40 protein-coding genes are annotated in these 43,335 nt (G+C 37.6%); 21 read left to right on the forward strand and 19 right to left on the reverse strand.

Annotated features, from left to right (window positions below; all coding sequences use genetic code 11):
* A partial coding sequence (locus LC115_01305) for a transposase (protein MCZ2355317.1) occupies positions 1-494 on the forward strand: 494 nt, incomplete at its 5' end.
* Positions 495-544: 50 nt separating this feature from the next.
* Here the strand turns inward: LC115_01305 and LC115_01310 are convergent.
* Both LC115_01310 and maoP read right to left on the reverse strand, forming a co-directional pair.
* Entirely contained in the window at positions 545-1,054 is a 510-nt protein-coding gene (locus LC115_01310; protein ID MCZ2355318.1) for a DUF4442 domain-containing protein, read from the reverse strand.
* Positions 1,055-1,159: 105 nt separating this feature from the next.
* Positions 1,160-2,860: a DUF413 domain-containing protein gene (gene maoP, locus LC115_01315; protein ID MCZ2355319.1), complete on the reverse strand. Its 1,701-nt coding sequence runs from the start codon at positions 2,858-2,860 to the stop codon at positions 1,160-1,162.
* A gap of 142 nt (positions 2,861-3,002) precedes the next feature.
* Between maoP and LC115_01320 the strand changes: the two genes are divergently transcribed.
* Positions 3,003-3,305: a 4a-hydroxytetrahydrobiopterin dehydratase gene (locus tag LC115_01320; protein MCZ2355320.1), complete on the forward strand. Its 303-nt coding sequence runs from the start codon at positions 3,003-3,005 to the stop codon at positions 3,303-3,305.
* Positions 3,306-3,336: 31 nt separating this feature from the next.
* Positions 3,337-5,829, forward strand: coding sequence for a primosomal protein N' (gene priA / locus LC115_01325; GenBank protein MCZ2355321.1), 2,493 nt, complete (start codon positions 3,337-3,339; stop codon positions 5,827-5,829).
* A gap of 168 nt (positions 5,830-5,997) precedes the next feature.
* On the opposite strand, the gene LC115_01330 is transcribed toward priA, so the two are convergent.
* The 3 genes from LC115_01330 to LC115_01340 are packed head-to-tail and all read right to left on the reverse strand — an operon-like array spanning position 5,998 to position 7,559.
* Positions 5,998-6,417 (reverse strand): OsmC family protein, encoded by a 420-nt coding sequence (locus LC115_01330; protein ID MCZ2355322.1) that lies wholly within the window; start codon positions 6,415-6,417, stop codon positions 5,998-6,000.
* Between the two features lie 41 nt (positions 6,418-6,458).
* Entirely contained in the window at positions 6,459-7,121 is a 663-nt protein-coding gene (gene folE / locus LC115_01335; protein MCZ2355323.1) for a GTP cyclohydrolase I FolE, read from the reverse strand.
* Between the two features lie 24 nt (positions 7,122-7,145).
* Positions 7,146-7,559: a 6-carboxytetrahydropterin synthase gene (locus tag LC115_01340; GenBank protein MCZ2355324.1), complete on the reverse strand. Its 414-nt coding sequence runs from the start codon at positions 7,557-7,559 to the stop codon at positions 7,146-7,148.
* 289 nt (positions 7,560-7,848) lie between these two features.
* On the opposite strand from LC115_01340, the gene LC115_01345 reads away from it, so the two are divergent.
* The 3 genes from LC115_01345 (at position 7,849) to pbpC (ending at position 12,234) form a co-directional block, all read left to right on the forward strand.
* Complete coding sequence (locus LC115_01345; protein MCZ2355325.1) at positions 7,849-8,280, forward strand: Hsp20/alpha crystallin family protein; 432 nt, start codon at positions 7,849-7,851, stop codon at positions 8,278-8,280.
* A 137-nt stretch (positions 8,281-8,417) separates the two neighbouring features.
* Positions 8,418-9,884: a Do family serine endopeptidase gene (locus LC115_01350; GenBank protein MCZ2355326.1), complete on the forward strand. Its 1,467-nt coding sequence runs from the start codon at positions 8,418-8,420 to the stop codon at positions 9,882-9,884.
* On the forward strand, positions 9,820-12,234 hold the full coding sequence (pbpC, locus tag LC115_01355; protein ID MCZ2355327.1) for a penicillin-binding protein 1C: 2,415 nt from the start codon (positions 9,820-9,822) through the stop codon (positions 12,232-12,234). The genes LC115_01350 and pbpC overlap by 65 nt, the downstream gene beginning before the upstream one ends.
* A 46-nt stretch (positions 12,235-12,280) precedes the next feature.
* Here pbpC and LC115_01360 read toward each other — a convergent pair whose 3' ends face one another.
* The 7 genes from LC115_01360 to LC115_01390 form a co-directional block, all read right to left on the reverse strand.
* Positions 12,281-13,495 carry a trypsin-like peptidase domain-containing protein gene (locus LC115_01360; protein ID MCZ2355328.1) on the reverse strand — a complete coding sequence of 405 codons (1,215 nt, stop codon included), beginning with the start codon at positions 13,493-13,495 and terminating at the stop codon, positions 12,281-12,283.
* A 13-nt stretch (positions 13,496-13,508) separates the two neighbouring features.
* A complete protein-coding gene (locus tag LC115_01365) occupies positions 13,509-14,054 on the reverse strand; it encodes a hypothetical protein (protein ID MCZ2355329.1) in 546 nt (181 codons plus the stop codon).
* 4 nt (positions 14,055-14,058) lie between these two features.
* Positions 14,059-14,880, reverse strand: a complete 822-nt coding sequence (locus LC115_01370) for a PrsW family intramembrane metalloprotease (GenBank protein ID MCZ2355330.1) — start codon at positions 14,878-14,880, stop codon at positions 14,059-14,061.
* A gap of 188 nt (positions 14,881-15,068) precedes the next feature.
* Positions 15,069-16,001, reverse strand: coding sequence for an NYN domain-containing protein (locus tag LC115_01375; GenBank protein MCZ2355331.1), 933 nt, complete (start codon positions 15,999-16,001; stop codon positions 15,069-15,071).
* 164 nt (positions 16,002-16,165) lie between these two features.
* Positions 16,166-16,924 (reverse strand): hypothetical protein, encoded by a 759-nt coding sequence (locus tag LC115_01380; protein ID MCZ2355332.1) that lies wholly within the window; start codon positions 16,922-16,924, stop codon positions 16,166-16,168.
* A complete protein-coding gene (locus LC115_01385; GenBank protein ID MCZ2355333.1) occupies positions 16,914-17,780 on the reverse strand; it encodes a YicC family protein in 867 nt (288 codons plus the stop codon). The genes LC115_01380 and LC115_01385 overlap by 11 nt, the downstream gene beginning before the upstream one ends.
* A gap of 3 nt (positions 17,781-17,783) precedes the next feature.
* Positions 17,784-18,143: a hypothetical protein gene (locus tag LC115_01390; protein MCZ2355334.1), complete on the reverse strand. Its 360-nt coding sequence runs from the start codon at positions 18,141-18,143 to the stop codon at positions 17,784-17,786.
* Positions 18,144-18,244: 101 nt separating this feature from the next.
* Here LC115_01390 and LC115_01395 point away from each other — a divergent pair, with 101 nt between their 5' ends.
* Genes LC115_01395 through LC115_01415 form a run of 5 tightly spaced genes read left to right on the forward strand, consistent with a single transcriptional unit; the run spans position 18,245 to position 23,946 of the window.
* Positions 18,245-18,766 (forward strand): acyl-CoA thioesterase, encoded by a 522-nt coding sequence (locus LC115_01395; protein MCZ2355335.1) that lies wholly within the window; start codon positions 18,245-18,247, stop codon positions 18,764-18,766.
* A 33-nt stretch (positions 18,767-18,799) separates the two neighbouring features.
* Complete coding sequence (locus LC115_01400; GenBank protein MCZ2355336.1) at positions 18,800-19,486, forward strand: DUF2461 domain-containing protein; 687 nt, start codon at positions 18,800-18,802, stop codon at positions 19,484-19,486.
* Positions 19,467-20,666, forward strand: a complete 1,200-nt coding sequence (locus LC115_01405; protein MCZ2355337.1) for a class I SAM-dependent rRNA methyltransferase — start codon at positions 19,467-19,469, stop codon at positions 20,664-20,666. The genes LC115_01400 and LC115_01405 overlap by 20 nt, the downstream gene beginning before the upstream one ends.
* Positions 20,667-20,704: 38 nt before the next feature.
* Complete coding sequence (locus LC115_01410) at positions 20,705-21,463, forward strand: MBL fold metallo-hydrolase (GenBank protein MCZ2355338.1); 759 nt, start codon at positions 20,705-20,707, stop codon at positions 21,461-21,463.
* A gap of 50 nt (positions 21,464-21,513) precedes the next feature.
* A complete protein-coding gene (locus LC115_01415) occupies positions 21,514-23,946 on the forward strand; it encodes an outer membrane protein assembly factor (GenBank protein MCZ2355339.1) in 2,433 nt (810 codons plus the stop codon).
* A 3-nt stretch (positions 23,947-23,949) separates the two neighbouring features.
* On the opposite strand, the gene LC115_01420 is transcribed toward LC115_01415, so the two are convergent.
* The 4 genes from LC115_01420 to preA are packed head-to-tail and all read right to left on the reverse strand — an operon-like array spanning position 23,950 to position 29,371.
* Positions 23,950-26,553: a DUF5686 and carboxypeptidase regulatory-like domain-containing protein gene (locus LC115_01420; protein ID MCZ2355340.1), complete on the reverse strand. Its 2,604-nt coding sequence runs from the start codon at positions 26,551-26,553 to the stop codon at positions 23,950-23,952.
* Between the two features lie 46 nt (positions 26,554-26,599).
* Positions 26,600-27,295, reverse strand: a complete 696-nt coding sequence (deoC, locus tag LC115_01425) for a deoxyribose-phosphate aldolase (GenBank protein MCZ2355341.1) — start codon at positions 27,293-27,295, stop codon at positions 26,600-26,602.
* The gene (mazG, locus tag LC115_01430) at positions 27,258-28,034 is read right to left on the reverse strand and encodes a nucleoside triphosphate pyrophosphohydrolase (protein MCZ2355342.1); all 777 of its coding nucleotides are present in this window, start codon (positions 28,032-28,034) and stop codon (positions 27,258-27,260) included. Before mazG ends, deoC begins: the two co-directional genes overlap by 38 nt.
* Positions 28,019-29,371: an NAD-dependent dihydropyrimidine dehydrogenase subunit PreA gene (gene preA / locus LC115_01435; protein ID MCZ2355343.1), complete on the reverse strand. Its 1,353-nt coding sequence runs from the start codon at positions 29,369-29,371 to the stop codon at positions 28,019-28,021. The genes mazG and preA overlap by 16 nt, the downstream gene beginning before the upstream one ends.
* Positions 29,372-29,517: 146 nt before the next feature.
* On the opposite strand from preA, the gene paaA reads away from it, so the two are divergent.
* The 3 genes from paaA (at position 29,518) to LC115_01450 (ending at position 33,176) form a co-directional block, all read left to right on the forward strand.
* Entirely contained in the window at positions 29,518-30,507 is a 990-nt protein-coding gene (gene paaA / locus LC115_01440) for a 1,2-phenylacetyl-CoA epoxidase subunit A (GenBank protein ID MCZ2355344.1), read from the forward strand.
* Positions 30,508-30,762: 255 nt separating this feature from the next.
* Complete coding sequence (locus tag LC115_01445; GenBank protein ID MCZ2355345.1) at positions 30,763-31,935, forward strand: undecaprenyl/decaprenyl-phosphate alpha-N-acetylglucosaminyl 1-phosphate transferase; 1,173 nt, start codon at positions 30,763-30,765, stop codon at positions 31,933-31,935.
* A gap of 23 nt (positions 31,936-31,958) precedes the next feature.
* Complete coding sequence (locus LC115_01450; protein ID MCZ2355346.1) at positions 31,959-33,176, forward strand: glycosyltransferase family 4 protein; 1,218 nt, start codon at positions 31,959-31,961, stop codon at positions 33,174-33,176.
* Here the strand turns inward: LC115_01450 and LC115_01455 are convergent.
* Together LC115_01455 and LC115_01460 are read right to left on the reverse strand one after the other, a co-directional pair.
* Complete coding sequence (locus tag LC115_01455) at positions 33,167-34,150, reverse strand: ketoacyl-ACP synthase III (protein ID MCZ2355347.1); 984 nt, start codon at positions 34,148-34,150, stop codon at positions 33,167-33,169. The genes LC115_01450 and LC115_01455 overlap by 10 nt on opposite strands.
* Positions 34,151-34,153: 3 nt before the next feature.
* Positions 34,154-34,678 carry a leucine-rich repeat domain-containing protein gene (locus LC115_01460; GenBank protein MCZ2355348.1) on the reverse strand — a complete coding sequence of 175 codons (525 nt, stop codon included), beginning with the start codon at positions 34,676-34,678 and terminating at the stop codon, positions 34,154-34,156.
* A gap of 451 nt (positions 34,679-35,129) precedes the next feature.
* Between LC115_01460 and LC115_01465 the strand changes: the two genes are divergently transcribed.
* Both LC115_01465 and LC115_01470 read left to right on the forward strand, forming a co-directional pair.
* Positions 35,130-35,474: a hypothetical protein gene (locus tag LC115_01465; protein ID MCZ2355349.1), complete on the forward strand. Its 345-nt coding sequence runs from the start codon at positions 35,130-35,132 to the stop codon at positions 35,472-35,474.
* Positions 35,475-35,726: 252 nt separating this feature from the next.
* Positions 35,727-36,305, forward strand: a complete 579-nt coding sequence (locus LC115_01470; GenBank protein MCZ2355350.1) for a hypothetical protein — start codon at positions 35,727-35,729, stop codon at positions 36,303-36,305.
* 84 nt (positions 36,306-36,389) lie between these two features.
* On the opposite strand, the gene LC115_01475 is transcribed toward LC115_01470, so the two are convergent.
* Positions 36,390-37,616, reverse strand: coding sequence for a GNAT family N-acetyltransferase (locus LC115_01475; GenBank protein ID MCZ2355351.1), 1,227 nt, complete (start codon positions 37,614-37,616; stop codon positions 36,390-36,392).
* A 184-nt stretch (positions 37,617-37,800) separates the two neighbouring features.
* Between LC115_01475 and LC115_01480 the strand changes: the two genes are divergently transcribed.
* The 5 genes from LC115_01480 to LC115_01500 all read left to right on the forward strand — a co-directional run bounded on the left by LC115_01480 (position 37,801) and on the right by LC115_01500 (position 43,221).
* The gene (locus tag LC115_01480) at positions 37,801-38,547 is read left to right on the forward strand and encodes an ABC transporter permease subunit (protein MCZ2355352.1); all 747 of its coding nucleotides are present in this window, start codon (positions 37,801-37,803) and stop codon (positions 38,545-38,547) included.
* A complete protein-coding gene (gene gldG / locus LC115_01485) occupies positions 38,544-40,238 on the forward strand; it encodes a gliding motility-associated ABC transporter substrate-binding protein GldG (GenBank protein ID MCZ2355353.1) in 1,695 nt (564 codons plus the stop codon). The genes LC115_01480 and gldG overlap by 4 nt, the downstream gene beginning before the upstream one ends.
* A 93-nt stretch (positions 40,239-40,331) precedes the next feature.
* Positions 40,332-41,663, forward strand: coding sequence for an oligosaccharide repeat unit polymerase (locus LC115_01490; GenBank protein ID MCZ2355354.1), 1,332 nt, complete (start codon positions 40,332-40,334; stop codon positions 41,661-41,663).
* Positions 41,660-42,703, forward strand: coding sequence for a bifunctional diaminohydroxyphosphoribosylaminopyrimidine deaminase/5-amino-6-(5-phosphoribosylamino)uracil reductase RibD (ribD, locus tag LC115_01495; protein ID MCZ2355355.1), 1,044 nt, complete (start codon positions 41,660-41,662; stop codon positions 42,701-42,703). Before LC115_01490 ends, ribD begins: the two co-directional genes overlap by 4 nt.
* 221 nt (positions 42,704-42,924) lie before the next feature.
* A complete protein-coding gene (locus LC115_01500) occupies positions 42,925-43,221 on the forward strand; it encodes a hypothetical protein (GenBank protein MCZ2355356.1) in 297 nt (98 codons plus the stop codon).
* Positions 43,222-43,335: the final 114 nt, after the last annotated feature.

Raw genomic sequence — 43,335 nt, forward strand, 5'->3', positions numbered from 1 at the left:
CTCTCAAGTCAAATCGGAAAGTTGCCTTGACACTGGATGATAAGCAAAACGGTCGTTACACAAGTATTAAGTCCCTGAAGCCGGAAGGGCGCACTGCGGTGGTGTGGGTTGAGCAGTTGGATTTCCCAATTCTCATTGCATGCCAAATTTTCACAAACGAGAATGATACTGCTGCGCTCTATCTGGCTTCTAACGACTTAAATTTGTCATACGAGCAAATCACTGCAATCTATCACAAACGATGGAAAGTAGAAGAGTATCACAAATCCATCAAGAGCAATGCTTCGTTTGCCAAATCACCTACACGCACAATAACAACACAAAAAAGTCATTTCATTGCTTCGCTGACAGCGTTTAATCGGTTTGAATTACTGAAAGTAAGAAAAAACAAAAGTCATTTTGCACTGAAAAATTATTTGAACATAGTAGCACTACGAAAAGCAAAGGAAGAATTACAGCATTTATTAACACCAAGTCTTAAAAATACTACTTAATATTGCGTAACATCAGTTACTTAATAGATTACTTTTTGGCTCAAAAATACTTACACTTTCGTTTTAACAGCAGTCCAATTTTTGATTTGCCAACGCATTTTGGCCATACAAATATGATTTTGTTCAGAATCATAAATATTAATTTCTGGCTCTACATAAATAAGTTCCTGTGATTTAAGTGGTTGAAATACTTGCTGTGTTAAAAAATCCTGACTCAATGAAAATCTGGCAAAAACGTCTTGTTTTGCCTGATAATAATATTGAACCGTAAGGGATTGCATAATTAAGCGGTATTTAGATGGATCTATTTTAGAAATGAGCATCAATCCGGTAGCATATTCTGCAACGGTAGCTAAGCCGCACGCATGAAGTCCCTGAATATGATTCAAGTTTGAATTTCGGTACGGCATCTTAATTTCTATATCTGTATCTGTAATCTTTGTAATCCAAAACCGGTGTGGCTTATTAAACGGTATAACCCGCAACATGATGTGGTTAAAAACCCAAAGCCAAAAAGCAGAACTTTTGGCTTTTTGGATTATAGAAGCTAATTTTTGCATAAAATGAAATTATATCTAAAAAAATAAGTACATGATAGATTAGCAAAAACCAATCATCAGAATAGAACTGCGAAAATACCAATAAAATGAGGCAATATTGATGTTTTAGTTTAAATCGCTGATTTCAAAGAGTTGTACATATTTTAGGGCTGCTTTTTCTGGAATAGATTCCGGCTCAGCGTCAGCATTGATTACTTGAATCAGATGTTTACGATTGTCTGTATTCGCTGGTAATGAACCATTTAAAAGCGAAATTATCGAAGAACCATATTGGTTCAAAAATTCAAATTCTTCCGGTAAAAAGTGCTGTTGATTTAGAATATCTTTTCTCCATGAAAAGTTTTGGCGATAGCAGATAACGTTTTCTGGTTCTATGGTAAAAGGGCAATTGAAGAGGAATAGCTGTTTTTCGGCACGGGTAATCACGGTGTAGCACCAGCGCAAATAATTGCTAACTGAAACCCCGGGATAAATTGGCTCAAAGTAAACAAAGGCTTTTTCCCATTGTCCACCCTGCGCCTTGTGTCCGGTAACAGCGTATCCAAATTTTACCTGTAAAGCCTGCAATAAGTAGTCATATTCAGTTTTTTCCTTTTTTAGGTGTTTAAATCCGGTATAAATTGCCTGTGTTTGCGCAGCCGATAAATTTGGCTCCGCCGAGTGAAGTAAATCTAATAAAATGTAGGTATTAACCTCCACAGATTCACCTCTAATATCTTCAAAGCGGAGGTCAGCCAAAACCCATTTACTTCCGAAATACTCCTCAGTGGTTTCTCTGTATATCCGCGTTACTACACAGGTTTCACCATTTGCGATATATTCGTTAGAAAACTGAGGTATATTTTTACTTAAAACATGATAATTGTTTTTTACAACCATTAGCAAATCCCCTTCTTGAATTTCTTCAGGCTCATAAAAAAGTAAGGAGCGAATATACTGGTTCAGTTTTAATGCTGCTTGATTGGAAAAGGTAAATAAACCGGCAGCATCCGGCCTCTCAATCAGAAAGTTTGCTTGAAATTCTTGGATAAACTCTAAGTTTGAGTTTGCTATGAATATATCCGGCTTACTTTGGTTAATGTAAATCTCTTGTAATTCAGGTAGAGTAGGCTGAGTTAGGTATTGGCGTATGCGCGTAGCGTTATACAAAATTCCGGATTCTAAGTGCTGGCGCTTAATATCGGTCATCGTAAAGGAATAAACTGGATACCCAAAGTGCTTTAAAAGGTAAGTATCATCTAAGGCAGGGGAGTTTTCCTGACCAATAGGCGGAAGCTGTGCCGGATCTCCTACAAAAACAATTTTAAATTTAAGTTCTTTATTTTCAGGATTTTGTACATATCTAAGTAAGTCTTTTAAGATGTTTTCTCCGCCGGCTTGGGATATATCGCTGACCATTGAAGCCTCGTCTATCCAAAATATTGTAGATTGACTTTCTTGATTCTTCCGAAGTTTAAATTGATAATAACCATTGGAAGAGACGGTTGCATGGTATAAATAACGGTGAATTGTGTAAGCAGTACGTTTTGCTTTTTCGGCTAATACCTTAGCGGCTTTTCCGGTGGGTGCCATCAAAATGCATTTTGTGCCACTGCGAGAAATATATTTTATGAAATGCGTAATTAAAGTGGTTTTACCTGTTCCGGCATATCCCCGCAAGATAAATATCGAAACATTATTTGGGTTATGTAAAAACTGCGCAAAAAGTTTAGCTACCTGAAGCTGATTGGAGGTAGGTTGATGTAAAAAACCACTCAATAACTTTTTGGCCAATAGCTCGTTATCCTGTTCTGAAAAGTTACTCATTAAACCTACTGTTGGATTTAGTAACGAAGTATAGGTATTTTTTACCGAATAATAATTATTTTTAATAGAACTTTATTTGTTTAGCTATTAAACCCGTTAAAATTTCGGTATTTTACAGATACACTTTATAGGTTTAGTTTTTATGTTAAAATCATTGTTTTTCAATGAAGTAGAGATTAGGGAGAGATTAACTTTTTTGCCGGATTGGCAATATCTGGATGGTAAATTGTACCGGAAGTTAGTTTTTTCGGATTTTATACGGGCAATGTCGTTTTGTATGGCTGTAGCTTTGGAGGCAGAACGCCAAAATCATCATCCAACTTGGAGAAACAGCTATGATATTGTAGAAATCTGGTTGTGTACCCACGAGCCGGCTTCAGGGATTACAGAATCAGACTTTAAGTTGGCAAATGCCATTGAAAGTTATGTATTTCATTTCCGTTAACGGCACAACGTCCGGCTTATAGTTTAAATCTGTGTTTGCAGAGGTCATTTTGCCATTGGCAATTCCGTGTACTTTTTCGTACATAGTTCCGCCGATTTTAACCACAAAAATCCAATGTGGAGTTCGGGTATTGGTTAGCTTCGGAATAGGAAAAAAACTATATGCCGGTATTGTTTATTCAGTTTCAGAAGCTTACCACAATAATATTCCGGTTTCTGCCCTTAGTTCAATTATTCAGGTATTGGATGAAGAGCCTATCATGCCTCACAATACCGTTTTGCTACTTGAGTGGATTGCGGAATACTACTGTTGCACCTTAGGTGAAGCTGTTCGGGCAGCACTCCCAACCGGCTTATCGGTAGAAAGTTTAACTTACGTACAGCGAGGTGAAGTTGTCCCGGAAGAAATTACGATGCCTTTTGACCCAGAACAAAGCCTCTTTCCTCAAGAATCAGCTAAATACGATTCAACATTAGCTCAATGCTACCAATTACTATTAAAATCTGAACCCAGAAATAGTGTTGAATTTGCTGAAATAATTGGTAATCAAAATTATAAAAAGCAGCTGCGAGAATGGGCAGAAGCCGGATTTATGCAGTTAGTAGAAGAACCGGCATTTCGCTACAAACCTAAGATAAGATACCTTGTATCATTAGCCCCACAGCTTACAGACTTAGAGCTAATATCAACTATTCTTGACACAATACGGGGGCCTAAGCAAGAAAAAGTATTAAAAGTACTTTATCAAGCATTTATTAAAAATAAAATACTGACTATCAGTCAAGTATGTGAGCAAGCTAATTGTAGTGAATCTGTAATAAAATCTCTTGTAGAAAAACAATGGGTTGTTTTAAAGCCGGAAACAGTCAGCCGGTTGAGTGAAATAGAAGCCCAAGAGCCAAATTATAAATTACAAAAAGACCAAGAAACGGCGGTTTCTCTCATTCAAGATTCGTGGGAAAAATATCCGGTTAAACCGGTTTTGTTGGTGGGCGTTACCGGAAGCGGAAAAACATACGTTTATATGGAACTGATTCGGGAGCAAATACAAGCAGGAAAGCAATGCTTATACATTTTGCCGGAAATTTCCCTAACGGAGCATATCGTAACTAAATTAAAACAACATTTTGGTAATCAGATGCTTGTATATCATAGCCGGATGCGTTCTGCTGAAAAAGTTGAAATCTGGAACAGTGTCAAAACAGGTGATTTTCCGATTGTGGTTGGGGTTCGGTCTTCCATATTTTTACCTTTTCAGAATCTTGGCTTGGTTGTCATTGATGAAGAGCATGATAGCTCTTTGAAGCAGCAGGAAGATGCTCCGCGCTATCATGGCCGAGATTCAGCCTTGATGCTATCCAAAATCTGGGGCGGAAGAGCTATTTTAGGCTCAGCAACACCTTCCTTAGAAAGTTATCAAGCTGCTATTAATCAGCAATATACGATGGTTCATTTGCCGCGTAAAGCGATTAACCTTCAACCGGTGGTTTGGAAAATAGTAGATATGCGCCACCAAATTCAGCATAAGCTAAGCGTTGGGATATTTTCATCTACGTTGATAGAAGCCATTCAAGAAGCGATTCAAAAAAAAGAACAAGTAATTCTATTTTTAAACCGGCGGGGTTATGCACCTGTTATTCAATGCAATATTTGCGGCTATGTTCCGGTTTGTCCGCATTGTGATGTTTCTTTGACGGGGCATCTGCATAGCTATCAGATAATATGCCATTACTGCGGCTATTCTAATCCGTATTCGCAGCGTTGCCCAAAATGCCAAGCGAGTGCTTTAAATGACTTAGGTTACGGCACAGAACGAGTTGAGGTTCATTTACAAGAGTTATTTCCTCAAATACGTATTGCGCGGATGGATTCTGACAGCATTACCAATACCCTTGACTTAAACAACCTGATGCGCCGGTTTTCAGCACAGGAAGTTGATATTTTGATAGGTACACAAATGGTTACCAAGGGGTTGGATTTTGAAAACGTTACCGTTGCGGGGATTTTAGATGCCGATAGATTGTTATTCCAACCGGATTTTCGGGCGCAGGAATCCACCTATTCGTTGATTACACAATTAGCAGGCAGAACAGGCAGGCATCAAAAAAATGGAACTATCTTTATCCAAACGAAATGCCCGGATAATCCGATTTTTGAGATACTAACAAAACCCATTACGGTATTTTTATCTGCCGAACTTCAAATCCGAAAAAACTACTTTTACCCGCCATTTGCGCGGTTAATTCGGATTGAATTGAAGCATAAAAACGCCGAAATATTACTCAAAGCAGTTACAGTATTACAAAGCATTCTGAATCAAATATTTGGAGGATTTATATTAGGCCCCACAACGCCGGCAATACCACGCATACAAGATCATTACCGGCAATATTTCCTGCTAAAAATCCCCAAAGACATTTCCCCAAAAATACCAAAACAAAACCTAACTCAATTACTTACAGATTTTTATGCCAAAAATAAAGATAGCACTTTGCGAATTATCATTGATGTAGATCCTCGCTAATTTGGTGAATATTTGCGCTTTTGAAATAGATCTCTATCGTACTGCACAGTTGCCAAAATTTGGAAGATTCAGAATTATGTATCTTTTTTGTAGGTAATTATACATACGAAACAACTAAATAAATACTTTTTGAATAATAGTTGTGAAGCTATATTTACCGATACTTTATCAACTATAGCGATACGAAATTTGAATATCCTGAACAATATCTGGGTGTAAACTTTTGGCTACCGGGCAAGCATAGGCAATTCTTTCAACGCTATCACGCTGGTTTTCAGTTAGTTCTTTTCCAGAAAAAACAAGTTCAACTATAACTTTAGATATTCTGCGGGGAGCAGAAGCCATTTCTTTTTTGATAGAAGCCTGCATTTCCACCCCATCAATATTTTGTTGTTGTAAATGAATCCCAATGACAGTAATCATACAAGCGGCTAAAGCCGTGGCCACCAAATCTGTAGGGGAAAAAGCTTCTCCTTTTCCGTGGTTGTCTTTTGGTGCATCAGTTATGATGCTATTCCCTGATAAATAATGAGTTAGATTAGAGCGTAAGTTTCCGGTATATTGAACGGTAGCTGTTGGATCCTGCATATAGTTAAACTTTTAGGCAAATTAAGGTTATTTTTGGGAGGTTATAGCTGTATTTGGGCGATAAATTGTTCTTGGTAAGACTGTTCTAAAAACTTTCCTAAATAGCAACTGGTAACTGTTGCGCTGGTTGTATCCTGAATTCCTCTTGAAGACACACACAAGTGGACAGCATCTACCAAAACGGCTACGTGCTGGGTCTGTAATGTTTTCGCTAAATAGTTGGCTATCTGGTTAGTAAGCCGTTCTTGTACCTGCGGGCGCTTCGCAAAATAATTTACAACACGGTGAATCTTAGAAAGTCCGATGACGTATTGGTTTGGCACATAGGCAACATGAACTTTCCCAACAATGGGCACAAAATGATGCTCACAGTTAGAAAACAGCGTAATATTTTTTTCTACCAGCATCTGGTCATAATGATACTTATTTTCAAAAAGTGCAATTTTGGGTTCATTATGAGGGTCTAAGCCGGCAAATATTTCTTCTACATACATTTTAGCTATCCGATAGGGCGTTCCGGAGAGAGAATCATCGGTTAAATCTAAACCAAGAGTGTGCATAATTTCCCGAAAATTTCGCTCTATGAGGGTTATTTTTTCATCATTACTCAGATGAAAAGCATCGGGACGAATGGGCGTGTCTGCACTGGTAGCTAAATGGTCATTTCCAATTTCTAAAATTCTATTTAATGTATTGATATCCATAATGATGCTGTGTTTTGGTTAAAGCTATTCTCCTCGATACTCCACAAAGTTTCGTTCAGTTTCATAGAGTTTTATAGAAACTAAGTTGTCTTTTTCAAAGTGAGGTTCTAATTGTTGCCAAATTTTGATGGCAAAATTTTCGCTGGAGCAAATTTCACCTTGCATAAAGTCCACATCAAGGTTTAGGTTTTTATGATCTACTTTTGAAATAATAACTGTTTCTAAAATTTTTTTAAGTTTTTTAAAATCCAGCACATATCCGGTTTCTGGATTAGGAGTTCCTTTGACGGTTACTTCAAGTTCGTAGTTATGGCCGTGCCAATTTGCGTTGCTACACAAGCCAAAAATAGATTCATTCTGCTCTACTGACCACACCGGGTTGTGTAGCCTATGAGCAGCACTAAAATGAACACGGCGAGTAACGTAAACAACGGACATATCTTGCCTATAACCATTTTTCTGCAAAACTAATTCCAAATAATTCCTTGAATGTTAGTAAAAATAATAGAAAAATTTCTAAAGGCTATTCTCTCTTTTATCTTACGGTTTAAATTATGAAACATAAAAACTGCATATTAATATCCAGAAATACGCCATTTTGGCTTTTTTTAAAATTAAAATATGGCAAAATGGCCGTTTTTGGATATAAACAATATTATTTCTGCATAAAATTTGAGTTTGGCACAAAGTTCGATAGTAGAGAGGCACAACAAAAACAAAAAAATATATGACAAACTCAAAACTTCAACCGAGCAAAAACTTTTGGGGATCATTTATAAGCCCCACTTTCGAGGATTTCTTTCAGGAATTACAATCCGGTATTTCAGAACGTAGCTTCGTTCCGCGTACCGATATTGTAGAAACCGAAGATGATTATCAGATTCATGTAGAAGCACCGGGGATAGCCAAAGATGCTTTCAAGGTGGATGTTGCAGACGGCAAATTAACCGTTCGTGGAGAACGCCAATTTGAAAAAAGTGAATCCGGCAAAACATGGCACCGCGTAGAAAGAAGCTACGGAAACTTCTCACGCAGTTTCTTCTTGCCTAAAAATATCAAAAAAGAAGCTATCCAAGCTACTTATACAGATGGAATCTTAAAATTAGTTATCCCAAAAGACAATTCTAAACCGAACGCAGTTTCAATAGAGGTAAGCTAAGAAACCCTAAAATACACATTTTTAACTGCCAAAAACCATTGTTAAATGCTGGTTTTTGGCAGTTAAACGATTTTTTGGGAAATAATACAACTTGTAATGCTGTATTTACGTTATATTCACAACAAAAACTAACTACAATGAATGATTATATTAAATTAGGTTTAGCAGCTTGTTTAGGGGGGCTTTTGTCCGTAGGTATTTATAAAGTTACTACTCCAGAACATAATGCTACTCAGTCTTTTGCAGAACGTCAGCGGGTTGCCTTTACAGATTATTTTAAAGATGATAAACCCCAAAATTGCCTTGATTTTACCGCAGCTTCACAGTTAGCCACACCGGGCGTAGTTCACATTAAGTCAATATCTACGGGGGGAAAATCATCTAATAAAAATGGTTTTCCCGAAGATGATCTTTTTGCACCATTTCGGGACTTTTTTGGAGATAATCTTCCACAGCAATATGGCCCACGTGAAGGAACCGGATCCGGCGTTATTTTATCCCAAGATGGCTACGTAGTTACTAATAATCACGTAGTTGAAAATGCAAATACCATTCAGGTTACGCTACATGATAACCGAACTTATACCGCTACTGTTATTGGCACAGATCCCTCTACCGATTTAGCACTTCTGAAAATTAAAGAAACCGGACTTCCATACCTTAATTTTGGGGATTCCGATAAACTCGTAGTAGGAGAGTGGGTTTTGGCCGTAGGGAATCCTTTCAACTTAACTTCCACAGTAACTGCCGGAATTGTTAGCGCAAAAGGGCGCAGTATCAATATTTTAAATGATAAATTCAGAATAGAATCCTTTATTCAGACGGATGCAGCTGTTAATCCGGGTAATAGCGGCGGAGCTTTGGTGAATACTCGTGGAGAATTAGTGGGTATTAACACCGCCATTGCAACCCAAACCGGCTCGTATTCCGGATATTCCTTTGCCGTACCTTCAGCAATTGTTCAAAAAGTAGTAGATGACTTATTAAAATACGGTGAAGTGCAGCGCGGATTCTTGGGGGTAGTTATCAAAGATGTAGATGCTAAAATCGCCGAAGATAGCCACTTAAAAGAAGCAGTTGGTGTTTTTATAGAAGGTGTAAACGCCAAAAGTGCAGCAGAAGTAGCCGGCCTTGAAGTCGGAGACGTTATCATCAAAATAGGAGATGTCCGTGTAAACCGTACCTCAGAACTACAAGAACAAATTGGAAAACACCGCCCCGGCGACAAAGTAAAAGTTACCTACATTCGAGCAGGAAAAGAAAAAACAACCGAAGTAGTGCTGAAAAACAAAGCTGGAAATACCGAAGTAGTCAAAAAAGGTGAATCCGAAGCAACAGCCATCTTAGGTGCTGAATTTAAAGAACCAACAGAAGATGTTCTCAAAAAATTAGACCTAAATGCCGGCATCCAAGTATCCAAATTACTGAATGGCAAACTCAAAGAAGCTGGCGTTCGAGAAGGATTCGTAATCACCCACATAGACAAACGGGAAGTTTATACCATAAAGGATATTGAACGTGCCATCGCCGACAAATCCGGTGGAATACTCATCGAAGGAAAATACCCAACCGGAACCAAAGCCTATTATGCAATTGGGTTCTGACGCTAAAAATCTTTTTATACTAACCAAAAACCTGATAGCAACGCTATCAGGTTTTTGGCTTTTCAAACCAATCAAGTTTTTACTATTACTTGCTATTTTAGGCGGGCTTTTAACACTTATTTTAAACTACTTCTTCCCCGTTACTTACGTTTTACCGTATTCACGCCTTGTTTATGACCAAGATTCTGTACTGCTTCATGCCTATCTGGCTTCCGATGATAAATGGCGTTTTGAAACCAACCTAAATGATTTATCCCCAGAATATTTAAAAGCATTATTGACCAAAGAAGATAATTTTTATTATTATCACTTGGGTGTTAATCCTTTAGCAGTTTTTCGGGCAGCATTTCATAATGTGCTAAGACAAAAGCGAATATCGGGAGCATCTACCATAACGATGCAAGTTGTGCGTTTATTAGAGCCACGTGAACGCACCTGGAAAAATAAAATTATCGAAATGGTGCGGGCTTGGCAGTTAGAATCAATACTTTCTAAAACCGAAATATTAAAATTATACATCAACTTAATCCCCTTTGGGGGAAATATTGAAGGAATTCGGGCAGCCAGCTTTTTTTACTTTCAGAAACACCCCAAAAACCTAAGTGTAGCACAATGGTCATTATTTACAGTTATTCCCAACCAGCCTAATTCTTTACGGTTGGGGAAAAATAACCAACGAATTAAACAAGCGCGGGATTTCTGGATGCGTTATTACCATCAAAAAGGCTACATCCTAAAAGCCGATTTAGTCAATGCCTTAGAAGAACCCATAGAATCTTCGGCCATAAAGCGCCCAACATTTGCACCACATATAGCCCGCTTTTTAACACAAAAAAATACAAATCAATCTATTATCTATTCTACAATACAGCTAAAAGAGCAACAAAAAGTGGAGCAAATTGTTTCAAACTATAAACGCCGCATCAGCCCTTTGATTCAAAATATAGCAGTATGTGTGTTAAATAACCAAACGCACAAAATTACTGCTTATGTAGGTTCCCATAGTTTTTTTGACCAAAACACTCAGGGTCAAGTGGATGGCGTTAGAGCATATCGTTCGCCGGGTTCTACTTTAAAGCCGTTTCTATATAGCCTCGCAATAGACGAAGGATTAATTACGCCTCAAAAAAAACTATTAGACTTACCTTTTGAATATTTAGGATACCAGCCGGAAAACTTTGATGGTAACGTTTCCGGCTGGGTAACTGTCTCCGAAGCCTTGTCCCGTTCTTTAAATCTACCTGCCATTCGGCTTCTGGTCAGTTATGGACAAAATCGTTTTATAGAAAAATTATCTGACTGGAAGTTTAGCAAAATAGCCAAACGAAAAAAAGACTTAGGATTATCTATAATCTTAGGGGGGTGCGAAGTGTCCCTCTTAGAGTTAGTAACCGCATATAGTACTTTTGCAAATCAAGGCTATTATTATCCGGTGATTTTTACGTCATCAGATTCTTTGGAAAAACCGAAACAGATAATTAGTTCGGGGGCAGCTTGGATCATTGCGGAGATACTCAGTGATGCAGATAGGCCAGATTTACCGATTCAATTTGGGGCAAAAACATTACCCCGCATTGCATGGAAAACGGGAACAAGTTATGGTAGAAAAGATGCTTGGGCGGTTGGCTTTACCCCCCAAATGACTGTTGGTGTTTGGCTTGGGAATTTTACCGGAGAAGGAATCGCTGATTTACAGGGAAATAGAACAGCAACGCCGCTGCTATTTGACCTCTTGATAGCACTCTCCCAACAAACATCAGGCGGCTGGTTCATCAAACCTGATGCCGTTATTTCCCAAAAAGTCTGTGCATTATCCGGCGAATCTATTAGTAATAAATGTAAAAGTTTCAAAACAACTTGGATGCTGGATAATGCTATCTCTACCAGTATTTGTCAATATGAACAGATTTTTAGGGTTTCAACAAATAGACAAATCCGCTATTGTAATGCCTGCTGTCCTACGCAGAATTTTATTTGGGATACAATTACAACTTACCCGCCGGAGCTAAATTCATGGTTATTAAGCCAGAATTTAACTATACCCAAAATTCCGATTCATAATCCTTTGTGTGGTAATATTGTAACTGAATCACCCCCAAAAATAGTTTCTCCGGCGGATAGAACTGTTTACACTGCTTTGTTTCAAGAAACGATTCAGCTAAAGGTTGCTGCGGCTCCTAAATCTACAGCAAATACGTATTTTTGGTATCTGAATAACTTGTTTATTCGCCAAGCAGCAAGCCATGAAGAGTTTTTTATTTCTCCGCCGGTAGGTTCAAATACACTCACTTGTCAAGATGAGTTGGGAAATACAACAACGGTTCAGTTTGAGGTAAAGGCTATAAAGTGAGTTTATAGCCTTTAAAATAAGCTGATTAAATTAGCGGTATCAGGTATTATCTTTTGGTCAGTTTGATACTTAGTTCGTCATAATTACCTTTATAGATGTCTAACTCAACGTCCACGACATCTTCAAAGCCTTCGCAGGTTGCTCGGAAGAGATAATTTCCGGGTGTTATGGACGGGAACATGGTAAAAGAGCCGTCTATTCCGGATTTTGCGCCGGCTATATATTCCCATTTTCCGGATTTCATAATTCCTAATCCAACGTAAGCTCCTGAAATTGGTTTTCCGGAGTCTGAGTTTTTCACTAACCCGGTTACAAATACGGGGTCTTTGGATTTGGGGGCATTGGGCGTTTCTTTTTCTTTGGATAATCCTGGCCCCTTATCGGTTCCCCCGAGGGAGAGTCCGCCTTTTCCGCCAGCCATATCCATTGTGCTGTTAGTCCGTGGAGGCACCCGCTTAGTAGCTTGATACGCCTGAAAGCTAAACGTCAAGTCAGCAGGTTTCAAAATACCGATAGCTGTTCTAATGTCTTTGGCAATGTAGTACATATTGTTTATGCCTCCGATTAAGCCAATAAGTGTTTGCGGATAGTATCTGGTTGCTAATCCGATAACTTTGCCATTTTTGTCAATAACGGGGCCGCCGCTATTGCCAGGGGTAATTCTGGCATCAGTTATCACAAAGCCGGGTTTAAATCCAGAAACAATACCTTTGGTTACAAACAGGGGTGCATTAAAAACGGCCGTAATACCTCTGTCTATTTCTCCTTGGTCTGGGTATCCTAATACAAATAAGTCATTACCGGTTTTTAGTGCATCAGAGTTGCCGATTTGTATTGGAGAGAATTTTCGTGTAACGGGTTTACCATCAGCAGTGCTAACAATACGCAGATAAGCTCCGTCAAAGTCTTCTTCTTTACTGTAATATTCTATTTTACACAAATACAACTCATAATCAGATGGGGAAGATATTTTCCCGTTTTTGCGCATCACTTGGGCATAAATTTTTCCATAGCTCTCGTCTTCATCGCCCCATTCACTGCTCCCTACAACGTGGTGGTTCGTAAATATAGCTCCGTCACTGGTTACAATAAACCCGGTACCACGACTTAAAGTGTTCTTTATTGAATCTACAATAACGATTTTAACAACCGAAGAATAATATTTTTCTATAATCTGCTCTAAGCTAAGTTGAGCATGCAATACAACCGGTGATAATAACTGTATAAAACTCAGTATGATAAATAGCCTTCTATAAGTCATTGCGTAGAAAAAATTAAAAAGAGATAGTATTTGAAATGAGCGTTAAATCGGTCAAAAAATTAGTGTGTTTATCGGCAGGTGCAATCAATGAAAGAACTACCTGCTTTCCGGATTGCTCGATAATCCAGTCGGTTCCCAAAAAAACGGTTGGTACTTGGGTGGGGTTTGCGTGTTTATCTATAAAGGAAAAATCAATTCGGGTGGATTTTTCAAACTTACCTACTTTGGTTTGGCTAACTTTCATGGGTTTGTAATCCGAAAATACTTGGGAATTATGGATATTTTGGATAAAATCAGGGGCAAAAGTAGTATTTGAGCCGGCAGGGCTTACCACAACGTTGATTCGTACTTCGGGATCCCGTTTCAACATAAGAGAAATAGAATCTGCTCTATCTTCGGAAAGCACAGTCCAAGTACCATAGTATTTGAAAAGGGTTTTTTCTTTAGCAAAATCTCTTTTACTTAAAGAAGCCTGATTTGAAAAATAGCCAATCAATAACATTATGGCTGCCAACCCAACCACACCATAACTGACTGTTTTAAATAATTCTTTTATCATAGGTCTATGTTCTGAAAGGGGATTTTTCTACTGTTGTTTTTAATATAATGAATAAAAATGTGAATACCGAAACTACTAAAATCGTAGTGAATATCATGATATTCCATGCGTTATAGTCAATACCATGTAGTTTATTAGCAATGAAAACCACAGATCCATTTAGGATGCAACTTACTAAGAACCCGATAGATAGGGTGCGTTCTGGATTTTGGGAGTTGAATTTTGCTTGACTGAAAAAGTAACCCATTACACCGGAAAAAGCGGCTGAAATTAAGTAAAACTCAATGATTCTGATTGGAACAATATCCATATTCAATGATTCTAAGGAGTTTAGATACAGAAAGTTATACATTGCGGCAAAGCCCAAACCGGTAGCTGCTCCATAGATAATGCCGTCTGCCGGCTCATTAAATTCTTTATGGTTGTATATTACGTGTTTTAACACTAAAAACTTTGTGAACTCCTGACAAACAGCTAATACACAAACGGCATTGATCCAAACACTTAGATTAGAGCGGTCTAAAAGTTCTGATTCTTTTTTAAAAAATTGCTCTAATGGGTAGGCAAAGCCGCTTGCCGCAATAGCCGATAAAATAAAAACACCTATCAAAAGTTTCAATGGCTCTTTTTCATGCTCATCTTGATAATAAAAAAAGATTAACCACAAAACGCCCGGCAATACACTAAAGAAAAACGAAAATATAATCCGAAATGGTACATTAGAAAACTCTAATATAACGTCCTTTAATGCCAAAGAAGTTAAGCCACCCAGTAAAATTAATACTAAAATTCCTAAGTAGCCTCGCTGTCCGATGAATTTTAACATATAAGTTGTTTATAGCAGATTTGATGCCAAATTTACAAGCAAGTTTCTTTAAAATCAAATAGGTATTATGAACAAAGACTTTTATTCCCAGAATAAACCGCCGGGTATCAATGAATGAAAATAATTAGGATTTCTAAGTATTAGAAATTAAACTAAAAAAACAATATTAATATCTGATAATCAGCTTTTTATTCAGCTACAGGTTCTTCTATCAAATTGATTTCAATTGCTACTTCTTGGCCTTTTTCATTTAAAGCTATTTTAAATTGAATGGTATCATTTTGCAGTAAGTCATTAAAATCAACATTTTCTACGCTAGAATGATGGAAATATAGGTTATTAGGTGCGTATTTTATGAATCCATAGCCATTATGCAAGGATAGTATTTGGCTTGTTTTAAATTCATTGGATAGTAGTGTTGCTTGTCTGGTTATTTCGCGTTTGCGTTCTCGGTTGGCAGGCACAAATAAGCGTTCAAGGATAGGGTCATTATTTTTAAGGCCATTTTCGATTATGTCATGCATAGCGATAGGGTAGCTTACCTCTTGCAGCAGCTCGTGCGATGTTCTGGTTGCCCTAAGTACTTCATTTTCATCTTTATATTCAAAGTCCCAAGAGATAATCATAACCCGTGTGCTGAGTGTATTTAGTTTCCGAATTAAGGGCACATAATCACCATCAGAAGCAAGTAAGACTAAGATGTCAAATTTCTTGTAAAGTGTTAATTCAAAGGCTTCTAAAGCCAACCAAACGTCTATGCTTTTTTCCTGCCGAAAATTAAAACCGGCGTTTTTGATGGGTAAATAATGTGTAACGATTCCTTCGGACATCAAAATATCATCAAAAACACGGTCATAATATAATTGATTGTTTTTTTGTGAAGTATCTTTGGCATTTAACCTACTCTTAAAGTAGTGAGCATCAACTATATGGCAAAATTGTTCCGTTGTATTTTCTCGTAAGGCTATTTGGTTTTTGATAAACCCATGTAAGCCTGAAATGCTGATTCTACTTTTTGAGGGATGGAAATAATAATAATAATTGCTAACATGATTGAAGTAGTTTCCATCATAAAACACGCCAATTCGGGTGAGATTTTTTGAGTTTGAGAGATTTAGCATAGTTATGGTTTAAGATAGTTGAGTAAAGAGAGATTATTTTAAAAGTAACTTACTTTTAAAAGTATTCAAAGGTAGAAAAAATATAGTTATTGGTATGAAACTTAGGCTTGTTGGTTAAATGTAGGGATTAAACAAGCTATAAATGGCTACTAAAAAGCTGCTTTTTAAAAGAAATACTGTTTTTCTGGAGCTTGTTTATACAAGGGAACTGTCCAGCCTAAGCGAAATCCGTATAAAATATCTTTTCTAATTTGGGATGAATATTGTTTTAGGTCAAAGTCATAAGGTCTTCTGGCCTTTGTTTGATTATAGCTAAAGTCAAAACCTACTAAAAAGTTTATGGCGCGGCGGTTTCCAAAGAAGCGGTAGCCGGCAGAGACGAGAACGCCGCTACCGGAAGTTAAACGGTCATATCCTTTAAGATATTTTCCAACTAACATCGGGACGTTTTTATCCGTTAAAATATGAATATAATGTTCTAAAAACTGCACACCTACTTCGGTATAAACGCCGCTATTGGGGTTTTTAGTGATGAGATGAATAGGCCAGATTTTACCAAACCGTAGCGGAATGATAGTGCCTCGCTCCTGAACCCCTACCGATGTCAAATTTCCATTTTGATTAATTAATAAGCCGGCAGAGGTTACTAAATCTTTAAATAAAGTTCGTTCCTTAACGGTTTCACCAAATAAAAATCCGGCAGTTATCGTAGCATAAAAATTTGAACGATGCTTATAGCCAGCTTCTAAGCCCACGACAGAGGTATAGCCAAAACGGTTAAGCATATCTCCGCCGGGTAGGTAGCCGCAGTAAACCGGCGAAACCATTACCAAAGATATGGTAGAATCCCGAATACTAACCTGTGCACTGAGGCTAAAAAAACAGTTTACAAAAAATCCAATAATCAAAAACCTATACCACATTAGCTAACTGCTCTTTAATCTGCTCTAAGGTATCTTTCATCCCAACTACTAACTGTTGAATCTCAATATGGTTGGCTTTATTTCCCAATGTATTTAACTCGCGCCCTATTTCCTGAGCAATAAACCCTAATTTTTTACCGGCCTCGTTTTCTTTTTCCATAGTCTGCTGAAAGAATTTAAGATGAACTGCCAGACGTTTTTTCTCTTCTGTAATATCTAACTTTTCAAGATAATAGATAAGCTCTTGTTCCAAACGGTCTCTATCGGTGCTGGTTTTCAGGTCATTAAGTTGCTGCAATAATTTGGTTTTAATAGCAGGGATTCTTTCTTGTTCCCAAATAGAGATTTGGGATAATTTTTGGGTAATATCGGCTATTCCGGCTTTAAATTGTTTTTGGATCGAAGCTCCCTCTTGTTTTCTGGTTTGGATTACTTGCTCAAGGGCTTGATACAAAGAGTCCAAAATATAGGGAAAAGATTCCGGATTTTCTTCAGAAGTCGTTTGCGATAAATATCGGCTATCGGCTAATGTTTCCAGAGAAATAGGATAGCTTAGCTTGAGTTCTTTTTGAATATCAACTAATTGTGTGTATAATTCTAAGAGTTTTTTTCGGTTTATTATTTCCGGATTGTTTTGGGTAGTTAGTTGGTTTATCGAAATGACAACCATAACTTTTCCCCGATGTAGCTGTTTGGCAATAATATTTCGAATATCTAATTCTAACTCACCATAGCCTTCCGGCATACGGATTATGACATCAAGTCCTTTGCTATTAATAGATTTAACTTCGGTAGATATAAACTGTGTTGGGCTGCTGAATTTTGATTTTCCGTAGCCGGTCATAGAGTAAAGCATAGGTTATTTCCCAAAAGTAAAAGAGCTTTTGGAAATAACTCCTTTATAATTCATTGTGTAGTTGTAACTTCCGGGAGTAAAAAGTATTTTTCCGCTTTTGGTTTTAATGGGGATTTTTACGGTGGCATCACCGGATTTAGAGCGGATGTATTGCTCCCGCCAAACGCGGGTATTCTCTGCATTAAATATTTTAACTTCCACCATACCTCCCAGCGGAATTGAATAGTCAATATACACAAAATCAGGGGTTAAGCGATGTTGCTTTATCTTAAGGCTGGTATCTATGGGCTTTTTAGAGTTTTGTGCCAATAGATTGGTGGATAGTGAAAGGCAGAAGAAAAAAGTTAGCAATATCCAACGCATAGCTTCGGTAAAGTATCTATGAAGAAAATATTCGGTAAAAATACGTTTTTTAAGAATCCAATTGTTCTTTCAGTGAATAAAAATACCCGTAATTTTGTTGCATGACGATTATAGAGAAATCTCCTCAAGACTCATTTACCCAAATGACGGAGCTGGTTTTACCCAATGACACAAATACATTAGGGAATTTGATGGGTGGTAGGTTAATGCATTGGATGGATATTGTTTCGGCTATAGCTGCTGGCCGGCATTCTAACCAAACTGTGGTAACGGCGGCTGTGGATTATGTAGAATTTCGCTCTCCTATTCGCTTAGGTGAGTTAGTTATTTTGAAAGCACAGGTTACACGTGCATTCACCAGCTCTATGGAAGTCAAAATTGATGCGCTTGCAGAAAACTGGCTGACCGCCGAAACCCGCGTAGCTAACTCAGCATACTATACCTTTGTTGCCGTTGATAAAAACGGTAAACCTCTGCCGGTAAACACATTAGCACCTCAAACAGATAGGGAAAAAAAACTGCATGAATCTGCTATGCGCCGAAGAGAGCTCCGCTTGATTCTTGCCGGCAGAATGAAACCAGAAGAAGCAACCCTCCTGAAAAAAATATTCCTGACAGACTAACCAAATCCCTGCAAATCAATCTCAAAATTCTATATGATTACAAATGAGCTTTTTACATTCTTTGAACAATTATCTCAACAGAACCATAAAGAATGGTTTACCGAAAATAAAAAGCAATACGAAGAATATGTAAAAAGACCGTTATTGCAAATAGCAGCTCAAATTATCACCGAGTTTTCTACGGTTCATCAAGATTTTCGCCAGAGACCGGAAGACTGTTTGTTTAGAGTTAATAGAGATATTCGATTTAGTAAAAATAAAAGTCCCTACAAAACACACGCTTCAGTGTATGTAGCTCCCGGCGGGAAAAAAAGCATTCTCCCGGGATTTTATCTGCATTTGGATATCAAAGACTGTTTTTTGGCCTGCGGAAGCTACCAGTTAGAAAAAGACGCGCTGTTTTTGGTTCGCCAAGAAATATTCTATCAAGCGCAGGAATGGAATAAAATCATTCAAAATCCAGAATTTGTACAATTTTGGGGGACTTTACGGGGAGATAAAAACAAAAGGTTGCCTCCGGAATTTTCAGAATACGCTGAAGAAACACCGGATATTTACTATAAAAGTTTTTACTTTGAGCATTTTTTTACTCGTTCTGAGGCAACCTCTCCTGATTTTATTCCGCAGATTATGCATGGATTTCAACTTGCAGTACCACTCACTCAATTCTTAATACGCAGTTTATCAGAACTTTACGAACATGGAAGAACTATCCAATAAAATTTATCCCAAAGTCTATCTGCGTAAAGGCAGAGAAAAATCCGTTTTAAACCTTCATCCGTGGATATTTTCTGGCGGAATCCAAAAACAAGATAACTGTTTTGATGGAGATATTGTAGCGGTATGCTCTGCTAATAACGAGATTTTGGGTTATGGCCATTATACCGAAAAAGCCTCAATAGCCTGCCGATTATTTCACTTTGGAAATATTGAAGGCAATCTTTTTACAAAAGAATATTGGTTTCAAAAATTCACAAAAGCACGAGAAGCTCGAAAAAAGCTAAAAAATACAGAAACAAACGCTTGGCGTTGGATATTTGCCGAAGGCGATAATCTCCCCGGGCTAATTTTAGATGTCTATCACGACACCGCCGTAATCCAAGCCAGAACAACCGGCATGAAAAAACTACTGCCAACGCTTACAGAATGGATACAAAACCAAAATATTCAGCACATTATTCAAAAAGAAGAAAGAGGAAACTCATCACAGGCAGCTGAAAACCAGTGGATTTTAGGAAAAAAACAACTAACTCTCATTAAGGAAAACGGTTTTTCTTTTGAAGTAAATGTTGAGTTTGGCCAAAAAACCGGTTTTTATTTAGACCAACGGGATAATCGCACACTGTTTCAGCGCTATGCACACGGACGCACTACCTTAAATCTTTGCTGCTATACCGGAGCTTTTTCAGTCTATGCTATCGCAGGCGGGGCTAAATCTATAACGTCAGTAGATATTTCAAAAATCGCAATTGAACAAGCAAAAAAAAATATTGAAATTTATTATGACCAATTTCAAGATACGCCAATACCCTGTGAATTTCACGTTGCAGATTGCTTTGACTTCTTAAAGCAAATGCCTGAAAATCATTATGATTTCATTGTTTTAGACCCGCCCGCTTTCTCTAAAAATCATACAGCCATTGCCGAAGCCAGTAGAGGCTATAAAGAAATAAACCTAAAAGCAATGCGCAAAATACAACCCGGCGGCATTTTGTTTACCTTCTCTTGCTCACAACATATTGATAAAGAGCTTTTCCAGAAAATAATCTTTGCTGCTGCTGTAGATTCAAAACGAAATGTACGAATATTGCACCAATTACACCAAGCACCAGACCACCCAATCAATGTTTTTTACCCCGAAGGGGAATACCTAAAAGGTTTTGTATTAGAGGTTTTATAAATTTAACTTTGGGTGTATCAATATAATTTGTTGTTTGTATGAAAATAGTTCCCCTTTCAGAAGGTATTTATTCTATCGGATTAGACAAAAAGCTAATTCCTTTTGACCCTAAAATTGATAAAGCGGCTGATAGAAAAGGTTCGTTGATAGTTCATATCCAACCCTTTTTGGTAGATTTGGATGGTGAAACGTATTTATTTGATACTGGACTTGGTTATAGGCATGGTAATAGCTATCATATTATAGAGAACTTACGGTTGTCCGGATATAAGCCGGAATCTATTAAGTATGTTTGTATGAGCCATTTACATTTTGATCATAGCAACGGAATGACTGATGAAGCCGGGATGCCATTATTTCCGAACGCTCGCTATATTATTCAACGCCAAGAATTAGATGATGCTAATCAGAACCAAAATACCTATTTATTACAAAAGCTAAGTAGCTTAGAAAGAAATAATTGTCTTCTTTTAGTAGAGGGAAACGGCCATATTAATGCTCAATTATCGTATCAACATACCGGCGGGCATTGCCCGTCTCATCAATCTTTTTTATTGACAGACGGTTACAATACAGTTTATTACGGCGGGGATGTTGTGCCGGATAATATTCAAATGAACATGAATTTTATCGCAAAATATGATACAGACGGTAGAAAGTCGCAGCAAATTAGGCAGGAAGTTTTAGAGGCAGCTTGCCAAAACAACTGGCTACTGCTATTTTTTCATGCAAAAGATATGGCTGTGGGAAAAGTCGGTTCAAAAGATGGAAAATGTTTGGTAGAAAAATTTGCATAATTTTCTATAAAAATCATGAAATTATTTGGTTATCAATCTTTTGGTTGATAATGCTATCGTCTTGTGATAATACTCGGCACTTGACTCGTGGCCAAATTTTAATCAACAAAGACCCCGTTATTCGTGGAAATCATTTTATATCAAGTGAAATTCTACAACCCGGGATAAAAGTCCATTCAAACAAGCAAATTGTTTTTCCCAAACTGCTCTTAACGTTCTATAACTTTGGTTTAGATTTAGAAAAAAGTCGCTCTCCACTCAAAAAAATTTACAAAAAAATAGATCCTAAACAGTATTATTTATCGCCGGCTATTCGGTGGTTTCGGGATATAATAGGCGAACAGCCGAATTTAGTTGACTCTGCTTCATTAGCCAAAGATGCCAAAACACTGCAAAGTATCTGCTACGCAAACGGCTACTTAGATGCAACAGTTTCATACAAATTATCAGAAACTATTTTTAGCAGAAACGTAGCCAAAACAAATATTGTGTATGAAGTTACTGAAAATGCGGGCTACATCATTCGGGAAATAAAGTTTAAGTGTTCAGATTCAGCCGTTAAGGCTTTGGTCAGCGAAAATAGCCTTCTGCAAGTTGGAAATTTATACAACGAAAGTACGCTGATTCAAGAACGAGAACGAATATCCCAAAAAATGCGGGATAATGGTTACTTCAGAATGTCGGCAGCCTATATCAGCTACATTGTAGATACCAGCAACCAATTACAATACCGTAAAGACCCACCACCGTCAAATATTTTTAAGATATTCCAAAAAGCAACACCCGAAATAAAATATCTAACGATTGAAACTATATTGCCGGATAGCCAAGATGTTTATCATATCCGTAATGTAACCCTCAAGATAAACCAAAGCTCGTTATTAACTGTAGATACGATGCTTGTTTTTCGTTCTGATTCCATAGATGATAACTTTCGCAAGACATTTAGAATCCCTATTAGAAAGCTGAAACCTGCTCCAAGTATCTACTATGAAGTTAATCACTCTGTATTTAAGTCTCTTAATATGAATTTCTTAAATCAGCGAATTTTGCTTCGGGCAGATGAACGTTATGCTTTGCAAAATGCACGGCAGACTCAGCAAAAGCTACAAGATTTGGGGATTTTAAAGCGCAATATTTTGAGTTATGATGTTAATGATTCGCTCAATATTTTAGATGTAACATTTGATATGACCTTGCTTCCTCGTTTAGATATTCGGCTGGGTGCAGAGGTTTTTCAAACAGAAGATAAACGGCTAAACTCCAGCTTGCCCGGCATAGGAGGTAATATCCAGTTTCGCAATAAAAACCTTTTCAAAAGAGCCGAACAATTGAATATCAGCGGAAATGGCAATGTCAGCTTTTACAAAGTCAATCCAGAATCTCCAATAGAAGGGTTTTATCAATATGGCGGAAAAATGATTTTAACTTACCCCAGATTATTATTCCCGATAGACCCCAATAAAGATTTAAGCAAATATAACCCAATAACCAATTTCAGCTTTATCGTTAATAATGAAAATAGACGTGAGTTTCTCCGGACAAGCCTAAGTATCTCTACAAGCTATATTTGGTATCACATTCCATTTAGCTATAAAGCAAAAAGTATATTTACACCGATTAATTTCTCCATTGTTAATAGTGATTTACGCAGTGGATTTTTAGAAAACCTAAATCCAGCATTATCTAAATTAATTTTAAGGGATTTTTCACCCCGTTTAAACTCATTTTCGAGTTATTATTTTTTTTATACAAATAAAGTTCAGAATCAACGCTTTTTTCATCATACCTTTAAAGTTGGGGGTGAACTTGGGGGGAATATTCCGTTTATCATTGATTGGCTGCAACGGCTGCACGGAGGCGGCGATAACGAAATTCGGGATGGAAAAGTTGAAAATCACTATACTTATGGGCAGTTTTTACGCCTTAGTGCAGATTTAAGGTTCTTTATTCCGTTAAGTAAAACCGGAGAAATTGTTATCCGAAATATGTTAGGTTGGGCGCGTGGGCTGAATTTTACCAAAATAGTTCCTTTTGAGAATCGTTTTTATTCGGGGGGCATTAACTCAGTAAGAGGCTGGCAATCAAATACTTTAGGACCCGGAAGGCTTAAATTGGATGATATAAAGTACTCTAATTTAGTTACGCCCGGCGGAGAATATCTGTTTGAATTTAATGTAGAATGGCGGCAAGATTTGGTTAGTTTTTTAGAGTTAGCTGTTTTTACGGATATGGGCAATGTCTGGTTTTCTAAAAATGGGGGCTTTGAAGAAAGTGCCGGAAAACTCTCTGCCGAAAATCTAAAGCTCGGTATTGCCAGCGGTATCGGGCTGCGGTTTGACTTTTCTTTTTTAATTCTCAGGATGGATTTAGGGCAGCAAATTTTTGCCCCAGACCTAAACGATTTTGTAGTAAAAAAACTCCCCAAAGATATTGGCGGCAGCCGCTTTCAATACAACATTGGCATCGGCTATCCTTTCTAAGAGCTAAAAACTGATGGAAAGGTTGAATCGAATACCGAAATTATACCGATACTTACGTATTGGTAATGGCGGGGTAGGATTGTGGTAGTTTAAACGCCACACAAAATCGGTACGTAAGATTTTTAAGATATTTTCAATTCCGACACCGGCTTCCAAATAAGGCTGTTTATCAGGAGCCTGAATCGTCTGATTATTAATGTCTTTGTTAGCTTGTGTTAAAGTTCCGTAGGCAGCTCGGAGGGATAGTACCTCTTTAAGTTTCAGTTTTCGGATTAACGGAAACTTATTCAGAATCCACCCTTCAAGGTGGTGGTCAAAGCCGCCAACAAAGTATTGGTCAGCAATAAACTCATAAAAATACATTAAATTAAACCCTACCGGATCGTAGGTGCTGGAACGATTGGAGCCGGCAACAGATGCAAGTGCGCCCAGATTTGCCCCAATAGGATCCATAGCATAAGACTGGCTGCCGCGAAATACATACAAATTAGGATAAGGCAACACCCCAAAGACTTTTCCGGCTGTAAAAGTATAGTTAATATATCCAAAACGGCCTAATTTCATCTTATCAGTCATGGATAGCGCCATTTTCTGGTAATTAAAATCGCCACCGGATAAATGCAGTTCACGTAACCTTGAATTTGAAGCATAATGCCGAACCCCAACAGCTAAATCTAAGTAAAATTGCGGGAATCTTGAACCTGTATAAACTTTGCTGCCGCCTTTCAAGATATAACTTTCTTTGAATGAGATCCTTAAAGATGTTCCGAACTCTGTGTTTTGAAATTCATGGACTTTTCTGCCTTCGGAATTTGAATAGTAAAAATCCAACTCGGAAGAAGGCGTGAAGCTACGTACTCGAGCATAAAAGATTCCAGATAAACCACGCATAATATCTGCATATAAACGCAGATTCGTTTCTGTAAAGTAATTCATCTGCCGAAGAGGAACCCTAAAAAGTAGAGATGTCATTAAACCTGTGCCATCATTAACGAAGTTAGGGTAGCCGGCTTGCTCTATTTCTTGGGTGCGATTTACCCCTACCTGAACTTTGGGTTTTATGGAAAGCTTATAGCTTATCTCAGCATTATATTTGAGCTTCCTATCTTTCCAGCCATAAGCGATGTGCCCGCCAAAATACCATTTTTTAGAAAAAGCAGTATTGGTATAAAGCCCAACCCTGTTTCGGGGACCTTCTATTACATTAAAAGTAAATAACTGAGAATAAGGCCCTACTGAAAAATATTTGAATTCTTTTTTACCGGTAGTAACAAATTCCATTGTGTTTACCACAACAGTCCAGATACTTTTTGTTTTGAGGGTATCAATTAAGTTATAGCCAAGTTGCTCACTATGTTCTAAGGGAGAACGTCTGCTTTCTTTCCAATATTCTTTTTGTTTATCGCCTGCTCCGGTTTCAATTTCAAGGGTTTCTTTAAAAAATTTATCGTCTTTGGGTTGGTTTAGGGTATAGTTATATTTCATAGAGGAAGTTCGGCCGATAATGCCCACTTTATTAGGGTCGTTTTTGAAATTGACTTCTACGTCGCTTAGGGTTGTAACCCAGTTACCATTTACTTCGTCAGCTTGTGCGCGAATGCGAATACCTTCTACAAAGTTAATATTCGGGTCAGTATTCATTGTAAGGTCAATTTTTCTGACTCCCCAACGTTTGTTTTCGATATACATTCTACCCTTAAAAACGGCATCAAAGGGGCGTTTGGGATAAATTTCGATGCACCAAGTAGTGTCTCGGTCGGTTACTTCAAGTCCGGTAATAAAGTATTTATAGTTTCCAAAAGCTCCGTCAGCAACCGGATTCATAAACTGTTTCCCTAAAAAAGAAATATAGTTAGCAGATAGCGTAATCTCTGTCAGTAAACTTGAAAGTAGGTTATACTCATTATTTTCAACGCCCGATGCTTGGGAGGCTGATATTACTTCTTTTCGTTTACCCGGTTTTTTGTAATATACTTTTGAGATAGTTTCAGAAATAAAGATAGCAAATTTATATCGTTGGTTTGTATCTATGACGGCAGAATCGCCTGCGTGTGCGCGTAAAAAACCGCCAATTGGCTTTAATAAACCCTTATCTAAACGGTCTTCTTTGATATTATCTAAGGTAATGACCAATTTATTGTAAGCATCATGTTCATAGGCTTCTAGCTTATCCATACTATTTTCGCGCCGGTGCTTAATGGCATTGCGAACGATTCTATCTGCGGGGTTTTCTCCAGGCGTAATTACGACCTCTTCCAACGTACTGGATAAGGGCTTCAGAAAAAACCTAAGTCCTGTAACGTCTTTATCCTGAACCAAAATAGTATCACGAAAAGGCTCATAACCCAAATATTTTATTTCAAAAATATATGTCCCGTTTCGTAAAGAAAAGAAAAACTCTCCGTCTAAATTGGTATTAGTTCCGGTGGGCGTGCCGGCAATCATGACCGGAACTAAGGGCATGACCTCATCTGTAACAGAATCAATAACTACTCCGGAAACTTTGTATTTGGGTAATACTTGCGGTTGTGCATAAACAACACTTAAATAGCTAATTATCAGTATATTAAAAACTATACTGTAATATATTTTTTTGGAAAAACCCACTTTACAAAGTTAATAGGATTTAAAATTGAATAAAATAAATATATTTTCACAACGAAAAGCTACTGCATATTCTTACGGCTCCGGCTTCGATACAGGCGGTGGCGTTCTCTCTGGTTAGGATTTTTCCGCAGGCTTTTATACCAATATTTTTATCTAAATACTGCGCAAGCAACTCTATTTTTTGTGGGTTAATAGTTGTTTGCAGGGTATCGGTAGAGGTTTTGATAAAATCGACTTCGGTATTTTTTGAAATTTGGCAGAGATGTTTTAGTTTTAGATCGTCCCATAAATCAAGTTCAATGATAATTGTTAATGCAATATCTTCATCATCGGTTAATTTTTTAAAAGACAAGATTTCTGATTCTACAGATTTCCAGTTATTAGCATGGATATTTCCTAAGTTCAGCATGACCTCTATTTCGTGTGCTCCGTTTTCGATAGCATCAGATATTTCTAATAATTTAACTTGGTTAGAAACGTAACCCATTGGGAAAGAGATTACTGTGCAGACACAAACGTCAGTATCAGCGAGGTAGTTTCGGGCAATTTGGGTAAAACTTGGCGGGATACAAACGAAGCCGTAGCGGTTTAGGTTTGCGGTGCTACATAGCAAATCTATTTCCGGTTCTATAACGTCAGCCCGAAGTAACATCAAGTCTATCTGCGCGTTTTTTAACACTTCCACAGAAATAATTCCAAAATAATCAGTGTTTAGATTCTTGCCAAAGCTCTTCCATTTCACTTAGAGTAAGCTCTTTAAGTGTTTTTCCTTGTTCTAATGATTGGGTCTCCATCCACTGAAAGCGTTGCTTAAACTTTTTGTTTGTTTTTTCTAAGGCGGTGTCTGGGTTGATATTCAGGAGTCTGGCATAGTTGATGGCTGCGAATAATAAATCTCCGACTTCCGCTTCTAAGTGTTCTGTTTTTTGTTCATTTATAGCTACTTGAATTTCGGATAGTTCTTCATGGATTTTTTCTAATGCGCCATTTGCATTTGGCCAGTCGAAGCCGATAGCTGCGGCTTTTTCTTGAATGCGCCATGCTTTTAGCACTGAGGGCATTCCGTCTGGAACTCCGGCTAAAACAGATTTTTTCCCCTCTTTCAGTTTCAGTTGCTCCCAATTTTGCTTTACTTCTGCTTCGTTTGCTACCTGAACTGTTCCGTATATATGTGGGTGCCTTGAAATCAATTTGTTACATAGGTTTGTTAAGACGTTTTCTATGGTAAACTGTTGCTGTTCTGCGGCTATTTTGGCATAAAATAAGATATGGAGCAATATGTCTCCAAGTTCTTCACACACAGCGGGAGCATCTTCGGCAAGTAGTGAGTCATTGAGTTCAAAAACCTCTTCCAAAGTTAAGGGTCTGAGGGTTTGCCATGTTTGCACTTTATCCCAAGGGCATTTTTCACGAAGTTCATCAAGAATGTTTTTTAACTTAAAGAACGGATGTGCAGAGTTTTGGGTTAAAGTTTCTTCCATATTTTTTGTTTTTTAAGGTGTGTTAATGCTTGGGCGGGTTCAGGAACGTGGTGGCCGTTTCCTCCGGCTTTAGTATCTTCAAAGGTAGTTGGTATTTGGTTCGTTGCGGCTTTATGTTGCCATGTTTCGGGTTGAATACTTGGGTCATCTTTGCGTATCATGGTGATACAATTTTCGACAGGGCAAACTAAGGAACATAAGTTACAGCCTACGCAGTTTTCTTCTTGGATAATGGGGATTCGGGTGCCTTCTTGCAGGGCAATAGCTTGGTGTGCTCCGTCTTCGCAAGCAATGTAGCATAGCTGGCAGCCAATACATTTTTCAGGATTAATGTTGGCTACAATTTTATAGTTTAGGTTAAGTTGCCCCCAGTCTTTCACATTAGTTAATGCTTTTCCTTGAAAATCAGCTATTTTACTGAATCCTTTTTGGGTCATATAGTTTTTCAAGCCGGATGTTAAATCATCAATGATTCCGAATCCGTGGTGCATAACGGCGGTACAAACTTGAACGGTTCCGGATCCCAGCAGGATATATTCAACGGCATCTCGCCATGTTTCTATTCCGCCGATTCCGGATATAGGGAGGTTCACAGCAGGGTCTAAGGCGCAGTTTTTGACCATATTTAGCGCAATTGGCTTAACAGCAGGGCCGCAATAGCCTCCGTTTGTGCTAAGCCCATCTACGGTAGGAGTAGGCACAAAATGATCTATATCAACATTTATGATGCTTTGAATTGTGTTGATGAGCGAGATGGCGTTTGCGCCGGCTTCTTTGGCGGCAGCAGCCGGCTCGGTAATATCTGAAATATTGGGTGTCAGTTTAACGATAACCGGAATCCGAGCTACTTCCATTACCCAGCCAACTATCGTTTTTAGTACTTTGGGTTCTTGGCCAACGGCTGAACCCATTCCGCGTTCGCACATACCATGCGGACAGCCAAAGTTGAGTTCTAAGCCGTCTGCACCCGCATTTTGAGCATCTTTAACAATTTGATGCCACTCTTCACGGGTATTAACCATCAATGACGCAATAACGGCATGGTTCGGAAAGTGCTTTTTTACTTCTTCTATCTCCCGTAGATTTACCGATAATGGCCTGTCTGAAATCAACTCAATATTATTCAGCCCAACTAAGCGAGTCCCTCTATAATTAAAGCCCCCATATCTACTTGAAACATTGATAATTGGAACACCAAGCGTTTTCCAGACAGCCCCTCCCCAGCCCTTATCAAAGGCTTTCATTACCTGATATCCCGAATTTGTGGGGGGCGCAGAAGCCAACCAAAAAGGATTGGGAGACTGTATGCCCGCAAAGTTTACCGATATATCTACCATAGAGCAAACCTACATAAAAATTTAATGCCAAAATAGCACCAAACCACCGGTATTTTTAATACCAGATTTTTCTTTTACCGATAGATCCGATTAAATAAAAAATACCCCGAAATTTTATATCTTTGTTCGTTGTATCAAACCAAAGTATGTACGGAAATATAAGTATCGTTGAATTGGAAAATTATGGGAAACAACCCCATGAAGAAGACCAGACCAAGTTAGCTGAATTTGAAACCAGAATAAGCAAGGGAGAAAAAATTGAACCCAAAGATTGGATGCCTTATGAATATCGCCGACAATTGTTGCGAATGATAGAACAACACGCTCATTCTGAGATAATTGGAGCATTACCCGAAGGCACATGGATAACTCGCGCACCCAACTTTAAACGTAAATTAGCTCTAATGGCTAAAGTTCAGGATGAAGTAGGCCATGCGCAACTCCTGTATGCGGCTGCTGAAACACTTGGAAAATCCAGAGAAGAAATGATTAACGACTTATTATCCGGAAAATCCAAGTATTCTAATGTTTTCAACTATCCGGCAGTTACTTGGGCAGATTCTGCCGTTATAGCTTGGCTCATTGACGCAGGAGCTATTATCAATCAAGTGATTAACTCCAAAGGCTCCTATGGTCCATATTGCCGTGCCTTAGAAAGAATTTGCTATGAAGAATCTTTTCATTTAAAATATGGCCATGATAATTGTGTGCATTTAGCTACCGGTACTCCCAAGCAGCGACAGATGCTTCAAGAAGCTCTAACCCGCTGGTGGCCACCGGTTATGCACTTTTTTGGCCCGCCCGATAAAATATCCCAGCATACCCAAACACTCATGAAATGGCAACTCAAATTGGCCTCTAACGACTCCATGCGCCAAGAATTTCTGAACACATACGTCCCCAAAATAGGAGAATTGAGCTTAACTATCCCTGACCCAAATCTAAAAAAAGATGCTCAAACTGGTGTTTGGACTTATACTGAACCTGACTGGGAGGAGTTTATGCGCGTTATCAATGGAGATGGCCCCTGCAATAAAGAACGTATTGCAGTGCGCCGAATGGCAGAAGAACGCGGAAGATGGGTGAGAAATGCCCTCAAAATCCCACAAGAAAAATACGTAGCTCCACTTGCCTAAAAAACTGGTTTTAAATCAAAACGCATAAAAGCGAAAGAACCCTAAATGAAGATTTTTGGGTAGGGCATTACTGTTTTCTTATCTCTTAAAAAGATAGGATTTAGCATCGCTTTAAGCGATAAGTTATCAACAGTCTTGTATAAAAAAACCGATATTGTTGATTATTTCTTTATGTGAAAACAACTATATTTGTGGAGACATTTTACCTCTCAAAAAGTATCGACTGAATTTTACCTCTCTTATGCTTATTCAACTATGTTGGTAGATTTATTCCCTATAGGACTTGGAGGAGGGGTTCGTTTTGGGGTGATTATGTTCATTTCTATGTGTTTTTTAGCAGGCTTTTCGTACGTAATCAATCTTATATTTATTCGTTTTTCCCAGAAGCTTGGAACCAATAATTACTCAGCAGTTTCCCAAGATCGTTGGTCAAAGATGCCCAAACCTATTGTAGGAGGGCTTTCTTTCTATTTGATTTTTTTGATTTCATCTCAATTAGCTGGAATATTCGGTTTTGGGTATTTTTCAGATAATCAATTCTTAGCTCTGGTGTTATCTGCTTCGGTAGGTTTTTTTGTTGGTTTGCAAGATGATGCCTATAATACACGCCCATTCATTAAATTTTTAGGCCAATTTTTATGTGGCTTGATTTTAATAATCTTTGGAAATAGTATTCATTTAACGGATAATATTATACTTGATTCATTACTAACGATTTTTTGGGTAGTTGGAATCATGAATTCGATTAATATGCTGGATAATATGGACGGTATTACGGCTAGTGTTTCACTTACCATTTTAGCGGCAGTATTATTGATTAACTACTCATCTGGTGGCGGTTTTGGGCTTATTGAATGGACAATCTTGGCTACTATTGCTGCTTTAGCTGGCTTTTTGATGTTAAACTACTCACCATCAAAATTATACATGGGGGATACCGGCAGCCAATTTTTAGGAGCATTATTAGCTTTTGCGGGCATTAAATATCTTTGGAATCAGCCACTTATTAATTGTGATTTTGCTGCAATCCATCAATTATTACTTCCGGTACTTATCTTTTTAGTGCCTATAATGGACACTTCTTTTGTTTCTGTTGCGCGAATAAAGCGTGGCCAGTCTCCTTTTGTGGGCGGAAGAGACCATACAACGCACCACCTACATTATTTTGGAATTACAGAAAAATTAATACCGATTACTTTGTCTGCTATCACAATTCTATCAACCATAATAGTAATAGCAATACAACTCGCCGGTTCTCAATGGCAGATTAGTTTATACTTGTTTGGAGCTATCTTTATTATTATTGTAGTGCTAACAATGTTGTATTTTTATCAGAAAGGATTGATAATTAAGCAACAAGAAGCAGAATCCAATTATTCAAATCAAAATAACTCTACCTCTTCATTAACTTCGGCAGTGCTGAACTAAAAGATTTTAAGGCTATTCGGATACTGTATTTACATCAATATTATTGTCCGGCAGGTGGCTTTGGAAATAATCGTTCATTTGAGTTAAGTGAAGTTTGGGCAAAACAAGGCCATAATGTTTGGGTACTTACCTCGGTAGCACAATTTCCTAAAGAACATCCGGCGCACCAACGGAAAATATACTCCTATCAAACACAAAGCGGAGTAACTGTTGTCGTTTTAAATGTCCCGTACTCTCATTTTATGTCAAATCTCCAAAGAATGTGGGCTTTTTTGAAATTCTTATGCACCGCCTTTTTTTATTTACTATTTAAAGTTTCAAAATTTGATATAGTTTACGCATCTTCTACCCCACCTTCAATCGGTATTTTAGCCTATTGCTTAACGGTTTTTAATAAAGTTCCATTTGTTTTAGAAACCGTTGATGTATGGCCGGATGTTCCAATTGGAATGGGAATTATCAGAAATAAATTTATTATCAATATATTAAATTTAGGAATGAACTTAATATATCGGCGAGCGAAAAGAATCATTGCACTTTCTCCGGATATGAAAAGCCAAATTTGCACACATGGTATTCCGGCAGAAAAGGTTTTCGTAAGTTTTAATGGCACAAATACTACCTTATTTAAACCAGATTTTGCACAGAATTACACACAAAATAAAAGCAAAATTATTTTTTTGTATGCAGGAACAATCGGTAAGGCAAATCAGCTTACGCAGATAATTCCGTTGGCAAAAGAATTTATTAAGCACAATTTTTCTGTTGAGTTTAGAGTTATTGGAGCAGGAAATAAACAAGCAGATTTTGTGGATTCTCTTAATCAAGAAAAAATCCCTACAATAGTTTTCAAAAAATCAGTTCCGAAGGAGCTTATTATCAGTGAGATGCAAGACGCAACGTTTGGAATAGTCTGTTTTGCTCCCTATGAAGTCCTTGCAGCAAATAGTGCGAATAAGTTTTATGATTATTTAGCTTGTGGCTTACCCGTCCTAATCAACTATGGCGGATGGCAGGCTTCTTGGCTAAAAAAATATGATTGTGGTATCTCAGGAGACTTTTTGAACCCAAAAGATATGGTAGTTCAACTGATAGAAATAATTTCGGATAGTGAAAAGTTGTTACGAATGCGCCAAAATGCACGGCAACTTGCCGTTGAAAAATTTGACCGTGCCGATATTGCCAACAGTTTAGCCGCTATTTTTGAACAGATAATTAGCCAAAAAGCTAATTACCATTGAATTGCGGCAGATGCCCAAGTGAATCCGGAGCCAAAAGAGGCTAAGATAATCTTATCTCCGGGCTTTATTTTTCCCTCACGTTTTGCTTCTGCTATGCAAATAGGGATGCTTGCAGCCGTAGTATTGCCGTATTTATGAATATTTGAAAAGAACTTTTCCATTGGGATATTCATAATTTCAGCTACTTTTTGGGAAATTCGTAGGTTAGCTTGGTGCGGCACAATCAAGTCAATGTCGTCATTAGACCAATGATGTTTTTCCATAGCTTCTCTGATAACTTCCGGGAAGCGGGTAGCAGCGTGGCGAAATACCTCACGGCCATTCATATATGCGTGGAGACCTTTTCCGCCAGGAGAAACTTTGGGGTTACGTGTAGAGGTAGGTTCCGGCACACAGAGTTCTTTGGCATATTTACCTTGTGCGTGCAAGTGTGTAGATAGAATACCGCCCGGTGTATCTTTGGCAGAAACTACGACTGCGCCGGCACCATCTCCAAACAAAACGCCAACAGTGCGCCCTTCTGGGCTGGTGTCAATAGTCGTAGATTGAACCTCCGCGCCAACGACTACAATGTGCTGAAAAACTCCGTTTTTGATATACTGCTCGGCAATAGATAATCCATAAACAAAACCGGTACATTGCTGGCGAATATCAATAGCTCCAATATTCGGGAAGCCCATCTTAGCCTGCAAAAAACAGCCTGAGCCGGGAAACCAACATTCCGGTGATAAAGTTGCAAAGACCAGTAAATCAACATCTTCCTTAGTAATTCCGGCTTCTTCTAATGCCATTTCAACAGCAGGTATGGCTAAGTCAGAAGGGCCTAACTCTCCCTCTATAAACCTACGCTCTTTGATGCCGGAACGCTCTACTATCCATTCATCAGAGGTGTCATAAATCTTAGACATATCGTCATTTGTAACGACTTTTGGGGGAAGGTAAAAACCAGTCCCGGTGATATGTGCATACGGCATAGTTTATTTTTTTTCGTTAGGAGTACCTAATAAATCTATTTGGCAATTGGGAAGTGCTTTACGAATGTATGATATTTCGTAAAGAGTTAAGTTATTGTTAGTTAAATCCAGATAGCGTAGTTTCCTTAAATTAACGATTTCGCGAGGAAATCCCTCTAACTGGTTTTTACCTAAATAACAAGATTCTAATCTCGTTAATTCACAAAACTCTTTGGGTAGATGTACTAACTTATTCTTGTAAAGACTTAGCTCCCGAAGATTTTTTAGCGTAGAAATATCGGCAGGTAACTCTTTGATTTTATTACGATTCAAATTTAGCACTTGTAGATTCTTAAAAACCAATATCTCTTTGGGAAATTCAGTGTATTTCTTATCAGAAAGACTGAGTTTATAAACTTTTTCCGGAGACTTTAAGGCTTCATCTAAATCATAAAACCATGGCTGAGAATCTAAATTAGTTTGGGCAGATAGCGACAAATAACAGCCCAAAGTGAACAATAACAAAAATTTGGAAAACCAAAATTTCATGTACAAAACGTTTAAGGGCGTAAATATACAGATATTCGCAGCAATACACACAATTTAATAAAAAAACGACCTGTTATCTATAAGTTACGGCTTTTTGCTGTTCTAAGCCATAATTTACTTTTAGTAATGAGAATTTTATTAAATTTCAAAAAATCAAAGTCTTTTTGAAAATTATCTCAACACGTATTCTCATCATAGCCTCCGTACCTACTAAATTGAAGAAAGTTCAGGTGTCCTTTTTATACCAAGGAAAAGATGAGAATAATGAATTTTATCCTTGACTTATCAATTGGCACATTCATTTGTGAAATTACCGATATTATGCTACTTTTAACCTCGGATAAATGTTGATTTTGTTTTGATTACAGATAAATATACTAAAATCAACATTTTATCCAATTTCTAAGCACTTAAAATTAGATACTTAGATTAAAGATTACGAAGTATTGATATGAAATATTATAATTTAATTTTAGTAAGCGTTTTTACATTATTTATCAGTAATCGCTCTTATTCACAGCCCGATTCGTCTGTAATAAACAAACAAGTAAAAATATATTATGCAAAAAAATCTCTTGCCGATGGCTCACCGACTTACAGCATCGAAAATATAAAAATTATCGAAATCACTATATCTTCCAAAGATACTTTTCTGGTAAAAGTGAATGTCAGCGGAACATATCAGAATCACTCAATACCCGATGAAGAAAGAGAACACGATTTTGAGCACAAACGCATTTTTATCTTCTATCAAAATTCAAAAAAAAACTGGGAGTGTGAGTTACAATATGAATAAAAAAACACTTAATTTTACAAAATCTCGGTAAATTCTTTAAGGTAAAATAGTTCATAACCTGCAATATTTTTAAACTCATTTTTTAACATAATCAGCCGAAAAAATAATATTATTAATAGAAACTATGAGTAAAAGATTTTTAAAAAAAACACTGTTGAAAATCAGATAGTTAATTCTATATAAACTTATTATTCATGATGTCTATTATTGCCAAAAAATTCATCATACTTTCATAGTCAGAATTTTTAGAAAATGGAAAAAAAACAAAAAACAGAAGAATCCTCATGGTTTTGGATATTTAGAGGAGGACTTCTTATTTTCATAACTACTCTTGTTGTTACGATACTATCGTGTGTGGTTGCTGGAATTATATATAGCGATACGTTTATGCACTGGATTATTTTGGTAAGTACACCTTTAATTTCCGGACTTATTCTTGTTCCCATAACACGTTTATTCCTAACAAAGGGTGAGGAATCAAGGAACTTTTGGGCACATTTTACCATTAATACTTTAGTATTTGGAACTTTCATAACTGCTGCTTTTCTGACAATTAATCGCTATTTTCCTACAGGTGTATCAAGAAAAATCAAAACAAAAATCTTTAATATTGAATATGTTGATAGAATTGGGCACGATAGTAAAGGAAGAGCCGAACGCATTTGCCATACTACATGCACGGTGTTAATTGATGGGAAAGAACAAGATTTGCTATTTAAGTGTGGTACAAATCTTGACATTGTACCTGATATGTACATTACGCTACAAAAAGGATATTTTGGCTTTGAAGTTATTGTTGATACAGATCCTCCTAGATTTCCTTATAGATAAAGACTATCAAAAGAAGTTCGAGAAAAGAATAAAACACAGTATAGCTATTGGTAATAGCTGAGGTTACTTTTATTGTTTTATTTCTTATTGTGTGTCTGTGAGTTGGTCTCTGGTGTCTGTTGGGATAATAACGGATCGGGAAATGGTAACGTTTGGGTCTATGGCGATTCGGTAGGTGTGGTGTTTTTTTCCAAAAGTTGCTCCGGTATTTTCGTGTAGTTTTTGCATTTTGGGGTTAAAGTCTCCCACCCAACTGAGTTCAATTTCTTTGAAACCTAATGCTCTGACTTTTGGCATGGGGTGCATAATCAGCCCGGATTCGAGGCCATAGCGTTGATACTTAGGGCGGATTCCCATGATAACGACTCTTCCGCGTGTGAGTTGCCCATTTTTACGATACCATTCAAAGCCATTACGCTTGCGCCACAGAAATTTAACGGCTTCCAAGATTCCAAATTTCCCCTTCAAGGGTTTGAATATTTGGTTGAGGTCTGGCAAGCACAGCACAAAGCCGGCGGGTTCATTTTGTTCATAGGCAAAGCAAATCATATCTGGAATGATGATGGGCTTTAATTCATTTATTAAGGTATTTAAAGCTTCTTGGGTCATTTCTTGAAAGTTTTCATGAAATTGCCAAGCATCATTATAGATTGTTCTGAAATCTTCGCTATATTTTGCTATTTTTTTCATATCAAAGCTTTCAAAGTGAAAGCCTCCTTTTCTCATAATCCATTCGGATATTTTTTGGAATCGTTCGGGTAGTTCTTTGGTAATGTCGAGATGTTTTGAAAATTGTTCAAAAAACATTTGGAAGCCATAGGTTTCAAAGAGTTTTTGGTAATACGGTGGGTTATAGGGCATTCCATAGCCGGGGTGTGTAAAGCCCTCTACCAGCAAGCCCCAGTAGCGGTCGTTTTCTCCGAAGTTTACCGGGCCGTCTATTACCTGAGCATTCTGCTTTAGCAACCAATCTTTGGCAATATCAAACAACGTGTTGGCAATAGATTGGTCATTAATACATTCAAAAAAGCCGATTCCGCCGATTTTAAACTTTTCACCCCGAGCCTTTTTGTTGTTGATAAATGCTGCGATTCTTCCAATATAATTTCCTTGATTATCAGTTAGATACCAACGTTGAGCGATGCCGTTTCCGGTAACTTTGGCACTCTTTTTAGGGTCAAATATATTCCGAATCTCCATATCGAGCGGGCACACCCACACGGGATCGTTTCGGTACAAATAACGTGCGACATCCAAAAAGTGGCTTTCTGTGCGTTTGTCGGTTACTATATGAATATTACAATTAGACATAACACGTTGTTTAAAGGCGCAAACCTACATAAAATTTTAGGTTGCGGTTCAGATTTTTTGAAACTCCCTTGTTGGTAGTCAAATAACATTACATAGCTATTGGTTGATTTATAGGCTTAAACTTCGTGGGTAAAGTAAAAAAATCAGATAAGTTATGCGTTAATTCATTGTACTTTTGCAAAAAATGAGAGAACACATTCAAAATATAGCTGTTATAGCTGCCAAAGAAACCGCTTCTTTCTTTAACTCATTGATTGCCTACGTAGTTATGACTGTTTACTTGCTGGGAGTTGGGTTATTCTTGTGGGTATTTCCGGGAAATGTGTTAGAAACCGGCTTTGCCGAAATGAACACGTTGTTTAATATGGGGCCTTGGCTGTTTTTATTTTTAATTCCGGCAATTACGATGCGTTCTTTTTCTGAAGAATTTAAGACTGGAACTATCGAACTCCTATCTACTAAGCCGGTTACTAACCTCCAAATTATTTTGGGGAAATATACTGCCGCTGTGTTTTTGGTTAAATTTACCTTGATTCCAACTATTATCTTTGTGATTTCGCTTTCTGTAATATCTGAGCAGACATGGAGTTTGGATTACGGAGCAATTATCGGTTCTTACGTAGGGTTAGTTGGCTTAGGGGCAACTTTTGCTGCCATCGGGTTATTTTGCTCATCTATTACTGATAATCAGATAATTGCGTTTATCGTTTCGGTTTTTGTCTGTTTTTTTGCTTACGCTGGCTTTGATTATATCGCAGATATGGAATTTCTGACTGCTGTCAATGGAGAAGTCTTGAATATTGGCTTAATAGAGCATTACCGAAGTGTTTCCAGAGGCGTTTTAGATACTCGGGATTTACTGTATTTCTTGACGGCTATCACAATTTTTATCTTAGTTACCTACTACACGCTGCTGAATAAAAAGAAATGAAACTTTCATTCATACAACTGTTTCTCATTGTTGCGATTTTAATTACTTTAAACTTAATTAGTTCTGGTTTTTTCTATCGTTGGGATTTAACGGCAGAGAGGAGATATTCCATATCTCAGGTTTCTCAACAGACGGCAGATTCTTTGGAGTCTGTTTTAACGGTTAAAGTTTACTTAGAGGGAGATTTTCCGGCTCCGTTAAAGCGGTTTGCTGATGCTGTTCGTACCACTTTAATCGAGCTAAAAGTCTATGCAGGGAGTAACTTGCAGTATAAATTTATCAATCCGGGTAAAAATCCAGACTTGATGAAGCTCTTTAATGAGCATGGAATTTCACCTTTACCGGTAAATGTGCGTACTTCGGAGATGGAATCTTCACGCCAATATGTTTTTCCGGTGGCTGTAGTTTCTTATCAAGGTAAAGATGAATATGTAGATTTGATTAAAGGTTCCAGTTTTCCCAATGGTCAAGTAGATTTAATTCGTGCGGAGCAAGATATTGAGTATAAGTTAGTTTCTGCAATAAAGCGGCTAATGACTACGGAGCCGCGAATTGTGGGATTATTGCGGGGGCAAAGAGAGTTTAACCGCAACGTAATGGCAGAATGGATTCAAGAGATGAGCCAGTTCTACACTATTTTAGATGTCCGTGCTGATAGCGGGCAATCTATTGCGCCTTCAAAACGTTTTTTACCGGATACAATAGCCCAAAAGTTAGCCGGACGAGGGGTAGATGTGCTCGTCGTTGCCCAGCCGGATACTGCCTTTTCTGAAAGAACAAAATATGAAATTGACCAATATCTAATGCGCGGCGGCAGAATCCTATGGATTGTTGACCAAGAAAAAGTAGATGTCTCCAATGGCCCTTCGCTATCCATAATGCGGCAGCTAAACCTCGATGATTTGTTCTTTAAATACGGTTTTAAGATAAATTACGATTTAGTACAGGATGTTAGTTGCGGACGTTTAGACGTTATTCGGGGGTTCAATGACGGGCCGGTTTGGAGTTCCGAAAAGTGGTTGTATTATCCGGCTGTCTATAACCTACCAGACCACCCCATTAACCGAAATATTGATGGCTTATTGCTCCGCTACGTAAGCACCATTGACACAATACCCAGAAACGGTGTCAAGTTTACACCCTTTGTTTTTACCTCTGCTTATAGCAGAACCCTCAACGGAAACGTTATGATAGACTTAAACAAAGAACTAACAAACCCGCCACCGGTAGAAGTGTTTCGTTACAAAGGAAATAAAGTTGTTGGTTTACAGTTAGATGGAAAATTTGAATCTTTATTTGCCGGAAGAACACCCCCCGTTGATACCAAAGCACCTAACCCACCAACTGCCAAATTTATAGCCCAAAATATATTCCCAACCGAAATGCTTGTTGTGTCAGACGGCCAAATAGCCCTTCCCGAAGACTACCGAGGAAGACCCGGCACAATGCCATTGGATAACAAAACTTTCTTGATGAACTGTCTTGACTTACTTATGGGAAATCAAGCTATTACCCAAATCAGAGCTAAGGAGGTATCTATAAAGCAATTACATAAAGAAACTGTTGTTCAAAATAAAATCTTAATACAACTTTTGAATGTACTTTTCCCTGTAATTCTAATCCTTTTATTTGGTATTGCTCGCCACCAATTGCGTGTTCGAGAGAACCAGAAAAAAGCTGTTATCACCTGACACTGCTTATGAGCTATGTGCAAATAATGTTGTATCTCATTCTTTTTTATTCGGTTAAATTACTATCGCATAGTAAATACCCAAACTGACGATATGCAAAGAACTGTATTTCATATTCCTGCCATAGCGTTATTACCAATATTGATTATAGCTTTTTCCAGCTTAATATTCGTTACTTTTTCAAAGATTCTACAGAATTATGATATTAGTTTTGTATGGAATCTGATTTACGTTGCTGGGGGAGCTTACATTATTCAACGGGTTAAACGTGGCTATCTTTATGAGCCAATAGTCTTAGTAGGAGGTAGTTATCTATCTGCTTTGGTAATTGGGGAATTAATGTACACTTTTTTCAAAGATCGGGATTATGGTTTTTTGGGGTTAAATTATACTGGTTTAGGATTTGCATCTTTTTTATTGGGGGCATACATTACCCAAAAGTATAACTTTATATTTAGCAAGCAAGGATTAGTTACAAAGCCGTTTACATTTCATCCTGCTGCTAATTATCGTCTTTTGTGGGGAGTTGCGGCTGCTTGTCTTGTGATTACGGTAACCTTATTTGCCCGTGCGGGAACAATTCCTATTTTATCATCTAATCCGGCTCAGGCCAAAATGAATTTTTTTGCGGGGAATGGCCTATTTTCTGTATTTCTAAAAGGAATCCCGTTCATTTGCATTGCGTTATTATATGATAGCTTAGTGGCTCCCAAACCCGGCAAATTTTTTCGGCTAAATATTTTAACCGGAATTTATATATTCATAACCGTTTTAATTGGATTTAGGAGTACCATCGTTGTTTTTTTAGTTCAGTATATCAGCGTTTATTGGATGTTTAACCGCAAGACTATTCCGGTATCGCTTATTCTTTCCGCCATTATTGGGCTACTGATTTTAGTTTCGTTAGTAGGTGCGTTTAGACGAGGAAGTTTAACGTTGGCTGATTTTACCCACGAAATAGGGATTACCTTAGTAGCCCGCCCAGTCGTTTTTGAACTAATATTAAAGAATTATAATGAAGACAAATTTGCTTACGGGGCAAGATATTTAGAAGACCTAAAAAAATTGCTCCCCGGAGAACAAACAGGAGCTAATGTAGATTTAAAATTTGAAATTTTTAAAGGTTTTGCAGATATGCCGGATACCGCAGGGATTACGCCCAGCATCATTGGCGAAGCATATATTAATTTTGGCCATTACGGTATTATGGGAATCTGTTTAGCTTGTGGGCTAATAGCCAGCTATTTCTACACACGTGCCAGAAAAAAACCTAACTTCTTTTATATCTGTTTTTTAACTCATATAACACTCTTTTTGGTAGTTTCAATTATATCCGGTATTGGCACTGCACTTATCAATTTTATGATTGGGCTAATTTGGACCATTTTTTTATCAGTATTGTATGAACATAAAATCAAATTATGAAAGATACTGATTTTAAGCAGAATATATCCCATGATTTTGATAAATACTATTTAACCAGAGCACTTCAGCTTGCTTATCAAATCCCGTTATCTTCGGTAAAAACAAATCCACGTGTAGGTGCCGTAATTGTGAACGCCGGAAAAATCATCGCTGAAGGAGCGCACCAGCAATTTGGAGGCGAACACGCAGAAGTTACCGCTTTAAAGCAGCTTAAAGATTCTGATATTTCTACCGAAACAACTCTATATGTAACCTTAGAGCCTTGTAACCATTTTGGAAAAACCCCGCCCTGCACAGAGTTAATCATAGAAAGAAAAATAAGCCGTGTGGTAATCGGCTGCTTAGACCCCAACCCCTTAGTAGCCGGAAAAGGTGTACAACGATTGCAAAACGCTGGTATTCAGGTAGTTGTTAATGATAATCAATATGATTTTCAAACATTAATTAAGCAATTTTGGGTGAACCAAACCCTCAATCGCCCTTTTATCATCTTAAAATGGGCGCAAAGCCGTGATGGGTTTATTGCAAAAATAGGGCAAAAAACAACCATCAGTAGCTATGAAAGCCAAATACAAACACATTATTTAAGAAGCCAAGCAATGGCTATCCTTGTTGGCGGAAATACGGCCAGAATTGATACACCAATTTTAAATAATAGATTCTTTATCAATAATTTAACACAGCCGATAATTTATTCAGCTTCCCAAAACTTCCCGACACAACAATTCCATATACCGCCAATTATCGTTCCTAATAATCCACAATTACTTAAAGCCGGTTCAGAAGAAACTATTGAGTGGTTACAGCAATTATTAAAAACACATCATATCGGTTCTATTTTGGTAGAAGGTGGCACTCAAACCCTCAATCAATTTGTTTCAGCCAGCTTGTGGGACGAAGCCTACCGAATTACGGCTCCAATTTCCTTAGAAAACGGCATAAAAGCACCCAACGCAGAATCACTTTCTTGGAAAAAAATAGCCTTAATCGGAGAGGATTGCTGGGAAAAAAGCACCAATTCCACCAGAGTTAACAAATAAATTATTGGACAATTATTGAAAATAATATAATTTATCATTTTTTTGGCAATTAACAAAATCACTAAAATCACAAAAAATATTTTTTTTGTGATTTTTTATTTAGAATAATTCTAATATCTAAATATTGACATTTTTTGTTAAATCGAGATATTGACAATGTTATTCTTTGACGTAATTTTGTCGTGTAATTAAAATTAAAAACAACACAAAAAATCAAAATCATGAAAAATCCATTCATCAACGCCACAGAAACTTTCCGTAAAAATTTTCAGGAAACCACAGAATTAACTACAGAAACATTTAACACTGTTGTTGATTCTATCAACACCCAAATTCAGTTAGGCTTAGATACTAACCGTAAAATGGTAGAACTATTTAACCACCAGTTAAATACACTTGCTAAAACAAATCTTGACTTAATGCACAAAATGTCAAGCACAGCAAACAACCAAATTGAAAAAGCTACTAACTTCGTGAAAGAAGAAGTTGCTAACGCTACCAACGCTACCAAGAAGTAATTCTCTCAACAGATAAATCTATTTGGGTAAATAAAAAAGCCACCTATCAGGTGGCTTTTTTATGAGCCTGTTGCACGACAAAAAGAATAAAAATATTTAACTATTTGATTTTGA

The organism is Bacteroidia bacterium, assembly GCA_026932145.1.
Taxonomy (GTDB): Bacteria; Bacteroidota; Bacteroidia; order J057; family JAIXKT01; genus JAIXKT01.

Coding starts and splice junctions, on each gene's coding strand:
- LC115_01310 (MCZ2355318.1), bottom strand. CDS start 1,054: ATGCAAAAATTAGCTTCTATAATCCAAAAAGCCAAAAGTTCTGCTTTT.
- maoP (MCZ2355319.1), bottom strand. CDS start 2,860: ATGAGTAACTTTTCAGAACAGGATAACGAGCTATTGGCCAAAAAGTTA.
- LC115_01320 (MCZ2355320.1), top strand. CDS start 3,003: ATGTTAAAATCATTGTTTTTCAATGAAGTAGAGATTAGGGAGAGATTA.
- LC115_01330 (MCZ2355322.1), bottom strand. CDS start 6,417: ATGCAGGATCCAACAGCTACCGTTCAATATACCGGAAACTTACGCTCT.
- folE (MCZ2355323.1), bottom strand. CDS start 7,121: ATGGATATCAATACATTAAATAGAATTTTAGAAATTGGAAATGACCAT.
- LC115_01340 (MCZ2355324.1), bottom strand. CDS start 7,559: ATGTCCGTTGTTTACGTTACTCGCCGTGTTCATTTTAGTGCTGCTCAT.
- LC115_01345 (MCZ2355325.1), top strand. CDS start 7,849: ATGACAAACTCAAAACTTCAACCGAGCAAAAACTTTTGGGGATCATTT.
- LC115_01350 (MCZ2355326.1), top strand. CDS start 8,418: ATGAATGATTATATTAAATTAGGTTTAGCAGCTTGTTTAGGGGGGCTT.
- LC115_01360 (MCZ2355328.1), bottom strand. CDS start 13,495: ATGACTTATAGAAGGCTATTTATCATACTGAGTTTTATACAGTTATTA.
- LC115_01365 (MCZ2355329.1), bottom strand. CDS start 14,054: ATGATAAAAGAATTATTTAAAACAGTCAGTTATGGTGTGGTTGGGTTG.
- LC115_01370 (MCZ2355330.1), bottom strand. CDS start 14,880: ATGTTAAAATTCATCGGACAGCGAGGCTACTTAGGAATTTTAGTATTA.
- LC115_01375 (MCZ2355331.1), bottom strand. CDS start 16,001: ATGCTAAATCTCTCAAACTCAAAAAATCTCACCCGAATTGGCGTGTTT.
- LC115_01380 (MCZ2355332.1), bottom strand. CDS start 16,924: ATGTGGTATAGGTTTTTGATTATTGGATTTTTTGTAAACTGTTTTTTT.
- LC115_01385 (MCZ2355333.1), bottom strand. CDS start 17,780: ATGCTTTACTCTATGACCGGCTACGGAAAATCAAAATTCAGCAGCCCA.
- LC115_01390 (MCZ2355334.1), bottom strand. CDS start 18,143: ATGCGTTGGATATTGCTAACTTTTTTCTTCTGCCTTTCACTATCCACC.
- LC115_01395 (MCZ2355335.1), top strand. CDS start 18,245: ATGACGATTATAGAGAAATCTCCTCAAGACTCATTTACCCAAATGACG.
- LC115_01400 (MCZ2355336.1), top strand. CDS start 18,800: ATGATTACAAATGAGCTTTTTACATTCTTTGAACAATTATCTCAACAG.
- LC115_01405 (MCZ2355337.1), top strand. CDS start 19,467: ATGGAAGAACTATCCAATAAAATTTATCCCAAAGTCTATCTGCGTAAA.
- LC115_01410 (MCZ2355338.1), top strand. CDS start 20,705: ATGAAAATAGTTCCCCTTTCAGAAGGTATTTATTCTATCGGATTAGAC.
- LC115_01415 (MCZ2355339.1), top strand. CDS start 21,514: ATGCTATCGTCTTGTGATAATACTCGGCACTTGACTCGTGGCCAAATT.
- mazG (MCZ2355342.1), bottom strand. CDS start 28,034: ATGGAAGAAACTTTAACCCAAAACTCTGCACATCCGTTCTTTAAGTTA.
- preA (MCZ2355343.1), bottom strand. CDS start 29,371: ATGGTAGATATATCGGTAAACTTTGCGGGCATACAGTCTCCCAATCCT.
- paaA (MCZ2355344.1), top strand. CDS start 29,518: ATGTACGGAAATATAAGTATCGTTGAATTGGAAAATTATGGGAAACAA.
- LC115_01445 (MCZ2355345.1), top strand. CDS start 30,763: ATGTTGGTAGATTTATTCCCTATAGGACTTGGAGGAGGGGTTCGTTTT.
- LC115_01455 (MCZ2355347.1), bottom strand. CDS start 34,150: ATGCCGTATGCACATATCACCGGGACTGGTTTTTACCTTCCCCCAAAA.
- LC115_01460 (MCZ2355348.1), bottom strand. CDS start 34,678: ATGAAATTTTGGTTTTCCAAATTTTTGTTATTGTTCACTTTGGGCTGT.
- LC115_01465 (MCZ2355349.1), top strand. CDS start 35,130: ATGAAATATTATAATTTAATTTTAGTAAGCGTTTTTACATTATTTATC.
- LC115_01470 (MCZ2355350.1), top strand. CDS start 35,727: ATGGAAAAAAAACAAAAAACAGAAGAATCCTCATGGTTTTGGATATTT.
- LC115_01475 (MCZ2355351.1), bottom strand. CDS start 37,616: ATGTCTAATTGTAATATTCATATAGTAACCGACAAACGCACAGAAAGC.
- LC115_01480 (MCZ2355352.1), top strand. CDS start 37,801: ATGAGAGAACACATTCAAAATATAGCTGTTATAGCTGCCAAAGAAACC.
- gldG (MCZ2355353.1), top strand. CDS start 38,544: ATGAAACTTTCATTCATACAACTGTTTCTCATTGTTGCGATTTTAATT.
- LC115_01490 (MCZ2355354.1), top strand. CDS start 40,332: ATGCAAAGAACTGTATTTCATATTCCTGCCATAGCGTTATTACCAATA.
- ribD (MCZ2355355.1), top strand. CDS start 41,660: ATGAAAGATACTGATTTTAAGCAGAATATATCCCATGATTTTGATAAA.
- LC115_01500 (MCZ2355356.1), top strand. CDS start 42,925: ATGAAAAATCCATTCATCAACGCCACAGAAACTTTCCGTAAAAATTTT.